Annotated in this window: 50 protein-coding genes, 2 pseudogenes and 1 riboswitch (1 of these 53 cut by a window edge); of the genes and pseudogenes, 26 read left to right on the plus strand and 26 right to left on the minus strand. The window is 64.4% G+C overall.

The genetic code is table 11. The features are described from left to right. Both AB4Y32_RS33025 and AB4Y32_RS33030 read left to right on the plus strand, forming a co-directional pair. Positions 1-223: pseudogene (locus AB4Y32_RS33025) on the plus strand (amino acid:proton symporter); the annotation flags it as partial. A gap of 331 nt (positions 224-554) precedes the next feature. Continuing rightward, complete coding sequence (locus AB4Y32_RS33030; RefSeq protein ID WP_368725337.1) at positions 555-926, plus strand: DUF190 domain-containing protein; 372 nt, start codon at positions 555-557, stop codon at positions 924-926. A gap of 48 nt (positions 927-974) precedes the next feature. Then, a riboswitch (Fluoride riboswitch) is annotated at positions 975-1,044 on the plus strand. Between the two features lie 317 nt (positions 1,045-1,361). Here AB4Y32_RS33030 and AB4Y32_RS33035 read toward each other — a convergent pair. The 3 genes from AB4Y32_RS33035 to AB4Y32_RS33045 all read right to left on the minus strand — a co-directional run bounded on the left by AB4Y32_RS33035 (position 1,362) and on the right by AB4Y32_RS33045 (position 3,118). Next, the gene (locus tag AB4Y32_RS33035) at positions 1,362-1,559 is read right to left on the minus strand and encodes a ribbon-helix-helix protein, CopG family (protein WP_087736466.1); all 198 of its coding nucleotides are present in this window, start codon (positions 1,557-1,559) and stop codon (positions 1,362-1,364) included. A gap of 149 nt (positions 1,560-1,708) precedes the next feature. Then, positions 1,709-2,155: a hypothetical protein gene (locus AB4Y32_RS33040; protein ID WP_368725394.1), complete on the minus strand. Its 447-nt coding sequence runs from the start codon at positions 2,153-2,155 to the stop codon at positions 1,709-1,711. 192 nt (positions 2,156-2,347) lie between these two features. Next, the gene (locus AB4Y32_RS33045; protein WP_368725338.1) at positions 2,348-3,118 is read right to left on the minus strand and encodes a YoaK family protein; all 771 of its coding nucleotides are present in this window, start codon (positions 3,116-3,118) and stop codon (positions 2,348-2,350) included. A gap of 460 nt (positions 3,119-3,578) precedes the next feature. Here AB4Y32_RS33045 and hyfB point away from each other — a divergent pair, with 460 nt between their 5' ends. The 6 genes from hyfB to AB4Y32_RS33075 are packed head-to-tail and all read left to right on the plus strand — an operon-like array spanning position 3,579 to position 10,741. Then, positions 3,579-5,588, plus strand: coding sequence for a hydrogenase 4 subunit B (gene hyfB / locus AB4Y32_RS33050; RefSeq protein ID WP_368725339.1), 2,010 nt, complete (start codon positions 3,579-3,581; stop codon positions 5,586-5,588). Then, positions 5,585-6,535 carry a respiratory chain complex I subunit 1 family protein gene (locus AB4Y32_RS33055; protein WP_368725340.1) on the plus strand — a complete coding sequence of 317 codons (951 nt, stop codon included), beginning with the start codon at positions 5,585-5,587 and terminating at the stop codon, positions 6,533-6,535. The genes hyfB and AB4Y32_RS33055 overlap by 4 nt, the downstream gene beginning before the upstream one ends. After that, positions 6,536-7,195: a formate hydrogenlyase gene (locus AB4Y32_RS33060; RefSeq protein WP_368725341.1), complete on the plus strand. Its 660-nt coding sequence runs from the start codon at positions 6,536-6,538 to the stop codon at positions 7,193-7,195. Beyond that, entirely contained in the window at positions 7,188-8,648 is a 1,461-nt protein-coding gene (locus AB4Y32_RS33065) for a hydrogenase 4 subunit F (RefSeq protein WP_368725342.1), read from the plus strand. Before AB4Y32_RS33060 ends, AB4Y32_RS33065 begins: the two co-directional genes overlap by 8 nt. A 3-nt stretch (positions 8,649-8,651) precedes the next feature. Further along, complete coding sequence (locus AB4Y32_RS33070) at positions 8,652-10,214, plus strand: hydrogenase large subunit (RefSeq protein ID WP_368725343.1); 1,563 nt, start codon at positions 8,652-8,654, stop codon at positions 10,212-10,214. Beyond that, on the plus strand, positions 10,214-10,741 hold the full coding sequence (locus AB4Y32_RS33075; protein ID WP_368725344.1) for an NADH-quinone oxidoreductase subunit B family protein: 528 nt from the start codon (positions 10,214-10,216) through the stop codon (positions 10,739-10,741). Before AB4Y32_RS33070 ends, AB4Y32_RS33075 begins: the two co-directional genes overlap by 1 nt. A gap of 47 nt (positions 10,742-10,788) precedes the next feature. Here AB4Y32_RS33075 and AB4Y32_RS33080 read toward each other — a convergent pair whose 3' ends face one another. Together AB4Y32_RS33080 and AB4Y32_RS33085 are read right to left on the minus strand one after the other, a co-directional pair. Next, positions 10,789-11,775, minus strand: coding sequence for a zinc-dependent alcohol dehydrogenase family protein (locus AB4Y32_RS33080; protein WP_368725345.1), 987 nt, complete (start codon positions 11,773-11,775; stop codon positions 10,789-10,791). 125 nt (positions 11,776-11,900) lie between these two features. Further along, positions 11,901-12,224, minus strand: coding sequence for a hypothetical protein (locus tag AB4Y32_RS33085; RefSeq protein ID WP_368725346.1), 324 nt, complete (start codon positions 12,222-12,224; stop codon positions 11,901-11,903). A gap of 543 nt (positions 12,225-12,767) precedes the next feature. Between AB4Y32_RS33085 and pdhA the strand changes: the two genes are divergently transcribed. The 10 genes from pdhA to AB4Y32_RS33135 all read left to right on the plus strand — a co-directional run bounded on the left by pdhA (position 12,768) and on the right by AB4Y32_RS33135 (position 27,131). Continuing rightward, positions 12,768-13,916: a pyruvate dehydrogenase (acetyl-transferring) E1 component subunit alpha gene (pdhA, locus tag AB4Y32_RS33090; RefSeq protein WP_368725347.1), complete on the plus strand. Its 1,149-nt coding sequence runs from the start codon at positions 12,768-12,770 to the stop codon at positions 13,914-13,916. Then, positions 13,909-14,889: an alpha-ketoacid dehydrogenase subunit beta gene (locus AB4Y32_RS33095; RefSeq protein WP_368725348.1), complete on the plus strand. Its 981-nt coding sequence runs from the start codon at positions 13,909-13,911 to the stop codon at positions 14,887-14,889. The genes pdhA and AB4Y32_RS33095 overlap by 8 nt, the downstream gene beginning before the upstream one ends. A 4-nt stretch (positions 14,890-14,893) precedes the next feature. Beyond that, on the plus strand, positions 14,894-16,009 hold the full coding sequence (locus tag AB4Y32_RS33100) for a dihydrolipoamide acetyltransferase family protein (protein WP_368725349.1): 1,116 nt from the start codon (positions 14,894-14,896) through the stop codon (positions 16,007-16,009). A 79-nt stretch (positions 16,010-16,088) separates the two neighbouring features. After that, complete coding sequence (locus AB4Y32_RS33105) at positions 16,089-16,664, plus strand: class I SAM-dependent methyltransferase (protein ID WP_368725350.1); 576 nt, start codon at positions 16,089-16,091, stop codon at positions 16,662-16,664. A gap of 452 nt (positions 16,665-17,116) precedes the next feature. After that, complete coding sequence (locus AB4Y32_RS33110; protein WP_368725351.1) at positions 17,117-18,646, plus strand: trypsin-like peptidase domain-containing protein; 1,530 nt, start codon at positions 17,117-17,119, stop codon at positions 18,644-18,646. A 230-nt stretch (positions 18,647-18,876) separates the two neighbouring features. Continuing rightward, positions 18,877-20,133, plus strand: a complete 1,257-nt coding sequence (gene chrA / locus AB4Y32_RS33115; protein WP_368725352.1) for a chromate efflux transporter — start codon at positions 18,877-18,879, stop codon at positions 20,131-20,133. A 162-nt stretch (positions 20,134-20,295) separates the two neighbouring features. After that, the gene (locus AB4Y32_RS33120) at positions 20,296-21,330 is read left to right on the plus strand and encodes a LuxR C-terminal-related transcriptional regulator (protein WP_368725353.1); all 1,035 of its coding nucleotides are present in this window, start codon (positions 20,296-20,298) and stop codon (positions 21,328-21,330) included. A gap of 402 nt (positions 21,331-21,732) precedes the next feature. Further along, positions 21,733-23,454, plus strand: coding sequence for a tetratricopeptide repeat protein (locus AB4Y32_RS33125; protein ID WP_368725354.1), 1,722 nt, complete (start codon positions 21,733-21,735; stop codon positions 23,452-23,454). Between the two features lie 47 nt (positions 23,455-23,501). Further along, complete coding sequence (locus tag AB4Y32_RS33130) at positions 23,502-24,782, plus strand: phosphatase PAP2 family protein (RefSeq protein ID WP_368725355.1); 1,281 nt, start codon at positions 23,502-23,504, stop codon at positions 24,780-24,782. Positions 24,783-24,812: 30 nt separating this feature from the next. Beyond that, positions 24,813-27,131 (plus strand): S8 family serine peptidase, encoded by a 2,319-nt coding sequence (locus AB4Y32_RS33135; protein WP_368725356.1) that lies wholly within the window; start codon positions 24,813-24,815, stop codon positions 27,129-27,131. A gap of 92 nt (positions 27,132-27,223) precedes the next feature. Here AB4Y32_RS33135 and AB4Y32_RS33140 read toward each other — a convergent pair whose 3' ends face one another. Both AB4Y32_RS33140 and AB4Y32_RS33145 read right to left on the minus strand, forming a co-directional pair. Next, a complete protein-coding gene (locus AB4Y32_RS33140; protein ID WP_368725357.1) occupies positions 27,224-27,499 on the minus strand; it encodes a hypothetical protein in 276 nt (91 codons plus the stop codon). Positions 27,500-27,793: 294 nt separating this feature from the next. Next, positions 27,794-30,190, minus strand: coding sequence for a TonB-dependent receptor (locus tag AB4Y32_RS33145; RefSeq protein WP_368725358.1), 2,397 nt, complete (start codon positions 30,188-30,190; stop codon positions 27,794-27,796). A gap of 487 nt (positions 30,191-30,677) precedes the next feature. On the opposite strand from AB4Y32_RS33145, the gene AB4Y32_RS33150 reads away from it, so the two are divergent. Further along, the gene (locus tag AB4Y32_RS33150) at positions 30,678-31,625 is read left to right on the plus strand and encodes a sensor histidine kinase (RefSeq protein WP_368725395.1); all 948 of its coding nucleotides are present in this window, start codon (positions 30,678-30,680) and stop codon (positions 31,623-31,625) included. Here the strand turns inward: AB4Y32_RS33150 and AB4Y32_RS33155 are convergent. From AB4Y32_RS33155 to AB4Y32_RS33205, 11 genes are all read right to left on the minus strand, one after another. Beyond that, entirely contained in the window at positions 31,556-32,281 is a 726-nt protein-coding gene (locus AB4Y32_RS33155) for a response regulator (RefSeq protein WP_368725359.1), read from the minus strand. The two genes, AB4Y32_RS33150 and AB4Y32_RS33155, sit on opposite strands and share 70 nt — an antisense overlap. Further along, entirely contained in the window at positions 32,278-33,549 is a 1,272-nt protein-coding gene (gene pqqE / locus AB4Y32_RS33160; protein ID WP_368725360.1) for a pyrroloquinoline quinone biosynthesis protein PqqE, read from the minus strand. Before pqqE ends, AB4Y32_RS33155 begins: the two co-directional genes overlap by 4 nt. A gap of 4 nt (positions 33,550-33,553) precedes the next feature. After that, entirely contained in the window at positions 33,554-33,856 is a 303-nt protein-coding gene (gene pqqD / locus AB4Y32_RS33165; protein WP_368725361.1) for a pyrroloquinoline quinone biosynthesis peptide chaperone PqqD, read from the minus strand. Next, a complete protein-coding gene (gene pqqC / locus AB4Y32_RS33170) occupies positions 33,853-34,560 on the minus strand; it encodes a pyrroloquinoline-quinone synthase PqqC (RefSeq protein WP_368725362.1) in 708 nt (235 codons plus the stop codon). Before pqqC ends, pqqD begins: the two co-directional genes overlap by 4 nt. A gap of 48 nt (positions 34,561-34,608) precedes the next feature. Then, positions 34,609-35,529 carry a pyrroloquinoline quinone biosynthesis protein PqqB gene (gene pqqB, locus AB4Y32_RS33175; RefSeq protein ID WP_368725363.1) on the minus strand — a complete coding sequence of 307 codons (921 nt, stop codon included), beginning with the start codon at positions 35,527-35,529 and terminating at the stop codon, positions 34,609-34,611. A 67-nt stretch (positions 35,530-35,596) separates the two neighbouring features. Then, positions 35,597-36,163, minus strand: coding sequence for a cytochrome b (locus AB4Y32_RS33180; RefSeq protein WP_368725364.1), 567 nt, complete (start codon positions 36,161-36,163; stop codon positions 35,597-35,599). Positions 36,164-36,200: 37 nt separating this feature from the next. Beyond that, positions 36,201-37,064 carry a formylmethanofuran dehydrogenase subunit C gene (locus tag AB4Y32_RS33185; protein ID WP_368725365.1) on the minus strand — a complete coding sequence of 288 codons (864 nt, stop codon included), beginning with the start codon at positions 37,062-37,064 and terminating at the stop codon, positions 36,201-36,203. Then, the gene (fhcD, locus tag AB4Y32_RS33190; RefSeq protein WP_368725366.1) at positions 37,061-38,056 is read right to left on the minus strand and encodes a formylmethanofuran--tetrahydromethanopterin N-formyltransferase; all 996 of its coding nucleotides are present in this window, start codon (positions 38,054-38,056) and stop codon (positions 37,061-37,063) included. The genes AB4Y32_RS33185 and fhcD overlap by 4 nt, the downstream gene beginning before the upstream one ends. A 41-nt stretch (positions 38,057-38,097) precedes the next feature. Next, complete coding sequence (locus tag AB4Y32_RS33195; protein WP_368725367.1) at positions 38,098-39,798, minus strand: formylmethanofuran dehydrogenase subunit A; 1,701 nt, start codon at positions 39,796-39,798, stop codon at positions 38,098-38,100. Further along, complete coding sequence (locus AB4Y32_RS33200) at positions 39,795-41,174, minus strand: formylmethanofuran dehydrogenase (protein WP_368725396.1); 1,380 nt, start codon at positions 41,172-41,174, stop codon at positions 39,795-39,797. The genes AB4Y32_RS33195 and AB4Y32_RS33200 overlap by 4 nt, the downstream gene beginning before the upstream one ends. A gap of 374 nt (positions 41,175-41,548) precedes the next feature. Continuing rightward, entirely contained in the window at positions 41,549-42,340 is a 792-nt protein-coding gene (locus AB4Y32_RS33205; protein WP_368725368.1) for a HisA/HisF-related TIM barrel protein, read from the minus strand. Between the two features lie 13 nt (positions 42,341-42,353). Between AB4Y32_RS33205 and AB4Y32_RS33210 the strand changes: the two genes are divergently transcribed. From AB4Y32_RS33210 to AB4Y32_RS33220, 3 genes are all read left to right on the plus strand, one after another. Further along, on the plus strand, positions 42,354-43,412 hold the full coding sequence (locus AB4Y32_RS33210) for an ATP-grasp domain-containing protein (protein WP_439899875.1): 1,059 nt from the start codon (positions 42,354-42,356) through the stop codon (positions 43,410-43,412). Beyond that, entirely contained in the window at positions 43,409-44,518 is a 1,110-nt protein-coding gene (locus tag AB4Y32_RS33215; RefSeq protein ID WP_368725370.1) for a hydantoinase/oxoprolinase family protein, read from the plus strand. The genes AB4Y32_RS33210 and AB4Y32_RS33215 overlap by 4 nt, the downstream gene beginning before the upstream one ends. Positions 44,519-44,735: 217 nt before the next feature. Continuing rightward, complete coding sequence (locus AB4Y32_RS33220; RefSeq protein WP_368725397.1) at positions 44,736-45,326, plus strand: amino acid kinase family protein; 591 nt, start codon at positions 44,736-44,738, stop codon at positions 45,324-45,326. A 137-nt stretch (positions 45,327-45,463) separates the two neighbouring features. On the opposite strand, the gene AB4Y32_RS33225 is transcribed toward AB4Y32_RS33220, so the two are convergent. The 4 genes from AB4Y32_RS33225 to pqqA all read right to left on the minus strand — a co-directional run bounded on the left by AB4Y32_RS33225 (position 45,464) and on the right by pqqA (position 47,919). Beyond that, entirely contained in the window at positions 45,464-46,162 is a 699-nt protein-coding gene (locus AB4Y32_RS33225; protein ID WP_368725371.1) for a (5-formylfuran-3-yl)methyl phosphate synthase, read from the minus strand. A gap of 58 nt (positions 46,163-46,220) precedes the next feature. Beyond that, positions 46,221-46,838 carry a DUF447 domain-containing protein gene (locus AB4Y32_RS33230; protein ID WP_368725372.1) on the minus strand — a complete coding sequence of 206 codons (618 nt, stop codon included), beginning with the start codon at positions 46,836-46,838 and terminating at the stop codon, positions 46,221-46,223. After that, a complete protein-coding gene (locus tag AB4Y32_RS33235) occupies positions 46,828-47,163 on the minus strand; it encodes a hypothetical protein (RefSeq protein WP_368725373.1) in 336 nt (111 codons plus the stop codon). The genes AB4Y32_RS33230 and AB4Y32_RS33235 overlap by 11 nt, the downstream gene beginning before the upstream one ends. A gap of 681 nt (positions 47,164-47,844) precedes the next feature. Next, positions 47,845-47,919, minus strand: coding sequence for a pyrroloquinoline quinone precursor peptide PqqA (gene pqqA / locus AB4Y32_RS33240; protein ID WP_082426903.1), 75 nt, complete (start codon positions 47,917-47,919; stop codon positions 47,845-47,847). A 761-nt stretch (positions 47,920-48,680) separates the two neighbouring features. Between pqqA and AB4Y32_RS40760 the strand changes: the two are divergent. The 3 genes and pseudogenes from AB4Y32_RS40760 to AB4Y32_RS33255 form a co-directional block, all read left to right on the plus strand. Next, positions 48,681-48,866 (plus strand): annotated as a pseudogene (locus tag AB4Y32_RS40760) (CbbX protein); the annotation flags it as partial. 200 nt (positions 48,867-49,066) lie between these two features. Beyond that, positions 49,067-50,155: a fructose-1,6-bisphosphatase gene (locus AB4Y32_RS33250; RefSeq protein ID WP_368725375.1), complete on the plus strand. Its 1,089-nt coding sequence runs from the start codon at positions 49,067-49,069 to the stop codon at positions 50,153-50,155. Between the two features lie 237 nt (positions 50,156-50,392). Continuing rightward, positions 50,393-51,265, plus strand: coding sequence for a phosphoribulokinase (locus AB4Y32_RS33255; RefSeq protein ID WP_368725376.1), 873 nt, complete (start codon positions 50,393-50,395; stop codon positions 51,263-51,265). Between the two features lie 129 nt (positions 51,266-51,394). On the opposite strand, the gene AB4Y32_RS33260 is transcribed toward AB4Y32_RS33255, so the two are convergent. Genes AB4Y32_RS33260 through AB4Y32_RS33270 form a run of 3 tightly spaced genes read right to left on the minus strand, consistent with a single transcriptional unit; the run spans position 51,395 to position 55,510 of the window. Beyond that, the gene (locus AB4Y32_RS33260) at positions 51,395-52,786 is read right to left on the minus strand and encodes a DUF6513 domain-containing protein (protein ID WP_368725377.1); all 1,392 of its coding nucleotides are present in this window, start codon (positions 52,784-52,786) and stop codon (positions 51,395-51,397) included. Further along, entirely contained in the window at positions 52,765-53,364 is a 600-nt protein-coding gene (locus tag AB4Y32_RS33265; RefSeq protein ID WP_368725378.1) for a flavoprotein, read from the minus strand. Before AB4Y32_RS33265 ends, AB4Y32_RS33260 begins: the two co-directional genes overlap by 22 nt. Positions 53,365-53,395: 31 nt before the next feature. After that, entirely contained in the window at positions 53,396-55,510 is a 2,115-nt protein-coding gene (locus AB4Y32_RS33270; RefSeq protein ID WP_368725379.1) for a sigma-54-dependent Fis family transcriptional regulator, read from the minus strand. Positions 55,511-55,870: 360 nt separating this feature from the next. On the opposite strand from AB4Y32_RS33270, the gene AB4Y32_RS33275 reads away from it, so the two are divergent. Further along, positions 55,871-56,356: a dihydroneopterin aldolase gene (locus AB4Y32_RS33275; RefSeq protein WP_368725380.1), complete on the plus strand. Its 486-nt coding sequence runs from the start codon at positions 55,871-55,873 to the stop codon at positions 56,354-56,356. A 116-nt stretch (positions 56,357-56,472) separates the two neighbouring features. Here AB4Y32_RS33275 and AB4Y32_RS33280 read toward each other — a convergent pair whose 3' ends face one another. Further along, positions 56,473-56,704, minus strand: partial view of a hypothetical protein gene (locus AB4Y32_RS33280; RefSeq protein WP_368725381.1) — the 3' portion only. It continues 182 nt past the right edge of the window; 232 of the gene's 414 nt are visible here — the last part of the coding sequence; its start codon lies off the right edge, out of view — the gene reads right to left on this strand; its stop codon occupies positions 56,473-56,475.

Below are 56,704 nucleotides of genomic sequence, written 5' to 3' on the forward strand. Positions count from 1 at the left end.
GATCCTGTCGCTGATCGGCAGCAGGCAGTTCGGCGGGATGGGGCTGCTGTCGTATGGCTGGGACATGCTGGTCGTGATCGTGTTCTCGCTCGTGTTCTATTACTGGGGCGTGCATACGGGATATCGCTCGGCCTATCTCGACGAGCGCGATACGATTCGCGCAAAAGAGGCTGAGTACGCGACGAGCGGTCTTTCAGGAGAAGAGTGGATGTCGGCGCGCTAATGCATTAGACGCCGCGAGCGGATCACGCATGTCGTGGTCCGCTTTGCGTTTTGCTTGCGCCAAAGTGCGATCGCCCGTCGTCCCGTTGAATTCGAAGTGCTCGGTGACTCTGACGACCCGCAGACGAAGCTCTAAGCGGACGCGACGACGGAATTCAGCAAGACGCTCGCGTGACCTGATGCGAGGCACACCCCGGTCATCGCCTCGCACAATTCGCCTGCGCGCGATGGCCTGCACTAGAATGAAACAGGTCATGGTTCCGCGCGTCTGTTGCCGGAAAGGACCGTGGCTTTGCAACCCGGGCTGGTCCGGTCCGTCCACGGAGATTCGTATGAACGGATATCAACTGACGTTCTACACCGAGCAGAACAAGCGGCACGGTCACAGAACGGTTTGCGAGTGGCTGCTGCACGAGGTGAAGGCGCTGGGCATACACGGCGCAACGGTCATCAGCGGCAGCGAGGGCGTCGGACATGCGGGTGCTCATCATGCCGCGCACATGCTCAAGCTCGCTGACCAGCCGGTGCAGATCATCGTTGCCGTCACCGACGAAGAGGCACAGCGATTGCTCGACGTCGTTCGCGCAGAACGCGTACACGTTTTCTATACGCGTATGCCGATCGAGTTCGGGTTGCTGGGTGAAGAGGACCCGCAGCATCATCCGAAGAAGTTCTCGCTGTTTCACAAGGGCGGCGCACATTAAAGCCAGTGCGATTGCGCAGATGGCGACCTCTCGTCCAGCCACGAAAACGTGTCTGCTGGAGATGGCATTTCTCCCTAACCGCCGCTGATCGTGCGCGGCTGATGATGCCTACTGAGTCCCTGATGTGCCGGGCCGGTAGGCATTTTTATTTGCGGGCTTTCGTCTTGATGTTATCCGGGCGTTCAATCGCCACGAGGAGGCGAAGAAGATGGAATCCGGTGCCTGCCTCGATTGAAACGAGGCCTTGCTGCGCAAGCCTGGCGCGCGGAACCGAAGGTATCGCCGGGTGAACCCCTTGAATCGAGCTATGGCGAAGACCTGTATGCGCAGCTATTCAAGGGAGATAAGACAGTGTCAAAAGACAATGGCTATGCAACTATTGGAAGCGGGGAGTACATCTTCCGTCATTTAGCCTTATAGCGAACAGTACGCGGCCTACTCCGCTTTCTGCCGTGTGCGCGAGCCTATTGCGCTTCGTGTCTTCCAGGTTACGCCGTGCTGCTCGAGGTACTCCCTGATAAGCTGCCGAACCACCTGGGAGGGTGTCAGGTCCTGTGCGGCGCAGAGTTTCTCGAACGCCTCTTTCTTGACAGGGTCGATCAGGACGGTCAATCGGGCACTTTTCGTTTCCATGGCGGGAGCGGAATCAGATATGTTAATCAAATTATAATGGATCGCCCGCCTGCGTAACATCGGGAGAATGCTGTCAGCGGATAATCGTCTGACACGGCGTTCGCTATCGCACACATCGCCGGTCGCTCACGATCACGCGCCGACCCGATTCAATGCAGTCGCCGACCGACGACGTCTGAAAAGAAGCTGCGCAACTGCTCGTCCCAGGTTTCGCTGTCGAGCGTCACGTCTGCCGTTCCCGCCTGCCGCATCTCGGCGTCCAGATAGACGGCACGCAATGCCCGAGGCTGAACCGGCTTGCGAAAGAGTTGGCCATCGCCGTCGAGAAACAGGCATGTCTTTCCCCGATACCGGGAACCGCGCACCGACATCGCATCGAACACATGGCGTGCCGACGCCTTCGGATAAACGAAGATGACGTTGATCCCGTGGGCTTCGAGACGGTCGCAGACCTCTGCGAACCGGTAGAGCATCTGGAACCCACGTTCCCCAGCCGTGCCTACACCGACCACGATCAGGCCGTGATCGCCGGTCACATCCCGTACGAGACGACACGCATGGTCGTATGACAGCAGAGCCGCGCCAGGGTCAATCACATTGAGTTCCTTGCTTTCGCACGGAGTTCGCGAACCTGCGGTGCCGCACTGCTTGATGGCTTGCCGCAACAGGTCCAGTCCGTAGATATCACCCGTTATCGATCAGATTCGTATATGTTAATGACATGATAATAGCATGTGTATCACAAAGACCGCGCAAACGCCTATGCGCTGCGCCGCTCAATGAAGCGCTCACTCCCGTCTGCGGGTGGGCTCCCACGCTCGCTCGCGCAGATCGTCGAGCAGCGGAATGATCGCGAGCATCGTGAGCACGCAGGCCAACGGAATGGTTGCCGCGTAGCCGACATGCTTGAAGCCCAGTGCGCCCGTTACGCCGCCCGCGAAGAAACTCGCGAGCATGCGGGCATGCACCTTCAACCGCTCCCTGTTGGCGAGAACGGGTGCGAGCGCCGGATCGTCGCGAGACGCGTTCCAGTAGCAGAGCTTGCCGAGTTCTATGCCGATATCCGTGACGATGCCTGTCATATGAGTGGTGCGGATTTCCGCGCCCGACAGTTTGGTGATCATCGCGTTCTGCAGGCCCATGATGAAGCACAGCAGCATGACGGTTGCGGGAACGAACAGGGTGTCCCACAGCGCCAGATGGCTGCCGAGCAATCCGAAGCACAGCAGCAGCGAGGCTTCCAGCAGAAGCGGCGAAGCATATTGACTGTGCAGGCGCTGGCGACGTCCCCAGTTGACGAGCACGGCCGAGCACGCGGCGCCCAGCAAAAAGGAAATCAGCGAGCCGACACCCGCGAGCACTAGCGCGAAATCGCCGAGCACGGCGTCGTCGGCGATCGAGGAGACCACGCCGCTCATGTGCGACGTGTACTGCCTGACGGCCAGATATCCGCCTGCGTTCGCCGCGCCCGCGACGAATGCAAGTGAAAACCCGAGGCGCCTGTTTGCCGCGGTACTCCGGTCTCTTCCCGTCAATGTTCGAAAAAACTGTGCTGGCATGTGAGATCGACTGCTGTGTCGCCGCGTGGCGTGAACGCGTGAACGCGTGTACGTATGGGGCGTGATCTCCGTTGCGTCGGATTTCACGCTGGCCTTGGGTCCAAAGCATGGATCGCAGAGAAGCAGCGGCGAAGGCGGAAGGGCCGGCATGAAGCGGCGCACGTCATCGACGTTGTATGGAATCCTGCGGGCAAAGCTGATAGGATGATAACGCCATTATCATACTCTGATAACTGTATGTTCCTGACGCGGGACCGATGTTTCGAGTCCCGACATCGAGCGGAGACATCCCATGCAGTGCGGATTTGCGGCAGACGGACAGCCTGTTCAAACGGAAGGGCGCGAACGAAAGCGCTCGCGCCCACGGCGCACTGAAGGCTGTGCGAGAGTCGTCGATGACCCGGTGTGGACGGGCGTCATCATTGTCCGCTGCCAGGCGCACAAGTAGAGACGGCACGCGATGGCTTCTCCCACCATCCTTCAGGCCGTGCTGCTCGTGATCGCGGGGTGGCTTGCCATCGGGGTTCTGGGGTTCGTCAGCTTGCGCCGCACGCGCGTCGTGGCACACGGGCTGTTTCCGGCCGGTGCAGTGTTCGGGGTTCTGCTGTGCGCGCTGGGACTTGCCGGCGTGTTTTCCGCCCCTCAGGAAACGATTCTGCCGCTTGGGCTGCCGGGCTTGCCGTTTCACGTGCGGCTCGACGGCCTCTCCTCGTATTTTCTTGCCGTGCTCGGCATGGTCGGCGCCGGTGTCAGCGCGTTCTCCGCCGGCTACTTTCGCAAGGGTGAAGGCACGCCGCCCGGGCTGCTCTGCTTCGAATATCACGTGTGCCTCGCGGGCCTCGCGCTCGTGCTCGTGGCCAACGATGCCTACTGCTTCATGGTTGCATGGGAAACGATGACGCTGGCGGCAACGTTTCTCGTGATGAGCAATCATCGCATCGACGAAATCCGCCGCGCCGGCTACCTGTACTTCCTGATCTCGCACGTCGGCGCGCTTGGTCTGCTGTTGTGTTTCGGCTTGCTGCAAGCGAATACGGGGGACTACTCGTTTGCCGGCATGCGGCAGCAGCATCTGGACACGTTCTGGGCGTCCATTGCGTTCATTCTTGCGCTGTTCGGATTCGGCGCAAAGGCGGGCATTTTCCCGCTGCATGTCTGGTTGCCGGAGGCGCACCCGGCGGCGCCATCGCCCGTGTCGGCATTGATGAGCGGCTTTGTCCTGAAGGCAGGGCTCTACGGCGTATTGCGCACGGTGTTCGACCTGCTGCACGTGCAGATCGCGTGGTGGGGCGTGGTGCTGCTCGCACTCGGGCTTTTCACGGCGCTGTTCGGCGTCGTGTTCAGCGCGATCCAGACCGACATGAAGAGGCTGCTCGCGTATTCGTCGATCGACAACATCGGTCTGATGTTCGTCAGCATGGGGCTGGCCATTCTTTTCCGTGCGTTCGATATGCCTGCGCTCTCTGCGTTGTCGCTGACGGCGCTGCTCTATCAGATCGCAAGCCACGCGGCGTTCAAGAGCCTGCTGTTCATCGCGACGGGCTCCGTGCTGCATGCAACGGGCGAGCGCAATCTCGGACGCCTCGGCGGGCTGATCCGCTTCATGCCATGGACCGCCTGGGTCGCGTTGCTGGGCACGCTCGCGAGCGCGGGGTTGCCGCCGTTGAGCGGATTCGTCTCCGAATGGCTGCTGTTGCAGAGCTTCCTGTTTACGCCGGAACTGCCCAACTCTTTCCTGAACATGATCGTTCCGCTCGTCGCGGCACTGATCGCACTCGTTGCCGCGCTTGCCGGCTATACGATGGTCAAGTTCTTCGGGATCATTTTTCTCGGGCAGCCGCGCGAAGCAAAACTGAGTGAGGCACGCGACGCGAGCCCGTGGGAGCGAGCCGGCTTCGTCTGGCTCGCGGCAATGTGCGTGTTGCTCGGGCTGTTGCCGGTGCAGTTCGTGGCCGTGCTCGATCGGGTGACGCACGCGTTGATGGGAGCGGGCCTCGGCCAGACGGTCGCCCGCAACGGCTGGCTGCTGCTCGCGCCCGTCAATATCGAACGCGCGAGCTACATGCCCGTCGCCTTTCTGCTGTTCCTCCTTGCGTTCTGCGCGCTTGTCTGGATTCTCGTGCGCCGCTTCTATCACGGGCGGCTGCGTCGCGCGATTCCGTGGGCATGTGGCCATCCGTTCGTCAACGCACGCATGCAGGACACGGCCGAAGGTTTCGGGCAGCCGATCCGCGAAATCTTTGCGCCGCTTTTCAGGATCGAACGGCAGTTGCCTTCGCCTTTCGATGCACGCCCCGTATATCGCGTGGCCGTGACGGACCGCGCATGGGCACTGATCTACCAGCCGATCGAACGCATCGTCGCGCGTATCGCGGCGCTGGCGGGGTTGCTTCAGACGGGCCGCATCGCTGTGTATCTGATGTTCAGCTTCCTCGTGCTCATTGTCCTGCTGATCCTGGTGCGACGATGATGACGCCCTCCGGACTGCTCTCGCAGATGCTCGAAATCGTGCTGGCGCTGGCGGCTGCTCCGCTGTTGTCCGGCTGGATCAACATGTGCCGCGCGTGGCTGCAAAACCGGCGCGCGCCTTCCATCTGGCAACCGTACCGGATGCTGCACAAGCTGTTCAACAAGGAATCCGTCGTCGCTCAGCATGCGAGTCCCGTGTTTCGCGGCGCGCCGTATGTGATCTGCGCGTGCATGACGCTCGCGTGCGCAATCGTGCCGACGCTGTCGACGGAACTGCCGCTGTCGCCTGCCGCCGATGCAATCGCGCTCGTGGGGCTCTTCGCACTGGCACGCGTCGCGATCTCGCTGGCGGCAATGGATGTCGGCACGGCATTCGGCACGCTCGGCGCGCGCCGCGAAATGCTGGTCGGCTTTCTCGCAGAGCCGGCCTTGCTAATGGTGCTGTTCTCCGCATCGCTGATCACGCACTCGACGTTGCTCACGCACATCGTCGGCACCTTGAGCCATCAGGAACTGGCGATTTACCCGAGCCTCGCCTTCGCGGGCATTGCGTTCACGATGGTGTCGCTCGCAGAGAACGCACGATTGCCCGTCGACAACCCAACGACGCACCTCGAACTGACGATGATCCACGAGGCGTTGATCCTCGAGTATTCGGGCCGGCATCTCGCGCTGATGGAGTTGGCCGCGAGTCTGAAGCTGTTTGCGTATTCGTGCATCGGGCTTGCGCTCTTCGTGCCGTGGGGCATCGCCGAGGCGGGCAATCCCGTTGCGCTGCTGCTTGCTATCCCGGCGCTGTTCGTCAAGCTGCTGGTCGGCGGCGCAGCGCTCGCGGTCGTGGAAACCACGAACGCAAAGATGCGCATCTTCCGCGTGCCGGAGTTTCTCGCCACGGCCTTCCTGCTCGCCGTGATCGGCATGCTTGTGCACTTTCTGCTGGGGGCGTGAATGCACGGTCTCGCGACGCAGATCATCAACCTGCTGGCCGCCGTTCTGCTGATGGTGTCGTTCGCGATGCTCAGCCAGCGGCGAATCCTCTCGCTGATCCACCTGTACACGCTCCAGGGCATCGCGCTCGTTTCGGCGAACCTCGTGCTCGGCTTCGTCACAGACGACATTCACCTCTACATTTCCGGGCTGCTGACGCTCGTGCTGAAGGTAGGCGTGATTCCGTGGATTCTCTACAGGCTGGTGCAGCGCCTCAACGTGAAAACGGATGTCGAGACGTTGCTCAACATTCCGACGACGCTGCTGATCGGCATCGTGCTCGTAATCGTCGCGTTCAACGTCGCGACGCCGATCAGCCAGCTCGCGTCGTCCGTCGCGCGTGGCACGCTCGGCATCGCGCTCGCGTGCGTGCTGCTGTCGTTCATGATGATGATCACGCGCTCGAAGGCGATACCGCAGGTGATCGGCTTTCTTTCGATGGAGAACGGCCTGTTCTTCGCTGCCGCAGCGGCGACCAACGGCATGCCGATGATCGTCGAGCTCGGCATCGGGCTCGACGTGCTGGTGGGCATCCTGATTCTCGGCGTCTTCATGTTCCAGATTCGCGAGCAGTTCGACAGCCTCGACATCCATCACCTGGAAAAGCTCAAAGATGACTGAAGCCTGGGTTCTGCTGCTCGTATTTGCGATTCCATTGTGCGCGGGAGCCTGTCTCGCGCTCGTTGGGCAGCATGCCGTGGCACCGGATCTCAACGTCGGATTCAGCTTTCTGACCTTTATCGCCGCGATGGTGCTCGCTGAGCAAACGGTCGCGCACGGACCTGCTTTTGCGCTCGGCAAGCTTTTCTTCGTCGATCCGCTTAATGTTTTTCTCGTTGCACTGACGGCATTCGTCGGCTGGACGACGTCGATCTTTTCCAGGCCGTACATGCGGATCGAACAGAGCCGTGGCAAGATGACGGGCGCGCGCATGCGTCTTTATCACAGCATGTATCAGCTGTTCGTATTCGCGATGCTGCTCGCGCTGCTGACCAACAACGTCGGCATTCTGTGGGTCGCGATGGAGGCCGCCACGCTCGCCACCGTGCTGCTCGTCAGCGTCTATCGCACGGCCGCGAGTCTCGAAGCGGCGTGGAAGTACTTCATCCTGTGCGGCGTCGGCATTGCGCAGGCGCTGTTCGGCACGATCCTGCTCTATCTCGCCGCGAGCCGGCATCTGAGCGGCGGCGATGCATTGCTGTGGAGCAGCCTGAACGCGGTCAAGGGCCAACTCGACCCGACGATCATGTCGCTGGCGTTCGTGTTCCTGCTGATCGGCTACGGCACGAAAGTCGGCCTCGTGCCGATGCACAACTGGCTGCCCGACGCGCACGCCGAAGGCCCCACGCCGATTTCCGCCGTGCTCTCCGGCCTGCTGCTCAATGTTGCGCTGTATGCGGTGCTCCGCTGCAAGGTGCTCGCCGACGGCGCGCTGCAAAACGGTCTGCCGGGCCGCCTGCTGATCGGATTCGGACTGGTGTCGGTCATGGTCGCGACGTTTTCGCTGCTGCGCCAGAAGGACGTCAAGCGTCTGTTCTCGTATTCGTCGATCGAGCACATGGGCCTGATGACATTCGCGTTCGGGCTCGGCGGGCCTACCGCGACGTTCGCGGGTCTGCTGCACATGACGGTCCATTCGCTCGTCAAGTCGGCGATCTTCTTCGCTGTCGGGCACGCGGCGCAGAAGGCGCGCACGCAGGTGATCGACGACATACGCGGGCTGCTGCGCGTGAGCCCGACTGTCGGATGGGGCATGATGCTCGGGACGCTCGCGATCCTCGGCATGCCGCCGTTCGGTGTGTTCGCGAGCGAGTTCCTGATCCTGACGACGGCAATCAGCGAGCTGCCATGGGCGACGCCGTTTCTGCTGCTCGCGCTTGCGGTGGCGTTCGCGATCATCTTTGCGCGCGTGCAGCACATGGTGTTCGGCAAGACCACGGCGACGGCGCTCGAGCATCCGCCGGCGCTGCTTCCCGTGTTCGTTCATCTGGGCCTGGGTCTGATGCTCGGGCTTTACATTCCGCCTTACCTTGCGACGTGGTATCGGCAGGCGGCGGCGATGCTCGCGGGGTGACGCATGCGAATCGACGCACTCGGGCTTTCTGATGTCGTGCGACTGTCGATGTTCACCGGCAAGGCGTCGGCCTTTCTGGCGCACGTCCATTCCGCGACGTGGGTTCGCATTGCCGGCACGGTCAGAGAGCATGGGGGGCGCCTGATCTCGCTGTGGGGTAAGGAAGCGGCGACGGGCGCGTTCGTCGTTTCTGCCGCTTACGCACTGGAAGATGGACTGCTGTGGTTGCAGTTGCCCGTCGCGCGAGACGATGACCGAGACGCCGGCTATCCAGACCTGTCCAGCATCTTTCCGTGTGCATCGCGGATGCAGCGCGCTGTCTACGATCTGCTCGGCCTGCGCGCGACGGGCGCGGCCGATACGCGGCCCTGGCTGAACCATGGCAACTGGCCCGCCGATTACTTTCCGCTTCAGAAGCTGTCGTCCGGAAACGAGCGCTTCGAGTCGCAAGAAGCGGACTATCCGTTCGTGCCCGTCGCCGGCGACGGCGTTCACGAGATAGCGGTCGGGCCGATTCACGCGGGCACCATCGAGCCGGGGCACTTCCGCTTTTCGGTCGTCGGAGAAAAGGTGCTGCGGCTGGAGGAGCGGCTAGGCTACGCGCATCGGGGTGTCGAGCGGCTATTCGAGCAGGCGCCCGTGCTGCTCGGCCAGCGCCTTGCCGGGCGCATTGCCGGCGACACGACAGTTGCCTTTTCGTGGGCGTATTGCATGGCCGTCGAACGCGCATGGAACGTCTTCGTTCCGCCGCGTGCGCAGTGGTTGAGAGCGCTTATGCTCGAACGCGAGCGCGTTGCCAATCACCTGGGCGATCTGGGAGCGCTCGGCAACGATGCCGGGTTCGCATTCGGCCTCGCGCAGTTTTCCCGAATGAAGGAAGACTGGTTGCGCCTGAACGATCGGGTGTTCGGTCATCGTTATCTGATGGATCAGATAATCCCGGGTGGGGTCGCGCGTGACGTGGCCGCGGATTTCATCGCGGCCCTCGCGGACCAGTGCGAACAGATCGAAGCCGACGTTCGCGTGATGCAGCGCATCTACGACGACCAGTCGGGCTTGCAGGACCGCTTTGCGGGCGCGGGCAAGCTCGCTGCGAAGGTGGCGGCGCATTTCAGCGTGTGCGGTCTTGCGGCGCGGGCGAGCGGGTTGAAAATCGACGTGCGCGCCGATCATCCGTATGCGCCGTATCACGAAGTCGAAGCGCAAATCGTCACCGACAACCGCTGCGACGTGGCCGCGCGCGTCGCTGTGCGGTTCAACGAGGTGTACGAGTCGCTGCGGTTGATTTGCGCGTTTCTCGATGGCTTGCCTGAGGGCGATTTTGCGGAATCAGTGCACGCCAGGCAGCCGCCGTCTTGCGGCGTGGGCTGGGTCGAAGGCTGGCGCGGCGATGTGTTCGTCGCCATCGAGACGGGCGAAAACGGGACGATTTCGCGCTGTCATTGCCATGATCCATCATGGCAAAACTGGCCGGCGCTGGAGCACGCGATCATCGGCAACATCGTTCCGGATTTCCCGTTGATCAACAAGTCGTTCAATCTGAACTACGCGGGACACGATCTCTAATGTGGCAACTTCTCAAGCAGATCGCGCGGACTGACATTCCGTCCCAGCGCATCCCCACCGACAACGATGCGTGGCGAACCGCGCATCAGCAACTCCACGCGGAAATTCTCGACGTGCTCGGCCGCGCGCTGTGCATCCGGCAGATCGACGCGGGCTCCTGCAATGGATGTGAGCTGGAAATCCATGCACTCAACAATCCGTACTACAACATCGAGGGGCTCGGCATCAAATTCGTCGCGAGTCCTCGGCATGCGGACATGCTGCTCGTCACGGGGCCGCTGTCGCTGAACATGAAGGAAGCCGTGCGCCGCGCGTGGGAGGCCACGCCCCATCCGAAACTGGTGGTCGCCGCCGGCGATTGTGCGTGCACGGGCGGCATCTTCGGCGGCAGTTACGCGGTATGCGGGCCGCTGTCGAATCTTCTTCCCGTGGATGTCACTGTACCGGGCTGTCCACCGCCACCCGTCGATCTGCTTCGAGGCATTCTCACCGCGCTTCGTGCGAGAGGGGACAAGTCCGCACCGTAAGCGTCACGTTGTCCGCGTTTCTGGGCCCGGTCGGTTTTCACGTTTCGCTAACGCACGATCAGCACAGCCGCGCCTGACACGCGGCCGCCGCGCAGATCGTCGAGCGCGCGGTTCGCTTCGGCGAGCGGGTAGCGCGTGACTTCGATATCGAGCTGTGTTTCGCCGGCGATTTTCATGAACGCTGCGCCATCGGCTCGCGTCAGATTCGCCACCGACACCACACGTCGCTCGCCCCACAGGAACGCATACGGGAACGCGGGAATGTCGCTCATGTGGATGCCGCCGCACACCACGATGCCGCCTTTGACGACGGCCTTCAGAGCGGCCGGCACGAGTGCGCCGACGGGCGCGAAGATCAACGCAGCATCGAGAGGATCGGGCGCAGTTTCGTTGCTGCCGCCAGCCCAAAAGGCGCCGAGTCTGCGCGCGAGTTGCTGTGCGGAGGTGTCGCCGGAGCGCGTGAACGCGTACACGATGCGGCCCTGATGACGTGCAACCTGCGCGACGATATGCGCTGCCGCGCCGAATCCGTAGATGCCGACGCGCTGCGCGTCGCCCGCCATGCTGAGCGTCCGGTAGCCGATCAGCCCGGCGCAAAGCAGCGGCGCGGCTTGTGCGTCGTCGTAGTTCGCTGGCAGGTGCAGGCAGTAGCGGCTATCGGCGACGACCTGTTCGGCGTAGCCGCCGTCAATCGTATAGCCGGTGAACGCGGGCGCATCGCAGAGGTTTTCGCGGTCGCTCTCGCAGTACGGACAGACGCCGCATGTCTTGCCGAGCCACGGCACGCCGACGCGGTCGCCGATTTCGAACGCGCTCACGTCCGCGCCGCGCGCCGCGACTCTGCCGACGATTTCATGGCCCGGAATCACGGGACGCTTCGGCTCGCTCAACTCGCCATCGACGACATGCAGATCTGTCCTGCACACGCCGCACGCGTGCACGTCGATCAGGAGTTCGCCCGCCGTGGGCGCGCGGTCAGGCAGATCGCGTTCGGCGAGCCGGGGACTCGAACCGTCGAAAACCATGGCGCGCATGATCAATCCTCCTCGCACCAAGCGGCGGTGGCCGCTATCGATTGAATCGCACAGCCGCGTGATGCGGTCCGTCGATGTCCACGTACAAGATGAATGTTAGCGGGCTGCGGCGGTGTCCGTTTGCGTCAATGCGTGCCCGAGGCCGCGTTGTCATCCGGCAGCCGCTTCTCGCGCCCTTGCGTCGAGTGCTCGGGCGCGGCGATGGAGGCGAGCCACGGTTGCCAGGCACGCATCCACATCGCCCACATCGAAATGGGAGACATGAGGGGAGACATGAGAGGCGACATCAGCGAAAAGAGGCTGGGTTGCAAGAACCACTGCGCCGCCGCTTCGACGGTCGGCACGGCCGTGATGTGAATGGCGATGCTTTCTGCGCCAAGATCGGGCAACTTGCGCCGTGTGATTTCCACATCGACGGTCGGCAAGTGGGCAGTCAGTTTCGTTTCCATGCTCAACCTCGCATTGATCGGTGAGGCCGCGAGTGCGGGCGTTTGTCGGCGGATCACTACATTCTCCGATCATCAGTTTATCGAAGGCTTCGCGTGGTGTCCTCGAGTCGTTTCGTTTTCGCTCATATGTAATGGTGCCGCATGAAAATCGGAGCCACGCATCAATACATTTGCAATCCGAAGTAACGATCGTTCTGTTCGTTGTCACCAATGCGCAGCGATGAACACCGCACCACGAAAAATGAAAAAAAGGAGTGCACGGCTCGCACAACCTAAAAGCGTGCGCCGATATCGCGGACTTGTACGAAGTAGTCACGCGTATCAGGTCGGCGTTTATTGCATTGCGGCAACGGTCGCGCACCCAAAGCACGCGTTACGTGTAAATCGATAAAAAGTTCGCACCTTATGCCGGCTTCGACTGTCAAAGCAAAAGGCTGTCCGGACACGCTCCCTCGGCAGCCGGGCACGCCCGTGCCAACCGGCACAGGATGTGCACGTGAGCTCCTGCACGCATTCAGATCTGAACGAACAAGGAGGGCGGTCATGACCACGACTGCCAGTTTTCACATCGGGTATACGCAATACCTCGGTCCCGACGGCGAGCCCGTGCAGCCCTTGCCGGCCTTCGCGCGCGAACCGGCGGCGCTGATCCCGCTCTATCGCGCGATGGTGCTGACGCGCGCATTCGATTCCAAAGCGGTTGCGCTGCAGCGTACCGGCAAGCTCGGGACGTTCGCTTCGTCGGTCGGGCAGGAGGCGATCGGCGTCGGCGTCGCGAGCGCGATGCGGGCCGACGACGTCCTGTTTCCTTCCTACCGCGATCACGCTGCGCAATTGCTGCGCGGCGTCACGATGACGGAAAGCCTGCTTTACTGGGGCGGCGACGAGCGCGGCAGCGACTTCAGCGGGCCCCGTCTCGACTTTCCGAACTGCGTGCCCATCGGCACACAGGTCTGCCATGCGGCGGGCGCGGCCTACGCGTTCAAGCTGCGCGGCGAGCCGCGCGTGGCCGTCGCGATCTTCGGCGACGGCAGCACGTCGAAAGGCGACTTCTACGAAGCGATGAACATGGCGGGCATCTGGCAGGCGCCGCTCGTGCTCGTCATCAACAACAACCAGTGGGCGATCTCGGTGCCGCGCAGCATGCAGAGCGCGTCGCAGACGCTCGCGCAGAAGGCAATCGCGGCGGGCATCGACGGCTTGCAGGTCGACGGCAACGACGTGATCGCGATGCATCAGGTCATGCATGCGGCGCTCGAAAAAGCGCGGCGCGGCGAAGGCCCGACGCTGATCGAAGCGCTCAGCTATCGCCTCGGCGATCACACGACAGCCGACGACGCCACGCGCTATCGCGACTCCGAGGTTATTCGCGAGCAATGGGCGCATGAGCCGCTCTTGCGTCTGCGCACGTATCTGATGCGGATGAACGTGTGGGACAAGGCGCAGGACGAAGCGCTCGGCAAGGCCTGTCATGCGCAAGTCGAAGAGGCCGTCGAAGCCTATCTCGCCGTGCCGCCGCCCGACGTGTCCGCGATGTTCGATCACCTGTACGAGAGCCTGCCTCACGCGATGCGCGAGCAACTCGAAGCCGCACAGCGCTTCGCGCCCGTCGCGGCGAACGGGCAGAAGAACGGTCAGGAGAACGGTCAGAAGAACGGTCAGGAGAACGGTCAGGAGAACGGTCATGGCTGATCTCAACATGATCGACGCGCTCAATCAGGCGCTCGCCTACGAACTCGAACATGATCCCGCCGTCGTGCTGATCGGCGAGGACATCGGCGTGAACGGCGGCGTGTTTCGCGCGACGGCCGGCTTGCAGGCGCGCTTCGGCGCGCAACGCGTGCTCGATACGCCGCTCGCCGAAACGGGGATTGCCGGCACGGCCATCGGCATGGCGGCGATGGGGCTGCGGCCCGTCGCGGAGATCCAGTTCAGCGGCTTCCTCTATCCGACGATCGATCACGTGCTGAATCACGCGTCGCGCCTGAGGCACCGCACGCGCGGACGCCTCGCGTGTCCGCTCGTGATCCGCGCGCCGTGCGGCGCGGGCATTCACGCTCCCGAGCATCACTCCGAAAGCCCCGAGGCGTTCTTCGCGCACATTCCGGGCTTGCGCGTCGTGACGCCGTCGTCGCCCGCGCGCGCGTACGGCCTGTTGCTCGCGGCGATCCGTGATCCCGACCCGGTGATCTTCTTCGAGCCGACGCGCCTCTATCGCCTCTACCGGCAAACGGTCGAAGACAACGGCGAAGCGCTGCCGCTCGACAGCTGCTTCACGCTGCGCGACGGCTCCGATGTCACGCTGGTCAGCTGGGGCGGCGCGGTGCAGGACGCGCAGGCTGCCGCCGATCTGCTCGCGCAGGAAGGCGTGATGGCCGAGGTGATCGACGTCGCGACGCTCAAGCCGATCGACATGAACACGATTCTCACATCGGTCGCGAAGACGGGCCGCTGCGTGATCGTGCACGAGGGCTCGCGCACGGGCGGCATCGGCGCGGAGATCGCCGCGAACATCGCCGAGCGCGGGCTTTACTCGCTGCTCGCGCCCGTGCAGCGCGTGACCGGCTACGACGTGGTCGTGCCGCTGTACCGGCTCGAAAATCAATACATGCCGGGCGTCGCGCGCATCGTCGCGGCCGTCAGGCAGGCTCTGGAGGCGTCGTGAGGCCATGAAGATATTCAAACTGCCCGACCTGGGCGAAGGCTTGCAGGAAGCGGAAATCGTCGAGTGGCACGTGAAGAGCGGCGATGAAGTCCGCGCGGATCAACCGTTGCTGTCGGTCGAAACAGCGAAGGCGATCGTCGATATTCCATCGCCGCAGTCCGGCCGCATCGCGAAGCTGTTCGGACAGACGGGCGACATCGTGCATCTCGGCGCGCCCCTCGTCGCGTTCGAAGGCGAGGCCGATGACGCCGCCGACGCGGGCACCGTGGTCGGCCACATGGAGGTCGGCCAGCATGTCGTGCAGGAGTCGCCCGCGCCGACGACGTCGGGTGTGGGCGCAGGCGGCGTGATCAAGGCGATTCCGGCCGCCCGCGCGCTCGCGCGCAAGCTGGATGTCGATCTGTCGATGGTGACGCCGTCCGGGCCCGAAGGCATCATCACGGCGGCGGACGTGCAGCGCGTCGCGAAGATACTGGGCGAACTCGGGCCGCCCGAAGTGCTGCGCGGCGTGCGTCGCGCGATGGCGCACAACATGGCGCGCGCGCATAGCGAAGTGGCCGCGGCGACCGTGATCGACGACGCCGACATCCACGCATGGCCGCCGCGCACCGACGTGACGATCCGGCTGATCCGCGCGCTGGTCGCGGGCTGCCGCGCGGAGCCGGGGCTGAACGCGTGGTTCGATGGCCATACGGGGCGGCGCCATGTGCTGGAGAAAATCGATCTCGGCATCGCCGTCGATCTGCCCGACGGGCTCTTCGTCCCCGTGCTGCGCAACGTCGCGCATCGCGACGCCGCCGATCTGCGCGGCGGGCTCGACCGGATGCGCGCCGATATCCGCGCGCGCAAGATTCCGCCCGAAGAGATGCGCGGCAACACGATCACGCTGTCGAACTTTGGGATGATCGCGGGCAAGTACGCGGCACCCGTGGTCGTGCCGCCGACCGTCGCGATTCTCGGCGCGGGGCGCATCCACGAGCAGGTCGTCGCCGCGGAGGGCGTGCCCGCCGTGCATCGCATCCTGCCGCTCAGCCTCACGTTCGATCATCGCGTCGTCACGGGCGGCGAGGCGGCGCGCTTTCTCGCGGCGACCATTGCGGACTTGCAGAGCGCACAATAGCGGTTCGCCGCAGATGTCGAAGCACTGGCAGGCGCGTGCTTGCCAGTGCATTTTTTTTTGGCTTCGCCGGGGAGAGGACGTGAGCTTTTTCAGGGGTGTTTTGCTGCGCGCGTTCGGCCGTCCACAAGGCGTGCTGGGACGCATCGGCGGCAAGATCATGGCGAACATGAACGCGCCGTGCGCGGCGTGGGCGATCGGTCTGCTCGACGTCCGCGCAAGCGATCGCGTGATCGAGATCGGCTTCGGACCGGGCGTCGGCATTCAGCTTCTCGCGCAGAAGGCGACGGCGGGCAAGATTGCGGGCGTCGATCCGTCGCCGGAGATGCTCGCACAGGCCGCTGCGCGCAACGCGCAAGCCGTTGCGCGCGGACAGGTCGATCTGCGCCAGGGCTCGGCCGCGCGCCTGCCCTTCGACGACGACACATTCGACAAGGCGCTCGCGGTCAATTCGATGCAGGTCTGGCCCGATCCGGCTGCGGGTCTCGCCGAGCTGCGGCGAGTGATGAAGCCGGGCGCAACGCTCGCACTTGCCTTCACGATCCATTCAGGTCAGCAGCAAAGCGGCCTTCTCGAACGCGTCACTGGCGCCGGTTTCGCTGACGCAAAACTGACACAGAAGGACGGCGATGCTTTCTGTATGACCGCCCGAGTGTGATCGCACGCAAGCCGTGAAGGCTTGGCATTCAACGCACCTGAACTGATCGACGTACCGGCAGCCGTGCATTCGCCGCACGCCAGGATTTGTACTCGCTGCAATTTTCCCGGCGCTTCCCTATAAATCAATCAGGACGAACGCTGCGTTCTTCACAACGGGCGAACGCCACTGGGAACGCGCGTGCGATCAAGTCGTTCGCGTCCCTGATTGTCCATTGCGGGCAAACATGCTGCCGAATCCGACGTCGACTTCGATTCACCGAAAAACGCATAACGGGTCGATCTCATCCATGCGTGCTCGCGCATGGAGCGCGCGGCCCTATCCGTCGCGCCGGCTGACGGGGCTCCTTTTCTTTTCGACTTCATCGGTGTGCTGCGTCACACTCGCTCGCCGCCGCGCGCGAAATAATTTCCTCACAGTGCCAGGCATAACGACCGCCATGGAGGTGCGCTGTGTTTCACTCGACCGTATCCCGCACCGTGCTTTACATCGCCGTGACGACGGCATGTGTTGCCGGTTATCCCTGCGCCGGCGCATTCGCGGTAGCGGCGTCTCCCGCCGCCGCGTCCGCACCGGCGACGCCCGTCACGCCAGTGAAAGAGAAGCGGACAGCGGCGAATGTGCCCATCGACTTCCCCATGATCGTCGAGCGTTATGGGCCGGCTGTCGTGAACATTCGCGCGGTGGTGCAGGACAAGACTTCGGCGGGTACGGCTTCGGCGCCCGTTTCGGCTTCGGGGCCAGGCTCCGAAGCGATCGACGGCGACGATCCTCTCTTCGCGTTCTTCAAGCAGGCGACGCCGCAATCGCAGGACGGCCAGGGCAGTTCGCCGCGCGCGATCTCGGGTGTGGGGTCGGGTTTTATCGTGAGCCCGAATGGGCTGATTCTGACGACGGCGCATGTCGTCGATCAGTCGGATGACGTGACCGTACGCCTGACCGACCGGCGCGAGTTCAAGGCCAAAGTTGTGGCAGTCGATACGCAGAGCGACGTCGCCGTGATCCAGATCGACGCGACGAAGCTGCCGACCGTCAAGCTCGGCGACTCGACGCGCGTGCGAGTCGGCGAGCAGGTGCTGACGATCGGCTCGCCCGACAGCTACCAGAACACGGTGACGGCGGGCATCGTCAGCGCGACCTCGCGCACGCTCGCCGATGGCAGCACGTTTCCGTTCTTCCAGACCGACGTTTCGTTGAACCCCGACAATTCGGGCGGCCCCGTGTTCAACCGCGCGGGAGAAGTGGTCGGCATCGACGTGCAGGTGTACGGCGGCGGAGAGCGCTCCCAGAGCCTCACGTTCGCAATCCCGATCAATATGGCGAACAAGGTGCGCGCGCAGTTGCAAAGTCCGGACAAGAACGCGCGCGGCAGCCTGGGCATCCAGGTGCAGGACGTCGATCCGGGGCTGGCGGGCGCATTCGGCCTGCCGCGCGCGGCGGGCGTGCTCGTCATCTCAGTCGAGCCAGGCAGCCCGGCGGCGGCGAGCAACCTCAAGCCCGGCGACGTGATCGTGAAGCTCGCCGACAAGCACGTCGAGCACGCGGACGATTTCGCCGCGCAGGACGCGGCGCTGCAATCGGGAACGAAAGTCCCGTTGACGCTCATTCGCAATCGCAAGCAGATGACGATGATGGTCGGCGTCGGCGCATCGGCACAACAGGCGAATGCAGCCTCGGGCACGGACGTGAGCGCAAGCATGAGCAGTGCAGGTCCGCTGGATCATCTCGGTCTCACGATGCATCCCCTCACGGATGACGAGCGGCGCACCACGGGGCTCGCCGAAGGCCTGATGGTCGACGACGTGTCGGGGACGGCGGGCAACGCCGGCATCAAGCCCGGCGATGTCGTGCTGTCGCTGAACGGCACGCTGGTCGCATCGCAGGATGAACTCGCATCGCTCGCGGCGAAGGCGGGCAAGAGGGCCGCGTTGCTGATCCAGCGCAATCACGCGCGCAGCTTCGTGACCGTCGATCTCAAGTGAAGCGCGAAACAGGGCGGGCACTCGGCACACGATCGGCACACGATGCCCGCTCTGCACGCCGACTTCAGGCGCAAGGCCCGACGCGCTGTTTCCCGTTCATCTCGCCGCCGACGCATTCACGCAAGCTGGATGACACCTTGCACTTGCGGTTTGCGTTAGAGTGATGCGCGCATCGCCGTGCGCATCAGCGTAATCGATAAATCCGGACTTCGCGCCCGTTGGCGACCTTTATGGAAAGTGAAAGCACGTCGCGTCAGCAGACGCGCGCAGGCAACGCATTCGAAGTGCTATGGGTCTTCCTGCAAATGGGATGCACCTGTTTCGGCGGGCCGATTGCGCACCTCGGATATTTTCGCCGCGAGTTTGTCGAGCGCCGCCGTTGGCTCGACGACACGACATACACCGATCTCATTGCGCTGTGCCAGTTCCTGCCTGGACCGGCCAGCAGCCAGGTCGGCTTTTCGATTGGCTTGCTGCGCGCGGGATGGTGGGGCGGGCTCGCGGCCTGGCTGGGCTTCACGCTGCCGTCGGCGGTATTGCTGACTGGTTACGCGAGCCTTGCGCGACTGCTCGACAACACGCTCGGCAAGGGACTCGTTCACGGGCTGAAGCTCGTCGCCGTGGCCGTCGTCGCGCAGGCGATCTGGGACATGGCCCGCCGCCTGTGCCCCGACCGTGCGCGCGCCGCCATCGCGCTTGCCGCGCTCGCGCTGCTGAGCGTGCTCGATACCACGTACGCGCAGCTCATCGTGATCGGCGGCGGCGCGTTGCTCGGCATCGTCGTGTGGCGAATATCGTCGGCATCGTCGGCCTTTGCTGCACGCGTTGCAAGCAGTGCGTCCGCAGAAGCGCACGCATTCGCATTGCCGCGCGCCGCAAGCGGCATTGCGCTCGTGCTGTTCTGCGTGTTGCTCGCCGGTTTGCCTGCACTGGAAGCGCTTCTGCCCGCCACGTGGACGATCAGGATCTTCGATGTCTTCTATCGGTCCGGCGCGCTCGTGTTCGGCGGCGGTCATGTCGTGCTGCCGCTTCTGCAACAGGCGACGGTCGCAAGCGGATGGATTTCTGCGAATGATTTTCTCGCGGGCTACGGCGCGGCGCAGGCCGTTCCGGGACCGCTCTTCACATTCGCGTCGTACCTCGGCTGGATGATGAGTCCTTCATCCGCTCACTGGCTCGGCGCGCTCTGCTCAACCGTCGGCATCTTTCTGCCGGGGCTGCTGCTCGTCATCGCCGTGCTGCCGCACTGGCAGGCGCTGAGAATGCGTCCGTCCGTTGCGGCGTTGCTTGCGGGCGCGAATGCCGCTGTCGTCGGTCTGCTTGCGAGCGCGTTTTATGCGCCCGTGTGGACGAGCGCCGTATTGTCCGCAACCGATTTCGCCGTCGCTGTCGTCTCGCTGTTCTTGCTCACGCGTTGGAACGTGCGGCCTTTGCTTGTCGTGCTGTTGTGCGCAGGTGCTGGAATCGTCGAGACATTCGTGCGTTGAAGCGCTGAAACCCGATCGGTAGCGAGACGCATCGGCTTGCGTGGCCTATAACGGTTAGCGATGCGCCCGCTTGCATCGCGCCGCGACACTATATTCATACGATAAAGACGGCCGCAAGCAGCGCGTACGGACTCTGGACCATCCGGAAAGCACTTCACGCGCATGCTGATTCTTTTCATCGCTCCCGCAGGTCTGTTTCGCGATGGCGTCGCGCGTCTGCTCGGCGACCTGGCCGAGTGCGTCGAAGTGAAATGCGCGGACTTCGCCTCGAACATACTCGATGACGAGCGACTCGCGGATCTCGTCGTGCTCGACGGCGACAGCGTGCCCGACGCGCTCAGCGCAGCCCACGCGTCGCAGCGGCTGCAGACGGGACTGCCCGTGCTCGTGCTGCTGACGGCCGTCGATCCGCAGACCGTCGAGGAATTCGTCACGGCGGGCGTCGCGGGCCATCTCGACAAATCGGAATCGGGCGAGGCGCTGCTCGACGCGCTGCGTCTTCTGCTCGCGGGCAGCCGTTATCCCGCTTCGACGCCGCTCGTGCCGGGCGAAGCAGCGCTGCCCACGTCTGCAAACGATGTGCGCGCATCCGAAGCGCTCGCTGACGAAATGAAAGAGCACGTGCTGACGCCGCGCCAGATCCAGGTGCTCGCGCTGGCGGCGCGAGGCGAAACGAACAAGTCGATCGCGAAGCAGTTGAACATCACGGAGGGCACCGTCAAGGTGCATCTGTACACCGTGTACAAGGCGCTAAAGGTCGGCAGCCGCGGGCAGGCGAGCGTGGCGGCCGCGCGGCTGCGGCAGATCGGCGATGCGCAGTTGCATCGCGCGCTCGACGGCCAGTTGTCGGTCGGCAGGCTGCTCGCGTTCACGACGCCTACGCGCTACAAGTCCGGCGAAGTGCTCTTTCACAAGAACGATCCCAGCGATGCGCTGTACTACGTCGTGCGCGGCACCGTGAGTCTCGCGGAGATCAATACCGAAGTGGGACGCGGCGCGATACTCGGCGAGATCGGTCTCTTTTCGCCGGACCATCGGCGCACCTGCACCGCGCGCTGCATCAGCGATTGCGAACTGTTGATGGTGTCGGCCACCGACGCGATGCGTCTCTACTACCAGGACCCCGAGTTCGCGACGTATCTGATCCACCTGATCACGCGGCGACTCGAAGCGGACAAGCTGCGCTCGAAAAACTAGTTTCGTTTGCAGCGGTTTATTTACATACGCGGCACCAATCGCTTTTGGCCCGTTTCCTGCCATTGAATGACGCACGTATGTCGCGAGAAAAAAAGGCCGTTTTAAACGGTGTTTTTTTGATCTATAACACATAGCAATCGCACGTCGATCCGAGGTGCCGGGCGCGCCTTCCACTGCGTCCGGCAAGACAGGCGAACCATCCGTTTGTTCGATCAACTCTGCGCAGCGCCGCGTGGCGCGTGTGCCGCAATTGCATTGCGAGACATTCGCAGAGACGCCTCATCGCAATGAAACGGATCGTGAGCCGGTAGCAAGTGCTCTTTAAAAGGCTTGAAGAAAGTGATCACAGATTCTTCCTGCCCATCCGACGGATTGGCGCGCGTCGTCCGCACGGTTCTGTTCATGGACCTCGTGGAATCGTGCAGGCTGATCCAGGACGACGAAGTGGAAGCAGCGGGACGGTGGCGCAAGTTCAAGGCGCACATCGAGAACGACATCGTACCCGCGCATCGCGGACGTCTGATCAGAACAGAAGGCGACGGACTGATGGTGACGTTCGTCGAACTGCGCGATGGACTCGCGGCGACGTTCGCGATCCAGCGCGCGTCGGGCGAAGCCAACACGGTGCTGCCGCCGCAGCAGCACATGTTGTTGCGCATGTGCCTGCACGTCACCGAGCTCTACGAAGACGAGCGCGACGTCTACGGCCGCGGCGTCAATCTGGCCGCGCGGCTCTATACGCTCGCGGGGCCAGGAGAGATCGTCGTATCGGCGCAGGTGCGGGACCAGCTGACACCCGATCTCGATGCCGACATCGAAGACCTGGGCGAATGCCACGTCAAGCATTTCGAACAGCCCGTGCGCGCGTACCGGATCGGCCCGCCTGGTCCGCGTCCCGTGATCGAACGGGGGACCGCGTTCCTCCCCGAGCTGCGGCCCACGATCGCCGTGATTCCTTTCGTGTCGCGCGGCGGCGAGGCCGGGCAACAGGTGCTCGGCGAAGTGATGGCGGACGAGATCATCTCGTCGCTGTCGCGCACGGCGGAGCTGCAAGTGATCTCGCGTCTGTCGACGACGGCGTTTCGCGAGCGCCACGCGACGCTCGACGAAATCAGCGCGTTTCTCGGCGCGCGTTACGTGCTGTCGGGCGCATATCGGACGTCGGGCGATCAGGTCGTGCTGGTCGCCGAACTCGCGGAAGCGAAGTCGCGCCACATTCTTTGGACGGCGAGCATCAAAGGCCGCGCAACGCACGTCATGCTCGGCGAAGATGAAATGATCGATCGCGTCGTCGCTGAAACGAGCGGCGCGATCATCGACCGCGAGTTGCAGCGCGCGCGCTCGCAAGCGCTGCCGACGCTAGAAAGCTCGACGCTGCTGATGAGCGCGATCGTGCTGATGCATCGCGGCGTCTCGCATGATTTCAACCGCGCGCGCGACATGCTCGAAGCGCTGATCGAGCGCGCGCGCAGACAGGCCTTGCCGCATGCGTGGCTCGGAAAATGGCACGTACTGCGTTTCAATCGCGGCTGGACCAACGATCGCGCCGCCGAGGCGCAGGCAGCGCTTGGCTGCACGCGGCGCGCGCTCGACGCCGATCCCGAATGCTCGCTCGCGATGACGATCGACGGCTTCGTGCACACGAACCTCCTCAAGCAGCTCGACGTCGGACAGCGGCGCTACGAAAGCGCGCTCGCGGTCAACCCAAACGATTCGCTTGCGTGGCTGCTCAAAGGCACGCTGCTCGCATTCGAAGGCGAAGGCGATGAAGCCGTCGACGCGACGGAGCGCGCGCTGTGCCTGTCACCGCTCGATCCGTTGCGCTACTTCTACGAATCGCTGGGCGCGACGGCAGCACTGTCGGCCGGGCGTTACGAGCGCGCCGTCGAACTCGCGCAGCGCTCGTTGCGCGTGAATCGCACCCATACATCGACGTTGCGTGCACTGGCGATTGCGCAATCGCTGCTCGGCGATCTTGATGCCGCAAGGCTGACGCTCAACGAAGTGCTCGCCATCGAGCCGACGCTGACGGTCACGAGCTATCTCGAACGCTCGCCGAGCGGCGCGTACAAGACCGGGAAGATATGGTCGCAAGCATTGCGTCAGGCAGGCCTGCCTGCGTAGAAGAAGGTTTGAATGCGGTGCAGGATTCCTGACAGAGGAGGCCTATCGTGAGCGGACTTGGCGGTGCAGGAGGCGCAGGAGGAGCGGGCGGTGCAGGTGGGGCAGGTGGGGCGGGCGGTGCGGGCGTGCCTTCGGGCGGCGGCGGTGCGGGCGGTGTATACGATGTGGGCGGTGGGTCGTCGGATGGGCCGCTTCTCGCCGGGGCGCTGATCGGGCATCGCGATGGCATTGTCGGCAGCTGGCATCCGCCGGAGCGGGTCACGGTCGATTTCGACAAGCAGAACTTCTGTGCAATCGACGACTACCGTCAGCTATGGCGATGGGAACCATGGGTGCGCGCGACGGTGTTCGATTTCGAGCTGCTGTCGAACCTGCACTTCTGGATACAGAACGAAGGGAGCAAGACGCTCGCGTATCCGCAGCTCTCGCACCGGCCGGCGAAGGGCGGCGCCGAAGTCGATATCGTGAGCCTGCATCGTCCGGACAAGGACGTGTTCGCGAAGCAAGCCGAATGGCTCGACTTCTATTCGGACCTTCGCGACGATCGCTCAGCGGAAATACTTTGCCAGATGGGGCCGCAGGTGGCCTTCTGGAGCATGCTGATCTATCTGCATCCGAGCCGCACGCCGAAGACAATCGAACTGCTCGACACGGCGGTGCGTCTCGCGATTTACGTCGAGATCCGCTTCAAGCACGCAATCGCGGCGGCAAGAGCGCTCGAATACTCGCAGCAGGTGCAGCCGATGATCCAGACGCCGGGGCATGGCTCGCTGCCGAGCGGCCACTCGACCCAGGCGTTCATCATCGCCGTCGTGCTGTGCGCGCTGTTCAAGCAGGGCCGCCATACCGTCTACTACCAGCAGGCGATGCGCCAGGCGTATCGCGTCGCCGTCAATCGAACGGTGGCGGGCGTTCATTTCCCCATCGACAGCATTGCGGGCCATGTGCTCGGCACCGCGCTCGGCGAGTACTTCGTCGCGCGCTGCACGCGCAACCTGAGGAAGCCGAAAGGGGCTCAGAACGCAAAGCGAGATCCTCTCGCAGACGGCAAGATCACGTCGCGCGAATTCAAGGGGCACGTGCTCTCGGCGAAGAACCCGAACGGCAATCCCGATTTCGATTATCACGAGCCGTTGAGCGACGACGATGTCGATGCGTATGCAAAGGCGCACAAGATGTCGAAGGCCGCCGTGCTGGCGAAGTTTCCGTTTCTCGGCTGGAAGAAGCCGGGCGCGCAATCCGTCGATGGTTCGGACATTCTGTCGTGGCTGTGGAATCAGGCCGAGAGCGAGTGGAACGGCAACGGCCTCGCGAACACCGCGTTCTAGCGTCTTCATCCTGTTCAAGCGAGGTGGGCGATGACCTGGCGATCGTTGACGGGCAAGGCGGGCGCGTGGAGCGGTCTGGACTGGACGGGGCGCGCGAACGGCACGGCGCGAGCCGACCCGTATCTGGCATGGGCCGATGCGACGCTGTTCGCCGACCTGGGCGGACCGCCTGCGGGCTGGGTGCGCGTCATCATCGAGCTCCAGGAGTTCGGACCGGATGGCTCGCCGTTGACGGCACAGTCGTTCGCGGAGAGTCTCGAAAGCACGCACGCGGCGTGGAAAGCGTGGATACGTGTTTCGTCGCTTTATCGCTATCCGCCGCATGATCTCGAACACACGCGCTTCCTGACGGCCGCCGTGACGAAGGTGTTCTTTGCGAAACTCGACACGTCGCCGCTAAAGCGCTTCGTGAAGCGCTTCGAACTCGGCATGCCGATCGTGCCCGACGATCGGCCTGTTGGCGCATCGCCGGCGACGACGGTGCTCGCAACGGGTACGGGCCCGCAGTTCGCTGCCGCTTCTCAGGCAAAGGCGAGGGCAGCGGGCGCGAAGCGCGAGCGCATCGTGTTCCTCGGCGTGATGGACGATGGCCTCGCATTTGCGCACGAACGCTTTCGTTCTTCCGGCGCTCCGTCGGCCACGCGGATCGAATGCTTCTGGAATCAGGATGACGCGCCCGGCACGCCGCCGGGCCTGCACTACGGGCGCGAACTTTCGAAGGCCGGGATCGACGATATGCTCGCGCGTTACACGCATGGCGGATTGATCGATGAAGACGCCGTGTATGCGGAGGCGGGCTACATCGGCGTGCGCAAGCGCTGGGCGCACGGCACGGAAGCGATGGACCTCGCAGGCGGCGTGCGGTCCGGCGATCTGCATGCGGCTTTTCTTCAGCGGCTCGGCGACGAAAAGAAGGCGCTCGAGAAAGTGCGGCTGATCGGCGTACAGTTCAGGACGCCTGGGCGGACCGTGCGCGATACATCGGGACTCTGGTTCGCCACTCACGCGCTCGATGCGATGCGCTACATCCTGCGCCGCGCCGACGATCTCGCTGTCGCGCAGGGCCAAGACTACTGCGTGGTGCTCAACCTGAGCTACGGCTATATGGCGGGACCGCACGACGGCAGCTCGATCATCGAGCGAGCCATCGACGAGCTGATCGATCAGCATCGCGATCTGTGCGTCGTCGTGCCCGCGGGCAACAGCAACTTGCTGCGTTGTCATGCGAACGTCGAGCTTGCGCATGGCGAATCGAAGAGCATCACATGGCGTGTGTTGCCCGATTGCGCGACGCCCAGTTTTCTTGAGCTGTGGTTGCCGGAGCATGCCGATCCGTCGAAGGTCAAGGTCCAGGTGTGTCCGCCGACGGGCGATAAAAGCCCCGCTATGTCGGTGAAAAATTTCTATGCGTGGCAACGGGGCAGCAATGTGCTGTGCGCATCCGTGTATCTGGACCGCGTCGCGACGGGCGACAACAGGATGATCCTGATCGCGCTCGCGCCCACCCTCACGCGCGATCCTTCGCGCGATGCGACGCCGGCAGGCAACTGGAGCGTGACCGTGTCGAACACGGCGCGCCGGGGCGAAGTGCTGAACATACACGCATGGGTACAGCGCAATGAAACGGCGTTCGGCTACCCGATACGCGGACGCCAGTCGCGCTTCGACGATCCGCTCTACAAGCGCTTCATTTCGGGTTTGCATGTGAGGGACTTCGACGAAGGCAACACGGACTCGTGGATAAGGCGCAGCAGCACATTGAGTTCGGTCGCGACGGGTGACTATACCGTCGTCGTTGGCGCATATCGGCGCACGGACGGCAAGGCAGCGCTCTATTCATCGACGGGACCTTCGCTTCGCACGTTGCAAAGAAACGGACCCGATGCGACTGCCGTCAGTGAGGACTCGCCCGCCTGTGCCGGCGTGCTGGGCGCGAGCACGCGCAGCGGGAGTCTCGCTGCCATCACGGGAACGAGCGCGGCCGCGCCGCAGGTGTCGCGCTTATTCGCGCAAGCGAAGGTGACAGGGGAGGCCGCGGTCCTCACGCCGATGACGGCAGCGAAGAAGGCGTCGAAGAACGTGTCGAAGCAAACAGCGAAGATCGCGCCGACGACGATGAATCCGCTTGCGAGCCGCAGGTGGATCGAGCAGAAGGCGGCCGATGAAGACCCTTCCCTCGACAAGCCGGGCGCATCGCCGCATGAGCTTGTCGACACCTGTCCTGCCACGGCGCGCCCGCCTACCGTGCCCGTCGGAGAGCATGCGTGGCTGCCGAGATTGCTACCAGAGCGCGGCGGTGCGGGCCGCTTTCTGTCACGCAGATGGAAGAAACGTGGCATCGATCCGTAAGGTGAACATGCAACGGGGCCTGTTATCGCTGACAGGCCCCGCTTTGTGCCCGGCTTCGAGCCAGGCTTTCGAACGGCATGCAAACGTATCGCTCAGTTGCCGCCCTTGAAGAGTTCGTTCAGGCGCGCGGCTTCGCCATTCTTTTGCGAGCGTACGAGATCCTGATAGACCTCGCTGCGCGTCTTTCCATGCGAGATGGCCGCGCCGCCCGACATCGACGTCGCCGCCATGGCGGGGCCTTCCGAGTTGACGACGGTGTCCGGCGTCGTGGGTGCCGAGGTCGCCGTGTTGGTGGCGCTTTCCTGCGCGTACGCTTGCAAGGCTGACAGGCAGAGCACGCCGCCGCAGAGGATGAGCATCGTCTTCATTTGAGTCTCCTTCGAACAATTGCAGCGCATTACGCGGTTGCGCCGGACCGAGACGAAAGCGTGGATCGCATTCGAAGAAAGCGAACAGCCACGCCGACTTTTAGACGTGCACAACCATCAGAATCTGTGGCAAGACAGGATTGAATTCGTTGACACGTAGTCAGCCTCGCGAAAGCTCGGCCATGCGAAAGATGACTGTGCGGCCACGCGGCTTGAACCCAGTATGGTTTTCGCACGCGTCCAGGCCTATATGACTTTGGTGGTAAGCGGGAATATAAAGCCGACTCGCTTCAACTACTTCCACGCGTAGCGCAAGCCGACCCACACGCCGCGCGGCGCGCCGATTCCGAGGAACTGCTCGTTGGTGACATTGTTCGGATCAAACGTATGGTTCGGCCCGTTGAAGAAGTTCTCGCCGAGAATCGCAAAGTTCGCATAGTGCTTGTTCAGCAGATTCTTGACGGTCGCGAATACCTGTAGCTGCTTCGTCACGTTGTACGTCGTATCGAGATCGATGAGGAAGTAGCCGGCCACCGTGCCGTTCAGATCCTGATTGTTCTCGTCGCCGCGCGCGAAGATACTGCCCCGGTACGTGAGGTTCGTGCCGATGTTCCACTGCACGATCGGCGTGTAGTCGACCCGTACCTTCACGGTGTTGGCCGGAATGCCCGGAATGCGGTCGCCCGGCTTCACCGTGACATTGCCGTTCGCGTCGGCGCTCGAATTGCTCGCGCTGCTTTCCGTCCACGTCGATTGATACGTCGCGTCCGCATAGCTATAGCTCGCGCTCACGCCGACGGGGCCGTACTTCGTGCGCGCCGCGAGTTCGATGCCTTGACGGCGCGTCTTGCCGACGTTCTGAAAGAAGCCGAGCGTGCTCGACGCGCCATTGCTGCTGACGAACTGAATGTCGTCGTCGAGCGTCGTGCGATAGAGCGCCACGCTCCATGCCGTATTGCTGCCGAGCCTTCCGCGCGCGCCGATTTCGAACGTCTTCGAGATCACGGGTTTCAGAGCCGGGTCCGCGATGAAATCGTTCGGCAGCGAGCATGGCGCGTTCGGGTCTGCGCACGCGAGTTCGATCGACGTCGGCGAGCGCATGCCTTCGTTGTAGGTCGCGTAGGCGGTGAAGTTGTCGGTTGGATTCCAGTTGACGCCGACAGCGGGATTGAAGCGCGAGAACTCATGGCGGCCATCGAGCAGCGGTTGCTGGCCGCTCTCGTCGCCGATCGTCATGCGCGACCAGTTGTAGCGGCCCGCGAGTGTCATCGACCATTGCTCGTTGAACGACAATGTGTCGTTGAAGTAGATGCCATAGGTTTCGTTGCGCGTCTTCGCATCCGTGGTCGGCACGAATGGACCCGTGCCGATCGTCGCGCGCGTGTCGGTAAAGACCGCGTCTTGCGACGACTGCGTGAAATGCGAGTTCGCCAGATCGGCGGCCACGCCGAGCACCAGTTCGTTGCGCTTGCCGAAAAGCTGTTGCAGCAGCGACAGTTGCAGGCTGCCGCCGTAGCTTTCGGTGAAGATCGTCGATTGCAGGTTGATCGCGGGCGGCACATCGTCGGGATCGTTGGGATCGAAGCCGTCGTTGACGTTGCTGCTCACGTTCTCGTTGCGATAATGGCGATAGTAGAGATTGCCGTTCAACTGAATATTAGGCGTGAAGTAATGCTCGCCCGCGATCGTCAGATAGCCGACCTCGTTCCTGTTCTGATCCGGAAACGTGTAAGCCTGCGAACGGTTGTCGAGGAACGAGCGCGGGATCGTCTGCGAGCCGTCGAGTGTGTTGTCCGCGCCGCCCGCCGAGATCGACAGCGTATTGTCGGCATCGTGATAGCGCAGCTTGCCGAATGCCTGGCGCAGACGGCTGCCGTTGTGATCGGCCCAGCCGTCGTCGTTGTTCGCATTCGCCGTGAAGTAGTAGTCGAGGTTGCTGCCGATCATTCCGACTTGCTGGACCTGCGCGCTCTTGCGTCCCCACGAGCCGCCGCTGATCTCGGCCTCGCCGCCCGGCGACGTGTTGCCGTTCTTCGTCGTGATCGCAATTGCGCCGCCGAGTGTGTTGAGGCCGAAGGTCGGATTCGAGCCGGGAATCAGCTGGATCGTTTCGATCGCGGCTTGCGGTATCAGGTCCCAGTTGACGACGTCGCCAAACGGCTCGTTGACGCGCACGCCGTCGAGAAAGACGGACAGCCCCTGCGGCGTGCCGACGAGAGGCGAAGCCGTGAAGCCGCGATAGTTGATGTCGACTTGCGACGGATTGCCTTGCGCATCGTTGATATCGACGCTCTGCAGGTTGCTCGCGAAGTAGTCGGTGAGCGTGTTCGGACGCTGGCCGTCGATCTCGCGGCCGCGTATGGTCTGCACGTTCGCGGGCACGAGCTCGATGGCCGTGCCGATGCCGACGAGCGGCGTCGTGCCGATCACGAGTATCGGCGGCTGTTCGGTGTCCTGCGGAGGGTTCTGGTTTTGCGCCACCTGTTGCGACTCGTCTTGCGACTCGTCTTGCGCCGTGTTCTGCGGTGCTTCCTGCGTTGTCGCTTGCTGCACGCTCATTGGCGTGGTCGCGGCTTCCTGCGACCATGCGTGCGCGCAGAGACTCGCCAGCGCGCTGCCGACTACGAACTGAAAGGCGCCCTTGCGCGCATGCAGCCGCGCGCGCCGCGATGTGCGCCGCGTTTGTTTCATGGTGGTCGTCTCCAGCGGGTTGTTCTGGCCTCGTCGGCCGTGGAAGGTCGTTCGGGCTGCGCATGAATGCCTGGTCTGCTGCTTTGTGCTGCTTTGTGCTGCTTGTTGCCTGCTTTCTGCCCTGATTGCCGTTCCATGCAGCGTCGCATAGGCAGGACGTCTGCCGCCCGGGAAGCCTTCCCGATTCTTTCGGGAAGCCTTCCTTACCGCATCGCCAACACGAAAAGCGCTCGCTGGATGAGTAGAATGAGTCACTGCTTCCATCAATACGCTCATGCCCGAAGCTCTCTCTTCAGTGAATCCGGCCAACCCGGCGCCGGACCCGCGGCAAGCAGCAGGCAGCCGGGCCGATGCGGCGAGCGCGACGCAAGCGCCCGCCGCGCGACAGCGCGTGACGTCTTCGCGCGCGGCGGCAGGTCACGCGAAAGGCCGCGTCCGCGCAAAAGGATCGCGGCCGGCCGCATGGATCGAGTTCGTGTGCGTCGTGATGCTGACGGCGATCGTCTGGGCGTTGTCCGCGACATTCGACGTGAGCGAACTCGCCTATCGCTGGACGCGCAATAGCGAGCGATATCAGCTCGACGAACTGCCCGTCACGATGTTCGTGCTCGCGGCGGGGTGTGCGTGGTTCGCGTGGCGGCGCTATCGGGAGTCGCAAAGGGAATTGCTGCGCAGGCGCGCAGCGGAGGAAGAAGCCGAGCGGCTGCTCGCCGACAACCGGCGTCTCGCGAGCGAGCGCATCGAAGCGCAGGAAGCGGAGCGCCGTCATCTCGCGCGCGAGCTTCACGACGAGCTGGGCCAGTACCTGAACGCAATCGCGCTCGATGCCGGGCGGATTCGAGATCTGTCGGCGGATCGCGAGCCCGAGATTCATCGCACGTCGCTTGCCGTGATGCAAAGCGCGAGCTTCGTCTATCGGCAGATCGGCGGCATGATCCGCAAGCTGCGGCCCATCGGCCTCGATGAACTCGGCTTGCCGAGCGCTATGGAGCATTGCGTCGAAGGCTGGCGCGAGCGCCTGCCCGATGCGTCGTTCAAGCTCACCGTCGACGGCGACTTCGACGGCTTCACCGATGCGCTCAACATCACGCTCTATCGCTTCGTGCAGGAAGCGCTGACGAACGTGTCGAAGTTCGCGCGCGAGTCGAGCGTCGAAATCTATCTGGTGAGAGCGCCGCTCGATGGCGAGCGCGGCGGCGAGATCGTCGTGACGGTCGCCGACGACGGCCCCGGCGCCGATCTGTCGAAGCCTCGCGCGGGGCTAGGTCTCGTCGGCATGCGCGAGCGCGTCGAGGCGCTCGGCGGCGAGTTCCATGTCGCGAGCGAGCCGGGACGAGGCTTTCTGCTATGCGCCCGCGTGCCGCCTCACGTCGGGCTGCCAGAGCACAGCGTACCGAGCGTTCCCATCGAACCCGACGAGCCGAAAAGCTCGTGAGGCGTGGCTAGCTCAGAGAACTGAAGCCCTAGGCGCTGCGCGATCTGCACGAGCTGCACGCCGTTGTTCGCGCCGAACTTCTGCCGGATCGCCGACTGATGATTCGCAATCGTCTTCTGGCTCAGGCCGAGCCGCTCGGCGATCACGGGCAGCGTATAGCCCTGCACGAGCAGACGCAGCACTTCGAACTCGCGCGCGGATAACTGGCGTCCCGGCGGCCCTTCGTTGAACATCGTCCGCAACGCGAGCGCATGCGAGACGTCCGCGCTCAGATAGCGCACGCGCCGCGCGACGGCGCGCACCGCTTCGACGAGCACATCGGGGGCGCTCGCCTTCGTCACATAGCCGCTCGCGCCCGCATCGAACGCGCGGCGCACGAAAAGCGCCTCTTCGTGCACGCTGAAGATCAGCACGCGCGCATCGGGCTCGCGCGCGAGCATCCGGCGCATCGCTTCGATGCCGCTTGCGCCCGGCATCGCAAGATCCATCACGACGACATCCGGCTGCAATGCGCAAAAGCGCTGGTAAGCCTGCATCGCGTCGGCCGCTTCACCTGCCACGCGCACGTCGGGGCTCAGTTCGAGCAGACGTCGATAGCCTTCGCGCACGACGGCGTGATCGTCGACGAGAAGCACGGCGATGGCGGGCGTCGTCATGATCGCGTTGTCTCTTTTGGGGGCGTCGTTGTCGTTGTGGTCGTTCCCGTTGCCGCGCGCGTACCGCCATGTGCACCGCTTTCCGCGCCGCTATGTGCGTCAGCAGCGAACCGCCGCGAATTCGCGTCGTTGCGGAACATGACAGGCTGTTCGTCGGGTGCGAGCGTCGCGCCACGTCTGGCCGCGTCGCGTACGACTTGCACGACCCGCTCGTGATGCTCCGACTTGTCGCAGACGGGATCGGCATTGGTGGCGTCGTGTGTCAGCAGATACGCCTGGCAGCGGCAGCCGCCGAGATCTTTTTCTTTTTCGTCGCAACTGCGGCACGGCTCCTTCATCCATTCGAAGCCGCGAAAGCGGTTGAACGCGTCGCTCGCGTACCAGATGTCGGCCAGCGGCATGTCCTTCACGTTCGGAAACGTGAGGCCGGGGAGCGAGCGCGCCGAATGGCAGGGCAACGCGGCGCCATCGGGCGCGACGCCGAGGAACACTGAGCCCCAGCCGTTCATGCAGCGCTTGGGCCGCGTTTCGAAGTAGTCGGGCACGACGAAGAAGATCTTGCAGCGGTTGCCGATCTCCCGACGATACCGTTCGACCACGGCTTCCGCTTCGCGCAGCTGCTCGGCCGTCGGCATCAGTTGCGCGCGGTTCGCATGCGCCCAGCCGTAGTACTGCGTGTTCGCAAGCTCCAGATATTCGGCGCCCATCGCGAGCGCCATCTCGATGATCTTGTCGACGTGCGGCAGGTTGTAGCGATGCAGCACGCAGTTGAGCACCATCGGAAAGCCGTGTGCCTTGATCGAACGCGCGACGCGGTTCTTCAGATCGAACGTGCGCGTGCTGCTCAGAAAGTCGTTCAGCTCCTGGGTCGAATCCTGAAACGACAGCTGGATATGATCGAGCCCGTTCGCCTTGAGCACGTCGAGCCGCGCATCCGTCAGCCCGACGCCCGATGTGATCAGGTTCGTGTAGAAGCCGAGCTTGTGCGCTTCGGCGACGAGTTCTTCGAGATCGTCGCGCATCAGCGGCTCGCCGCCTGAAAAGCCGAGTTGCGCGGCGCCGAGCTTGCGCGCCTCGCGCAATACGCCGATCCATTGCGCGGTGCTCAACTCGTCGCGTTGGTGGGTGTAGTCGACCGGGTTGTAGCAGAACGCGCAATGCAGCGGACAGCGGTACGTCAGTTCCGCCAGCAGCCACAACGGCGGGCCGACGTCGCTTCGCGCCGCCTGCTGCCCGTGCTGCCGTTCTGCAATCGCGAGATCGCTCATGCTGTTACTCCAGCCAGCCACGCGAGCGCGCGTGGTCGACGAATGCCTGAACTTCGGGCGCGAGGCCCGTCGCGTTGAAGGCCTGTTCGAGTTCCGCGACGAGCGTCGGCATGTCGCGCGTGCCGTCACAACGCAACAGGATTTGCGCGGCGCTCTGATTCAGTTTCACCATGCCTTCGGGATACAGCAGCACATGCGCATCCTGGGCCGGTTCCCATTGCAGACGGAACAGGCTGCTGAGCTTCGGGCCGCGCTTTTCACCGCCTTGCGCGGCGCTGTCATGTGGGGTGTTCGTCGGCGTATTCATGCGGGAAAAGCCTTTTCGATCGCGTCGAGCATGGTCCACAGAATGTCGAGCTTGAACTGCAGGATGTCGAGCGCGCGTTCCTGTTGCTCGCGCGTGCGGAAGTGATCGAGCGTGACGGCGAGACCGTGTTCGACATCGCGCTGCGCAAGCGAGATGCGCGAGCGGAAATACGCGAGTCCTTCGGGCTTGATCCACGGATAGTGCTCGGGCCACGTGGAGAGCCTGTCCTTATGAATCTGCGGCGCGAAGATTTCCGTCAGAGACGAGCAGACGGCTTCCTGCCACGGCGCGCGCCGCGCGAAATTCACGTACGCGTCGACGGCGAAGCGCACGCCGGGCACCACGTGTTCGAGCGACCACAATTCGTCGCGTGATAACCCGACGGCATCGCCCAGGCGCGCCCATGTTTCGATGCCGCCTTCGTCGTCGCCGTAGCCGTCGTGATCGAGAATGCGCAGCACCCAGCGACGGCGCGTCGCGCGATCAGGGCAATTGGAGAGAATCGCGGCATCCTTCAGCGGAATATTGATCTGATAATAGAAGCGGTTCGCGACCCAGCCGCGAATCTGCTCGCGCGAGCATCCGCCGCTATTCATCTTCACGTTGAACGGGTGATGAATGTGATACGCCTGACCCTTCGCGCGCAATTGCGCTTCGAATTCTTCGCGGGTCCATGCGGGGCCGGTGTCGCTCTTGAGCCTCATCGATCGCTTCTCCGTTGCTCTGTCTGTGCTGGCAGCGCGCGCTGCCGCCTACAGTTCGAACAGCATCCCGTCGTGCGCGACTTCGATGCCGTGCTGCGCGAGGATGCGCCGCTCGGGACCGTCGTCGATCAGAATCGGGTTCGTGTTGTTGATATGTATTAGCACCTTTCGCGCGTTCGGCCTATCGAGCGAATCCAGCACGTCGATCATGCCGCCCGCGCCCGTTTGCGCGAGATGGCCCATGTCGGCGGCCGTTTTCTTCGACAGGCCCAGTTCGATCATTTCGTCGTTCGTCCACGTCGTGCCGTCGACGAGCAGCAGATCGGCGCTGCGCATCGCCTCGCGGATGTGCGGTTCGAGCACGCCGAGACCGGGCGCATAGAACACGCGCTTGCCCGAATCGGGCGCGGTGAGCAGCAAGCCGATGTTGTCGCCGCGCTCGGGCGCCGCGCGATGCGGCGAGTAGGGCGGCGCCTTGCTCGACAGCGGCAGCGCTTCGATGCGCACGCCAGGCAGCGCGCCGATTTCGAACGGGCCGGCATCGAGTGCGATCATGTGGCGCTCGGTGCCGCAGTAGTGCGACAGGATCGAGACGATGGGAAAGCCCGTCGACAGGTCTTGCCACACGGCCTCGGTCGCGTGCAGCGCAAGCGGCGCGCTGTTCTCGCGCAGCATCAGCAGACCCGTCACGTGATCGATCTGCGCATCCATCAGCAGCACGGCGGCGATGCCCGTGTCGCGGGCGCGGCGCGCGGGCTGCATCTCCGGATTCGCGGCGATCTGCGCGAGGATATCGGGCGACGCGTTCACGAGCAGCCACGCAATGCCATCGACGCTCACCGCAATCGACGACTGCGTGCGCCGCCGCGCATTGAGCGTGCCCTTGCGCACGCCGTCGCAGTTGTGGCAGTTGCAGTTCCATTGCGGAAAGCCCCCGCCCGCCGATGAACCGAGCACCTTGATCTTCATTGTCCGCGCACTCCTGAACAGGCCTTGAAAAAGCGCTTCGATCGATGAGCGTCGAGTGTCATCGCAGTCATGGCAGCATCCTGCGCAACAGTCCGTCGCGGTCGATCAGCTGATGCTTGATCGCGCCCGCGACGTGCAGCGCGATCATGACGATGAAGATCCATGCGACGATCTCATGAATGCCAAACCACAGCTCGCGCATCGGCTTGTCGTCCCAGCCCCATTTCGGCAGCAGGAGTCCCCAGAAGCGCGTGCCGTACGTGTTGAATGACGAGCCCAGATAGCCCGTCACCGGCATCGCGATCATCGAAACGTATAAAAGAACCTGCGTGGCGCTCGCGGCGGCGCGTTGCCACGCTCGCATCGGCGGCAACGGCGGCCTGCCGGATACCATGAGAACTCCGATGCGGATCAGCACCAGCAGGAAAATCGTCAAGCCCAGCGACTTGTGAAAGTTGATCAGCGTGGCCTTGAAGGGCAGGCCGCGCGGCAAGCCAACCATGTACAGGCCGATCGCAAGCATCGCGATGATGCCGAACGCGATCAACCAGTGCAGCACGATCAGCGGCATCGGGTAGCGCGCTGGCGCTTCCCTTTCCGTGCGCGCGACGTCGGTCGAGCGTGTGGCGTTCATGATGTCGGTTCCCTCGATCATTTGGGCGGCGTCCGCATTATTCGACGATCAGCAGTTCGCCGCGTCCATCGACGGCAAGATCGCCCGCGTAGCGCCGTGGCGGCCTGTGCGCATCGAGCGCCGCAAAGGGCGTAAGCCGTCGTTTCATTAACGCAGATGCAGAAGCCATCTCGCTGCATTGCGCGGCAAGCGCACGCGCGAACAGCGACCAGAACACGTCGAAGCCGCGCCCGCCTGCCGTAAAAGTCGGCGGCACGCGTTCTGGCCGTTGCAGTAGCAACAGTGTGCCGCGCCGCATCCCATAGCCATAGTGTGCACCCAGACGGCCCGCGATGCCGATCGTGCCCGCGACGAGCCGCGAAGCCGCGTAATCGCCCGTATCGCCGCCGATCAGCACGGTGCCGCGCCGCATCCGGTCGGCAAGGCGCGCGCCCGCGTTGCCCGCGACGATCAGCGTGCCGCCCGTCATGCCTTCCATTCCGCCTGGCCGCGCGCCCGCGACGAAATCGCCGCTGTGGCCCTCGACCGTCAAACGCCCGCCGCGCATCTCGCAGCCGGTGAAATGCCCCGCGTCGCCTTCGATGTCGAGCGTGCCGCCCGTCATTCGCAAACCGGCGTAATCGCCGACGGGACCCGTCACGCGCACGCTGCCCGCATCGAGTCGCGCGCCGATGCAATCCAGCCAGCGGGCATCGCCTTCGATCACGACGCGCGCTGGCGCATCGTTCGTCGCGAGCGAGACGTCGAACAGATCGCCGATCGCAAACACTTCGTTGCCGGCGGACAGCAGGAGCCGCCCGATCGCGTCGCCCGACAGCGCCGACAACGCCGACGGCAGCAGCGGCGAGCCGTCGACGCGAAAGCCCGGCGCGTGCTTCACGCGCAACGTGATGGCGGTCATGGCGCGCCGTCCTTCCCGGCATTCGTCGCGCCGCCCGAGGTGTTGCCCGAGGTGTCGCCTGTCTCGCGCTGCACAATGCCCGCGGCCAGTTCGCGCAGCCTGAAATGATAGGGCCCGAGCTTGCCGCCATAGTTCCCGGCGGAAATGCGCACGACATCACTGCCCGCTGCCGATGCCGCGTCGATGCCCGCCGTCATGGCCGCACCGACGTCGGCATCCGTCAATCCGTCGATCACGATTTCGAGCACGCAGCCGGTCTGCGCATCGAGTTCGCTGCGATGCGACAAGCCGACCAACGTCGGACAAAACGCATCGTTCGTCGACGCGACCGCGCTTTTGTATTTCGACCCGATCTTCGACCCCGAACGCACGACGCCGCCAGGAAAGGGCGTGATCACGTTCGAAAGGCGATGCATCGCGGCGACGGCGGCTTCCGCTGCCGCCAGCGCGCTGTCGAGATCGCGCGCGAGCAGCAGCAGGTTGCCGCCGCCGACGGACTTCACTGTCTGCACCGTTTCTTCGCAGACGAACTCGCCGTCCATCACGGGCACGCGCCAGTAGCGCACGCCGTTCAGCACCTTCGAAATCTGCCAGCCGTCGCCGAAAAAGCGCAGCGAGCCGCCGAGCGGCGCGGCGTCCGACAGCGGCGCGCGCGTGGTCGCCGGATCGATGCCGTTGTAGACGGCCGTCGTCGGGCACGTCAGCACGCATTGGCCGACGCGCCGCACGATCTGCTTCGCCAGCTCCTTCGACGACACCGCGAAGATCAGCACCGAGATGCCGGGCCGGCCGTCGGGTGTCGCGTCGGCGGGGATTTCGTGCTCGATGCCCGCCTCGCAGCCGCAGTCGATCACCGACGTCGCGAAGCCCGTCAGCGAATCGGCCGCCGCGCGCGCCCAGCGCGGCGTGTGCGCGGTGATGACGAGCCGCGTCGCCTTCATCGGGAAGGCTTCAGCAAACGTGTCGTCGATCAGGGTGTCGTTGATCTGCATCGCGCGTTTTGCCCGGTCTGTCCTTGTCTTTGTCGTGCGAATCACGCCCGCGCGAAGCACGCGACGGGCAACAGCCGTCCGCCGCGGCAGCACGCGCAGATTTCGTCGTCGCTGATCGCGGCATGGGCGAAATTGGTGGCCAGATTCGCTTCGCTGTACTGGCGCAGCGTCGTTTCGATGCTCCTGTCGAAATCGGGGGAGACGAAGTGGATGCCGCCCGTCGGCGTCGACACGAGATTGCCGTCGCGCGCGACCAACTGGCCGTCCTTGAACACATACGCGGGCGACGTGAACATCCGCTCGCGGTCGGCGTCGTCGCGATAGACGGCGATATCGGCGGCGGCGCCCGGTCCGAGATGGCCGCGGTCTTTCAGGCCGAGCAGTCGCGCAGGGCCCGCGCGCGTGACGATCGCGATCTCGTACAGCGAGTACTCGCGTTTCAATTCCTGTAGCGCAGTCGCGATTTTCGCTTCGGGATGCAGCCGATCGAGTTGCGCGTCGCGGAACGGCTTGTCCATCAGCAGGCGAATCAGATGCGGATAGCTCATGAACGGGCCGCCGTTCGGATGATCGGTCGTCATCGACACGCGCCACGGGTCGTTCATCAGCAGGAAAATTTCCAGCCCGATGATCCATTGCAGCGCGTTCACATAGCTTTGCTCGCGATAGCGGAACGGCACCACGCCACAACCGGCATCGCATTCGATGTCGCCGACAATCCACTTGTGCGGCCGCGCGAGCGGCGCGTTCTTGAACTGCATCATCGTGTCGCCGGATGCCGTGACCGTCTGCCCGAAGATGATCTGGCCGACGTCGATCGACACGTTGGGCCGCGCGTTCGCGGCCTCCGCGATCGCGCGCGCGCCCGACGAAAACTTGCGCGGCCCTTCCGTGCCGTAGCTGTGGAACTGGATGTGCGTCAGATGGATGGGCAGGCCGTCGGCGGCATCCATCGTCGCGATCGTCGAATCGATATTGCCCGGCACGCCGAGATTGCTCGCATGCACGTGCAACGGATGCGGCACGCGCAGTTCCGTCAGCGCGCGGGTCAGCGTGCGCAACACGTCGCGCGGCGTGATGCCGTAGTGCGCGTGCGCCTCGTCGACATCGAGCGAGCGCTGGTTGAACTTGAACGCCGAAATGCCGCCGGGATTGACCACCTTCACGCCGAGCGCGCGGCTCGCGTGCATCGTCCAGCCGACGTAATCGCGCAAGCGCTCGAAGTCGTCCTTTGCGGCGAGCATCTGCAAGAACAACTCGTCGTTGCCGAGCATCACATAAGCGCCGTGGTCGATGATCGGCGTGTCGCCCATTTCCAGATGCGCATGTCGCGCATTCGACGCGATCATCGCGGGCTCGAACGCGGCCGTGTAGCCCATCTCCGCATAGCGATAGCCCGTGGCGAGCGTGCCCGGCGTGCAGATCCCGCACGACGGCATGCGCAGATAGCGGCCCCGTTCGTCCTGCACCGCTTCATACGCGGCGTCGCGCGGCGCGTCGTCGCGATGGTCTTCGGGCAACAGCAGCCGGGACAGGTTCGTCTTGCCGCCGCCAATGTGCGAATGCAGATCGATGCCGCCCGCCATCACGATCATGCCTTGCGCGTCGTAGTCCACGTCGACGGCGCCATCGGCGGGCGGCGCGACGATGCGGCCTTCGCGGATATAGAGGTCGCGCACCTCGCCGTCGATGCCGTTCGCGGGATCGTAGAGGCGGCCGCCTCGCAGTCGCGCGATGCTCATGACGGCCTCCGCGTCAACGCGGCGCGCGCGGCGAGGTCGTCGGCAAGACGCGCCGCGATCGTCGCGACGCTCGGCAGCGCAATGTTCCGCGCGGGATGCAGCGGCACGACGACGGATGCATCGACGCGAAACAGATGTCCGTCGCTGTCGATGCCCGGCGTAGCGACGGGAATGAACACGGTCTTCGCGCCGCGCGGCGCGATCGACGATGCGAGCGTGGGTGCGCCGAGCACGACGACGGGCACGTCGTCGCGCAGTTCGGCGGGCAGCGCGTGCGGCTCGAAGCTCGCGATCCACAACAGCGCGTCGACTTCGCCTGCCGCGAGCAGGCGCGCCATCCGATAGCGATACGGATCATGATCGAGCGGCGGCGTGCCCGGCAGCCGGTCGGGCTTCGACAAGCGCGTGCGCAACGGAAAGCCCGACAGCCACGTGACGGCCTGATTGACGCTCAAAGCGCCGTCCGCGCCGCCGAGCGTCAGCACGCCCGCGCGGCTCCTTCCGTTGATCGCCTTGACGATGCGATGCAACGCTTCGATCAGCAGCGCCGCATGCGGTTGCGGCAAAGCGGCGGGCTCGATCACGAATGCCGTGTAGCGTGCCTCGTGTATGCGCGCCATCAGCGACGCAAGCTCGATCGCGATGCCTGTGCCGTCTTCGAGCGCTTCGGGCTTGCGGCCTTCGGCAATCGCCGACCACAGCGCGAGCACATCGTGCAGCGATGCAGCGGAAAGAGTCGAACCGGCGCGCGCGTCGTCGAGGCGGCTCGCGACGGGATCGATCTCGCAGCCGACGAAGCGTATTTCGCGCTGCATCGCCGTGCCGCTCGCGATGCGTTCATAAAAGCGCGGATGCTGCGCGGACGGCTCGCAGCCGAACACGACGAGCAGGTCCGCGCGCGAGCGCACTTCCGACAGCGTCGTGAAGAACGCGCCGCGATCCTGCATTGCGAGCGTCGCGGCCGTCATCGCGTCGCCCTGCAACGAATCGACGATGGCGCCGCAGCCGGCTGCGAGCGCATAGAGCGCGCGCGTTCCCGCAATGTCCGTCGCGCAGCCGAACAGCGGGCGGCGCGATCGGGCGAGCACCGTGACGGCTTCGTCGAGCGCGGCATCGAGCGATGCGGGCGTGCCGTCGATCGATGGCGAGCACACGTTGTCGCTTGCGTCGTAGCGCGTCAGCGCGTGCGCGAGGCGCGGGCAGTCGGTGAAGGGCGCCGTGAGCGTCCCGTCGTTGCCGGGATGGACCACGATGTCGTCGCACAGCAGCGGGCAGAACGGGCAGGTCCAGTCGGTCGTCGCCGCGGGGAACGGCAATGCCCCTTCAGCGGGCGACGCCGCATTGGCATTCGTGACGGGGGAGTTGGACTCGTGCATGAGAACCCGTTCAGCAAGGTCCGTGCCGATTTCGCGCATGCTCGCGTCGTACGCCAATGAGGGGCGGCTCGCGTGACGCAACGCGTGCGTGCGCGCCATTGTGCGTCATTGCGGTGCTCGCCGATGGACTACGCGTTTCACGCTTTTGGGCGCAACGCATCGAACCATCGAACGCCAGCGCACGTGTTCGGCGAATGAAGCGGTTCCGCGTATCGCGCGGCCTGCGGCGCGCAGCACAGTATGTGCTCCGCGCTGCAACAGTGTGTCACTTCGGGACACCACGGCGCGCAATGCGCAGGCGACACGCGCCGTTGCTGCAACGCGGTCCGCGTGGCATGGATATTGTTTCGCGGTTCACGCCGAAGCGTCGGCGTTCACCGTGCGCGAGTTGCAAGCATATCGATGAGCCTGCCGTCATGAAGCGCCGACGCGACCAGCCACGCATCGGCGCCGCTGCGTGCCGCTGCATCGAGATCGTCGCGATGACGGATGCCGCCCGCGCCGATCAGCGTGCGCTGGCCCCGCTTGGCCGCTTGCGCGCGGATCGCGTCGAACGTATCGAGGTCGGGGCCTGCATCGGCGCCGACCTGATCGAGCGTCATCACGATCACGCGCGCGGGCCATGTCGACGGCGAACGAAGCGCATCGGCGATGCCGGGTGCCGAGATCAGATGGCCGCCGCGATGATCGAGCGACAGGATGGGCGCATAGCCGGCCGCTTCGGCTTCGCTCAATGCATCGGGCGAGCGCAGCGATTCGGAGCCGAACACGGGCACGATGCGCGCAATCGCCTCGCGCTCGAATGTGGAGCCGACAGCGGAAGCGATGCGCGCGAAGTGGTCGAGCATCGACGGGAAGTCGGCATAGCCGGCGTCGAGCCAGATTTCGAGCGGCGCGCTTTGCGGGTCACGCTGGCCGTGAGGATCGGCGAGGCGCGTGGCAAGTGTGGCGAGCGTCGATGGGTCGGCGTCGCTTGACATGATCGCGCCCAGGTCGGCGACGTACAGTACACGCGTGCCGCTCGCGGCGAGCAGCGCGCGGGCGACGGCGAGCGGTTCGCTCGACGCGCAGAGGGAAGACTGGATGGGCCGATAGCTCGCGCGGTCGCCGCGTATCGCGCGCACCGCGTGAGCATCGAGCAGATCGAGTACCGGGATCACCTGCATGCGGAGACGTTCCTTGATGAAGATCTGGGTTTATGAGTATCTCACCGGCGGAGGCATCGACCGGCAGTTCGCGGACAACAGCAGTCTCGCGGACCTGAGCGCGCTCGTCGTCGAAGGACGCATGATGCGCGATGCGATTGTCGGCGACCTGCGGCAGCTCGAAGGCGTGCAGGTGAGCTTCGCCAGTTCGCGCTTCGAGACCGTCGACGAAGGCATCGCGCATTGCCGCGCGAAACCCGGCGAAACGATGCTCGAATTCGTCGGGCGTGCCGCGCGCGAGCACGACTATGCGTGGATCGTCGCGCCCGAGTGCGACGGCCTGATGCTCGATCTCGCCGATGCCGTCGGTCCCCAGCGCTGGATCGGCTGCACGAAAGAAGCGATCGCGCTCGCGTCGAGCAAGCGCGCAACGGCGCAGCGCCTCGCGTCGCGCGGCATCGCCGTGACGCCCGCGCTCGAAGCCGCGCAGATCGACGCGCGCACGCAACGGCGCTGGGTCGTCAAGCCCGACGACGGCGCGGGCGGTCTCGATACGCATGTGTTCGATGATGCGGACGGTGCGCGCGCCGAATATGCGGCGCGCCGCGCGGCGGAGCGCGACACGGTGCTTCAGGAATGGGTGGACGGCGATCCGCTGAGCGTGTCGCTGATCTGCGATGGTTGCAACGATTCCGATGGATCGCGCACGATGCTCGTCAGCATCAACCGTCAGCGCATCGGCGTGGCGGCGGCCGTGGCGGGGCATCCTGGGCGGGTCGTCGGCTTCGAGGGCGTGGAGATCGGCTGCATCGAGCGCAACGGCGCGCAAGGCCGCGCGCTCGATGCGCTCGCGCAGCAGGTCGCGGCCGCGTTGCCGGGGCTGCGCGGGTTCGTCGGAATCGATGTCGTGTGGCACCCGAGCCGGGGCCCCGTCGTCATCGAAGTGAATCCGCGCGCAACCGTCGCGTATGCGGGTCAGTCCGCGCGGCTGGGCCGCAATCTCGCCGCCGATGTGCTCGCGGCGCACGGCCTGTATGTTCGCGCGCGTCCCGCTGCCGACAAGGCGCTCTCCACTTGCGGAACGGGAACATGAGCGCGTCTTCTGCCTTGAGCGAATCCGCTATCTTCGGCTGGGATGTCGGCGGCGCGCACGTGAAGGTGTCGCGCGTCGACGCGAAGGGTGCCGTCGCCGATATCGCGCAATGGGCCTGTCCGCTGTGGCAGGGGCTGGAACATCTGGGTCGCGCGATCGACGATGTGGCGGCGCGCTGGCCCGATGCGCTTCATGCGCGCTCGCGCCATGCGGTGACGATGACGGGCGAGATGGTCGACCTGTTCGCGGACCGCGAGCACGGCGTGCGCGCAATCGTCGATACGCTCGCCGCGCGCATCGGCAACGCAACGCTCTTCTTCGCGGGCGCTTCTGGCTGGCTCGACGCCGCGTACAGCGTCACGCAATGGCGAGCGGTGGCATCGGCGAACTGGCTCGCGACGGCGCAATACATCGCGACGCGCATGCGCGACTGCGTGCTGATCGACATCGGCAGCACGACGACGGATATCGTGCCCGTCGTCGCAGGGCGCGTCGCGGCGCGCGGCTCCAACGATGCGGCGCGGCTCGCGACGGGCGAGCTCGCATATCACGGCGTCGTGCGCACGCCGCTGTGCGGCGTCACGCATCGGATCGCGTTTCGCGGCGAGACGACGGGCGTGATGAACGAATGGTTCGCGACGAGCGCCGACGTCTACCGTCTGACGGGCGAGCTATGGCCGCTGCACGACCAGCACGCGAGCGCGGACAACGGTCCGAAGACGATGGCCGCGAGTTGCGCGCGGCTCGCGCGGATGATCGGCCGCGATGCCGCCGATGCGCCCGAGCACGAATGGCGCGAGTTCGCGTTGGCGTGGCGCGACGCCCAGTTGCAGGCGATCGGCGCGAGCTTCGCGCAGGTGCGTGAAGCGCATCCGTCGTTGCAAGGGGCGCCCATCGTCGGCGCGGGATGCGGGAGATTTCTGGCGGCGTCGCTGGCGCTTGCGAATGCGCGTGCATACGTGGACTTCGGCACGCTCGCGCGTCCGGCGGCGAGCGCGCCCGAGCACGCCGCCGAATGGATCGCGACGTGCGCGCCGAGCGTGGCCGTCGCATTGCTGATGGCGAACGGACTCGCGCAGCGGCGAGCGTCGGCGCGCGCCGCGTGAATGTTTCCGCGAGCGTGCGCGGCTGTGTGGCATGCGGCGCGCTTCGATGTGTTTCGACGCGTTTCAATGCGCGACACGCGTGGCCGCATGCGGACTTCGCGGTATCGGGCGCGTGATGCGTAGTGGGGCGCGGATGGGCATCAGCGGGGCCATCAGCGGGGGGCCATTAGCGCGGCACAACGCCGCCGTGGAGTCGAACGAGAGCGAGGTAACGGACATGTGGGTGGTGAAGATCGGGGGAAGCCTGAGTCACGACCCGTCGCTGCGGGACTGGCTCACGCAGCTTTGGGAAGTCGGCGGCGGGCGCGTCGTGATCGTGCCCGGTGGCGGGGACTTTGCGGACAGCGTGCGTGCGTATCAGCAGGAATGGCAATTCGACGATCTCGCCGCGCACAACATGTGTCTGCTCGCGATGACGCAATACGCGCTTCTCATGCAGGCCGTCCTGCCCGATCTCGTGCTCGCGACGAACGAGGAGCTGATCCGGCGCGCGTTGCGCAAGGGCAAGGTCGCCGTGTGGATGCCCGTGTGCCTGATGCGCGTCACGCCCGATTCGATGACCAACTGGGACACGACGTCCGACAGCCTCGCCGCATGGCTGTCGACGACGCTGAACGCCGAGCGCCTGATGGTCGTGAAGTCATGCCCCGTCGGCGAGGGCGTGCCGCTCGTCACGCTCGCGTCGAAGGGCGTGGTCGATCCGAGCTTCGTCCACTATGTGAAGGAGGCGAACTACGAGGTCGAACTGTTCAGCAAGACGGATATCGCGCTGGTGCGCGAGCGGTTGCTGAATGCGTCGGCGGTTTGAGCGGTTTTGAGCGTGTGTGTCGGCGCTGCGGCGGTACGGTGCACGTGCGCACGCATCACATTGCGTCGGCGGTTTGAGTGGTTTTGAGTGTGTGTGTCGGCGCCGCGCGGGTACGGCGCGCGTGCGCACGCATCACATCACGCGGCGGCGCTCGGCGCGGCGTGATGAAGCGCGTCCGCCCATTGCGCGACGCGGCGCGGATCGAGCCGCGACGTGCGGCCGTTTTCGCAAAGCGCCGTGCGAAATCCGGCGACGTCGGGCGCGAGCGCTCGGATCTGATCGAGTTGCGGCCAGCCGAGCGAGCCCGCGATGCACGCCATCGCACCCGACGCGCGTATCGTCGCGATGTAGCGCGCGAGCGTCGCGCCATCGATGCAGTCGAAGAGCGTGCGCCCCATTTTGCCCGCCGTATCGAAGACGATGCCTTCGAAGCCGAGCGTCGCCGCGTGGTCGACGAGCGACGCATCGATGCCGTCGTCGGACAGCAGCACGGGAAGCACGGTCGCGTCCAGGCCGGCGAGGTGCGTCAGACACGCGCGCGCATGCGGCCCCGGCATCACGCCGACTTTCACGAAGTCCACGCCTGCGTCCCCGACTTCGGCGACGCGCGCCGCGATCGTGTCGAGCGCATCGGGCGGCAGGTCGCCGATCGTCGCGCTGATCGGCTTGACCGGGTAGCGCGCGCGCAGCGCATGCGCGATGCGCCAGAGATCGTCGATGCGCACGCCGCCGAGCGCGCCGTCGAGCGGTTCCTTCAGGTCGATCAGGTCGGCGCCGGCAGCGGCGGCGTCGAGCGCTTCTTCCGTCGAGCGAACGCTGGTGAGCAATGCGGTCATCGGAGTCTCCGAAAGGGCGCTGCGGGGGCAATGCGTGGACGATGCGCGGATGGCGGCATCACGTCGTGCCGGCGTGCGACGGCGCGGGCGCGCTGCTTTTGCCCGACTCCGACGCCGTGCCTGTTGCGCGAAAGCGTTCGACAGCGGCCGTGATCCATTGCCACGCGGTGAGTTCATCGGGGCCGGCCGTTTTGTCGATGGCGATCTGCAGATAGGCCATTTCGCGGTCGACCTTGTCGGCGGGCAGCATGAAGAGGCGGCTCACCAGAATCGCGCCTTCGACGACGGCCGCCTGCGCGCGGTTGAAGCCGCCGAACGGCGCGTGCGTTTCGCTGTGTACGCAGCGCATGTGGAGCACGGGGCGTTGCGGGTCGTCGGTCACGTGGTCGAGCAGCAGTTCGGTGTGCGCGAGCGATTGCCGCAGCCGCACACTGCTGACGCGGCTCGCGGCGCGAATCGGCCAGTCGCGCTGCGCGCCCGTCACGCAGCCTGCGAAGATGCGCACGTCGGTCGTGAAATTGATGACGGCGGCGTGGGTTTCGAGGATGTTGTCGAGCGTTTTCGACGGTCTGAAAGGGGCCAGGATCGCGAGTCCATGCTCGAAGCGCACACCCATCGGCGCCACGTGGGGGTGGCCGTCGCCTGCCGCTGTCGTAATCACTGTTTCATGGATCATGGATGTGGTCTTCTCTTCTTCTCTGTCTGCGACGCTGTTTGCTTTTGCCCTTGTCGCGGGCATCCGCGATTTGGTTTTTTGGCTTGCTGCCGGCATCCGCGGTGCGGCTCTGGTTTTTTGGCTTGCCGCGGGCATCCGCGATGCGGTTTTGGTTTTTTGGTTTGCCGCCGGCATCCGCGATGCGCCTCGCGGCGCAGGCGTTGCCCCTGTGCGGGGCGGCACCTACTTTTCTTTGCAGCGGCAAAGAAAAGTAGGCAAAAGAAAGCCGCTCACACCGCCAATGCTTGACCTTTACCCACGGGCTCTCAACGTCCCCATCCTTCATGCGGCAGTGTGCTGTCTCATGCGCGTTGCCAGTGCGTCGATCAAATGCCTCACCCGCCTCAAGCGCCTACGCTGCGGCCCGCGACATCGAATATCCCCGGCCCCTTTGCGGCAAACTGTGTGCAGGCATTCGCGCCGCACAGGACACCCCCGCTACACGATGCGGCTGCGGTGCGGGCGGCGTCCTGTACGACACAGCAACCTGCATTCACTACCGGCATGCGGCCTTGGAACATTCGATATCCTTGGCCGTGCCACATGTGCATGAAGCGGGTGAGGCGTTTAGCCGGAGCGTTGGCAGCCCCACATAGGCCAGCACATTGCCGCAAGAAACACGGGTACGTTGAGAGCCCGTGGGTAAAGGTCAAGCATTGGCGGTGTGAGCCCGCTTTCTTTGCTTACTTTCTTTGCGGCGGCAAAGAAAGTGAGTGCCGCCCCGCACCGGGGCAACGCCCGCGCCGCGAGGCGCATCGCGGATGCCGGCGGCAAGCCAGGAAAACCAAAGCCGCATCGCGGATGCCGGCGGCAAGCCAGGAAAACCAAAGCCGCATCGCGGATGCCGGCGGCGAGCCAAAAAAAACCAGAACCGCATCGCGGATGCCGGCGACAAGGGCAAACAAAACCGCGTCGCGGACATAAAAAACAAAAGGGCCAGCCCGAAAACCGAGCCGGCCCCGTCCGGCTATCTAGTAGCGATATACATCGTGACTTCAAAGCCGAAACGCATATCGGTGTAGCCAGGGGTAGTCCATTGCATAGTCGTCCTCCTTTACGAGTGAAAACGGCGGTCCCATTGCGACCGACGCCCTCTGTGACGTACGGGACACCCGATCGCGTCGGCCCATGTTGCTGATGCAACTGTCGTACCAGACACCCAACCTGCCGGAAATGGTACTCTGCGGCGCGCCCCGAACCAGCTTACGCGCCTTACTGTAGCGGAACCGCAGCAAAGTGTTCCACGAGCCGATCGCCCATTGTGGACGCATTTTCCGTGATGTGCACGCGTGTTAACGGATCGCTTAAGCCTGCTGAAAAAAATCGTGAATTCACTTCATTCCGCGCGCCGCCTACATTGACCTGCAAGGCTCGCGGACGTTGATGCCCGCGAGCACTTCCCATAAGGCGCGCGCGTAGCGCTATTCGCTGACGACGGCGCGCGCCGCGCATCGCTAGCGTCCGATTGCCTCCATGACGCGCCAACAAAACACGCCGTACGGCAACCATCTTGCATGGGACCCGAGTAAGGCATGGGACGGGAGTAAGGCATGGGACGGGAGTAAGTGCTGAAGCACTAACTCCGGCCGACAGCTAAAGCACTAACTCCCGTCGACAGCTCTGCATGGGACGGGAGTAAGTGCTCTGCATGGGACGGGAGTAAGTGCTGAAGCACTAACTCCAGCCGACAGCTAAAGCACTAACTCCCGTCGACACGCCCGCAGTGGTCGACAGGGAGACATCGTCATGAACGCCGTCGTTAAAGACGCCAAAGCGACACCCAAAGCGGAGCCCGAAGCCGGGCTGGAAGCGCGGACGAAAGCGCAAGCGCCTGGCGCGCAGCCGCAAGTCGATCTGCTCGCGCTCTTTCGCGAGTCGGGTATCGCTGGTGTGCCGGAACAACTCGACCGCGTTCTGGCCGGTCTCGCGCCCGTCATGACGCGCATCCGCGAAATCGCCGCACGGCGGCTCGTCGGACGCGCGGCCGACCACCGCGCGCGCTTGCGTCAGGCGAATCGCCTGTTCGCGGATGCGCTGAGCGGCGGCGCGCGCGCCGAACCCGCCGGTCCCGCCGCGCTGACGCTGCTGACGCCGCCGATACCCGCGCGAGCAGCGTCTTCTCCGAATCTGTCGGTGACGAGGCAAGCCGCGCCACCGAACCCGAGCTACCCACTTAGCAGGAGAGCATCATGCGTCACGCAAACATTACGCTGACGGGATTCCTGGGCGGCGACGCCGGGCATCTGATGTCGACGCGGCCGCCCACCGCGCTGCAGGCGGTGCTGCATGAAGTCGCCGCATCGGTGAAGACGATCGCGGCTGCGCTCGCGCGCGGCACGCTCGGCGACAGCGCGCACGCCGATTCCGTCGCGGGCGGCGCGGTGCTCGCGTATTCCACGCGTCGGCGCAAGCTGGCCGGAACGGCTTCGCGCAACGGTGCCGCGAACGACGCGAGCAGGCCCGAATACCAGCTCGCGTTCGACACGCTCAACTGCCCGTGGAACGCGGACATCAACGGCACCGCGGGCTCGATCTTTTCGGTGACACGTGGGCAATCGCAAGGCAACGATGCGCCGAACGGGGAGCTTCGTGGCGGCGCGTATGCCGAATCCGACGGCGAACCCTACGGCGCGCCGTTCCTTCAACCCGGCCGCGAGCAGGCGGCAGCCGGCTACACGATCTACGGCCCGGCGACGATGCTCATCTTCACTCTCGGCGAGGGCACGCACGGCTTCACGCTCGACGGCGAGACAAACGAGTTCGTGCTCACGCATGCGTCGATCCGCATTCCCGAGAACACGGCCGAGATTGCCGTCGACGCGTCCAACGAGCGCTTCTGGGAGCCGCCCGTGCGCCGCTATGTGCACGAGTGCCGGGAAGGCCGCGCGGGCTGCCGCGAGCGCGATTTCAGCTTGCGCTGGAGCGATGCCGTGGTGCCCGAAGTGCATCGCATCCTGATGCGCGGCGGCCTCTTCCTGATGCCGCGCGATTACCGGGCGCGCTCAGCGATGCGCGGGCGGCTCTCCGCCGTCTACGACGCGAGCCCGCTCGGGTTTCTCGTCGAGCAGGCGGGCGGCATGGCGACGACGGGACGCGAGCGCGTGCTCAATGCCGCGCCGCGCGCGTTCCACGAGCGCATGCCGCTGATACTCGGCTCGGCGAACGAAGTGGCGCGTATCGGCCGCTATCACCGCGAGCACGACCTGGGCATCGACGCGCCTTTTACGTCGCCGCTTTTTCGTGAGCGCTCGTTGTTCCTTCCGGAGGCGTCGGTCTGACGCGTTGCACATACGGGAAGGCAGCAAGCGTTGAAGCGCTTGGTGCCTTCGACAGCTCTGCATGGGGCTGGAGTAAGCGCTCTGCGTGGGGCTGGAGTAAGCGCTCTGCGTGGGGCTGGAGTAAGTGCTGAAGCACCAACTCCAGCCGACAGCTGAAGCACTAACTCCAGCCGACAGCTGAAGCACCAACTCCAGCCGACAGCTGAAGCACCAACTCCAGCCGACAGGAGACAACGTATGTCAGTCAGACATCCGATCGTCGCGGTGACGGGATCGAGCGGCGCGGGCACGACCACCGTCATGAAAAGCTTCGCGCACATTTTTCGCAGGGAGAAGATCAATGCGCAAATCATCGAAGGGGATGCGTTCCACCGGTATGACCGTCTCGGCATGCACGAAGCGTTGCGGCGGAGCGAGCAGGACGGCGTCCGAAACTTCAGTCATTTCGGCCCCGATGCGAATCTGCTCGAAGAGCTGGAGCAGCTGTTCTCGAACTATGGCGCGTCGGGCACCGGCCAGTTCCGCCGGTACGTGCACGACGACGCGGACGCCATCGTCTACAAGCAGGACCCGGGAACGTTCACGCCGTGGCAGGACATTCCGCCGGACACGGACATGATGTTCTACGAAGGGCTTCATGGTGCGGCCGTGACCAGCAAGGTCGACATCGCACAGCATGCGGATCTGCTCGTCGGCGTCGTGCCGATCATCAACCTGGAGTGGATCCAGAAGCTGCATCGTGACCAGACGCTGCGCGGTTATTCGCATGAGGCCGTCGTCGATACGATCCTGCGGCGCATGCCGGATTACGTGAACTACATCTGTCCGCAGTTCTCGCGCACGCATGTCAATTTCCAGCGTGTGCCGACCGTCGACACGTCGAATCCATTCACCGCGCGGGAGATTCCACAGCCCGACGAGAGCTTTGTCGTGATCCGGTTTTCGAAGCCGAAGGGCATCGATTTTCCGTATCTGCTGATGATGCTGCACGACTCCTTCATGTCGCGGCCGAATGTGATCGTCGTACCTGGCGGCAAGATGGGGCTGGCGATGCAGCTTATCTTCACGCCGATGATCCTGCAGTTGCGCGACCGGCAGGCGAGGGCGTGAGTTTATGACGCTGGCGGGGGCGTGTTGTCGTGCGTCTCGGTGTGTGGTTGGCTGACGGCCTGTAGACCGTACCCCGCGCGGGGCCGTCAGCTTTTTATCCTGCACATTCAGGCACAAGGAGGCACGAAGCTACGAAGAAGCACCCCTTTTCCTCGTAGTCCCCGGCCCGCACCACACCTCGAGATTCTCCTCCGGCCGGTCGACCTGGCATCCCCAATCCAGCGGCTGATCCTGATCGAACCGCTTGCCCAACTCCCACGCGATTTCAGCGCGCGCCGTCTGCACGCCCATATAAAACGCGTGGCCGCCGTCGTGTTCGAGCTTCAGATGCGGATACAGCGCGAACGGATCGCCATCGACAAGATGCATCTCGCGGTTGTAGACATGAACGCCGTCCGTCGTCACCTGCACGCGGAAATTCGGATCGCGCACCTGCGCGGCAAACGCCGCAATTTCATTGGCATCGTACGGGAAAGGCCGCTTCGCATGCAGCGCGGAGAGAGAAGGGTCGATGCCTTTGGGCAGCACCTGCGCATCGTGCGCGGCGTGCATCACGCGCCGCGCGACATCGGCTTCGCGCACCGCGCGCCGCGCATGCAGGCTCACGGAAGTCGTCAGCACGGCGGACACGTTCAACTCGGCCGCGATGCCCAGCAGCACCGCATTGATCCCGCTCGTGTCGGCCTCGATCAGTTCGGTGAGATTGCCGACGCCGAGCATGATCGCGATGTCGGGATAGCGCTCGCGCAGCGCGACGTATCGCGCAATCGACGCGGCAAAACCAAACGGAATCGGATCGAGGATGGGATCGGCGAGAAACGGCCGTCCGCGTTTGAGCATCGTATCGATGGCCTGATGCAGCGACGCCGTATCGCGCGGCTCGCGTCCGACGACAATCGGCGTCGCGCTCACTCCGTCGGCGATCCATAGCGTGTCGACGTTCAGGCTCATCAGGTAGTCGGCGCCCGCGCGGCCGCCGCGCAGCAGTTCGTCGGCGACCATCGAATCGACGCTCACGCGATAGCCGCCCGCCTTCAGCATGCGCACTGCGTCTTCGAGATGCGGAAACGGCGTGTCGGGCAGACAGCCCACGTCGATCACGTCCGCGCCTTGCTCCGCATACAGCTTCGCGCGCGCCGCGATGCCGTCGAGATCGAGCCGCGGCGCATCCACGATCTCCGCGAAGATTTCCGTCGAGTAGCGCGACAGGTCGAACTTGCGCGCGGCTTGACCGAAGTGCTGCGGCAAGTCCTTCGCTTCTTCCGGTCCGCGTTCGACGGGCACGCCGAAGTGCTCGCTCAACGCGTTGAGATCGCCCCGGCAACGGCCCGGCACGATCATGCGATCGGCGCGCAGCGGCAGCGCGACGCGCCGCCGGATCATGTCGGCCGTCATCAGCGCGGCGACCTGCAAGCCGATTTCGCGCACCTCCCACGTGAACGGCGCGTTCGCCATGCCTTCCAGCACCTGCACGACGCTCTTTTCGGCGAGCCTGCCTGTCAGGAAGACGATGTGTTCCATGCGAGCCCGAGATTCGATAACCGTTCGTTCAATGCCGCGCGCAATTCATCGAGCGAGCGCGCGACGGTCGTGTGCTCGATGCGCGCAAGCCGTTCGACGTTTTCCAGTTCGAGCGCGCGCGGGCGCACTTCGACCCACTCGTGCGGGCTTTGCGTGATCACGCTCGGCTCGGTGTCGCATGCGAAAACGATGCCGGGCACGCACTGCTTGCCCGCTTGCGCGTAGAGATTGGTCGGCAGCGTATCGGAGATGCCGAGCGCGCACTTGGCGACCGTATTGCTGGTCGCCGGTGCGATCACGACGGTGTGATAAAAGCCCTCGTACAGCATGCCGACGGGCACGCTGCTCGCGCTGTTGTCGCGCATCACGCGAAAGTGCTCGCGCAGTTTCGGCACGGGCCAGCCGTAGAGCGGCAGCACCTCTTCTCCGGCCGCCGACAGAAACAGATCGACGCCCGGCAGCGCGAGCGCCACGTCGATCGACTCTTCGAGCATATGGCCCGAGCCCGTGATGCACCACGCAAAGCGCGCGTCGGGGCGGAATTCGCCGGGGCGGCGGGCGGGCGACGGTGCATTCATGCGTGATTTACATGCCACTCATACATGCCACTCATGCGCCGGGCGCAACATCCGTCGGAGCGGGCGAGCCGTCGTGCGAAAGCCGGATGTGCAGTCTGTGCATCTTCCGGTACAACGTGTTGCGGCTGATGCCGAGCGTCTTCGCGACGTTGCTCACGTTCCAGCGATGTTCGTCGAGCATCGCGAGCACCGTTTCGCGCTCCCTGATCTGAATCGCGTTGAGCGCCGACAGATCGGTGTCGTCGTCGAACGGCAGCGCTGGTGCACGCGCCGGTCCAGCGAGCGCGGGAGCCGTTGCGCGTGGATGCGCGGCGTTGTTGCCGTTGCCATCGCCGACGATTTCCGCCGGCAGATGCGCGCAGCGGATTTCGGGTCCGTCGCACAGCGCGATGGCCATTTGCAGCACGTGCCGCAACTGCCGGATGTTGCCCGGCCACGCGTAATTGAGCAGCACGTGGCGCGCTTCGGCGCTGAGTTCGGGCGGATCGTCGGCTTCGCTTTCCAGCAGATGGTGAATCAGCGGCAGCAGGTCGGCGCGCTCGCACAGCGGCGGCAGATTGATTTCGATGCCGTTCAGACGGTAGTACAGGTCTTCGCGGAAAAGCCCGCGCTGCACCAGATCGAGCAGATTGCGGTGGCTCGCGCTGATCAGCTGGAAGTCGACCTTGATCGTCGTTTCCGCGCCGAGCGGCGTCACCTCGTGCTCTTCCAGCACGCGCAGCAGCCGAGCCTGCAAGGCCATCGGCATGTCGCCGATCTCGTCGAGGAACAGCGTGCCGTTGTTCGCCTGCACGATCTTGCCACGCCGTCCTTCGCGCTGCGCACCCGTGAACGCGCCCGCGCGATAGCCGAACAGCTCGCTCTCGATCAGCGTTTCCGGCAGCGACGCGCAGTTCACCGCGACGAAGCTGCCCGCCGCATTCGGGCTGATGCTGTGCAGCGCATTCGCGAACACTTCCTTGCCCGTGCCCGTCTGCCCTCTGAGGATGATGGGAATCTTCCGCTGGATCACGCGCGCCGCCAGCTGGCTCTGCGCGGCCATGCGCGGATCGCCGAATTCCAGATGCGACAGCTTGTCGAGTCCCGCTGCGGCGGGCTTCGCCTCGCGTGCGTCGCGCGTGCTCTTCGCGCGCGGACTGCGATTGATCGACACGTCACTCCATGGCCCGCGCGCGATGCTCGTCGTTGCGTGATTCGCGCCGCCCGCAAGCGTGGTTGCGTCACGCGGCGTCTGCGCGATCAGGAAGAAGCGGTTGTTTGCGTGCGCGCTATACACGGTGATCGGATGGAACGAGCCGCGAATGCTGCGCGCGATCATGTCTTCGAGCGTCGCGCTGAACGCTTCTTCGATGCGCTTGCCGCACAACTGATCGGGCGAGCGAAGATCGAGCTGGAACAGCGCGCTGCGATTGGCCGCGAGCACGACGCCTTCGTCGTCGACGGCGAGCTTGCCTGCGTGCAGCGTGCCGACGAACTCGGGACGGCTATGGAAGTGGACCGTGTTCGCTCGCCGGTAGCGCGAATCGATCAGCCGGTTCTCGATCATCTGCCGCGACATGCCGACGAGCACCAGCGAATGCTGTTGCAGCATCTTCGAGCGGCTCGTCACGTCGAGCACGCCGACTATCGAGCCGCGTTCGTCGAAGATGGGCGCAGCCGAGCAGGTGAGCGACGTATAGCGCGGATAGAAATGCTCGTGCTGGTAGACGGCAAGACATTCGCGTTCCGTGAGGCACGTGCCCATGCCGTTCGTGCCCGCCTCGCGCTCGCTCCAGACGGCGCCCGCGCGCAGTCCGTCGGCGGCGACCGTCTCGCCAAACGGCACCGACGAAACCTGATGGACGATCACGCCGTTCGCATCGACGAGGATCACGGCCAGCTCCGGGTCGGCGAGCTGCTGATAGAGCGTCGTCATTTCCAGCTTCGAGCAGGCGATCAGATCGCCTGCTGCTTCGCGGGCCATGGTCAGTTCGTGCTGCGTGAGCACGGGCGGCATCACGAAACGTCCGGGATCGAGGCCGAACTCGACGAGGCAGCGCGTCCACGACTGCGCCACCGACGGGCTCATCGAACACGTGGCGGGCTTGTTGTTGACGATGTTCAGTACATCCCGGACGTGCGAATTTATGTCAACGAGCGATGACATCAGGGGCGTCTCCGATGCGTCTGGCTCGATGCACGCTTCGACATGTCGAGGCGCGACGGCCGGCGCAGTATGTAAGTGTTTTCCCCGCTTACTTCCGATGTGCCGCGCGTCTGTCGCGCGCGTAGATGAACCGTCTGATATGTCGTTTGAATGCGTTCAACAGCACTCAGCAACCACTGTACAACCCGTGTCGCGATACATCAATAAATAGTCGTACCAGTATGTGTCACTGCGCGTGCTTTTTGCTTCGCCTTACCAGTCGGGTTTTCCTGCATCAGAGGCCGATCCGACCCGGCGACGCGCCGCGGCGCTGCGCGCGGATTCATCAACGACGATGCGCCCACGGTGGAGCACATACACATGGACCGTTTCAATCCAGCCAGCAATCCCCTCCATTTCACTGTCGTGCTGCCGTCGAGCGCGCGTCCAATGCCTGCGCCCGCCGAGCGGACCGAGCCGGCCACCGCGCCGCGCGCCGCGCTCGACATCGTGTATATCGAGGGATTCGTCGCGCAGACAGTGATCGGCATCGACAGGGACGAACTGCACGAGCCACAGCCCGTACAACTGGATCTGTCGATCGGCGTGCCGTCGCTGCGCGCGTGCGAGACGGATCAGATCGGCGATACGATCAATTACGCCGCCGTGCGCGCGGAACTTCACACGCTTCTTGCAACGCACAAAGTGCAGTTGCTGGAGGCGCTGGCCGAGCGGATCGCGCAATTGCTGATCGAGAGATTCGGCGCGCACTGGGTGCGTGTGAAGTTGTGCAAGCCCGCGAAGTTCGACGACGTCGCCGCCGTTGGCGTGATCATCGAACGGCGGCGCGGCGACGGCCACGCGTAGCATGCATGCACGCGCTATGCCCGCCGTTGTCGGCGGCGGGTGTCGTCTGCACGACTGCACTTCGCCCGTCTCGATGCGCCGATGTGCGCCACTGCGCGGGTTTCACCGCGCAGGCATCACTTCGACGCGGAAGGCGAGGGTTTCGAGAGCCCGCATGCCTGATAGGCCTCTTCCTGCAACGCGCGATACTTCTTCGTCTGCGCGCGCGCACGGTCGACGCGAAACTCGTTGCCGCCTTCGCCGCCGAGCGACGCGTACTTCGAGAACGTCATCTGCTCGACGTATTCGTCATAGGGCAGCGCGGCCGCGATCTTGTCGACCACGCACGAGCACTTGTAGACGTTGGCA

The sequence above is a fragment of the Paraburkholderia phymatum genome, from assembly GCF_040965635.1.
In the GTDB taxonomy this organism is placed as follows: domain Bacteria; phylum Pseudomonadota; class Gammaproteobacteria; order Burkholderiales; family Burkholderiaceae; genus Paraburkholderia; species Paraburkholderia phymatum_B.

Coding starts and splice junctions, on each gene's coding strand:
- AB4Y32_RS33150 (WP_368725395.1), top strand. CDS start 30,678: ATGCTGACGGCGATCGTCTGGGCGTTGTCCGCGACATTCGACGTGAGC.
- AB4Y32_RS33075 (WP_368725344.1), top strand. CDS start 10,214: ATGTGGCAACTTCTCAAGCAGATCGCGCGGACTGACATTCCGTCCCAG.
- pqqB (WP_368725363.1), bottom strand. CDS start 35,529: ATGAAGATCAAGGTGCTCGGTTCATCGGCGGGCGGGGGCTTTCCGCAA.
- AB4Y32_RS33205 (WP_368725368.1), bottom strand. CDS start 42,340: ATGCAGGTGATCCCGGTACTCGATCTGCTCGATGCTCACGCGGTGCGC.
- AB4Y32_RS33035 (WP_087736466.1), bottom strand. CDS start 1,559: ATGGAAACGAAAAGTGCCCGATTGACCGTCCTGATCGACCCTGTCAAG.
- AB4Y32_RS33270 (WP_368725379.1), bottom strand. CDS start 55,510: ATGTCATCGCTCGTTGACATAAATTCGCACGTCCGGGATGTACTGAAC.
- AB4Y32_RS33060 (WP_368725341.1), top strand. CDS start 6,536: ATGCACGGTCTCGCGACGCAGATCATCAACCTGCTGGCCGCCGTTCTG.
- hyfB (WP_368725339.1), top strand. CDS start 3,579: ATGGCTTCTCCCACCATCCTTCAGGCCGTGCTGCTCGTGATCGCGGGG.
- AB4Y32_RS33220 (WP_368725397.1), top strand. CDS start 44,736: ATGTGGGTGGTGAAGATCGGGGGAAGCCTGAGTCACGACCCGTCGCTG.
- AB4Y32_RS33140 (WP_368725357.1), bottom strand. CDS start 27,499: ATGAAGACGATGCTCATCCTCTGCGGCGGCGTGCTCTGCCTGTCAGCC.
- AB4Y32_RS33095 (WP_368725348.1), top strand. CDS start 13,909: ATGGCTGATCTCAACATGATCGACGCGCTCAATCAGGCGCTCGCCTAC.
- AB4Y32_RS33215 (WP_368725370.1), top strand. CDS start 43,409: ATGAGCGCGTCTTCTGCCTTGAGCGAATCCGCTATCTTCGGCTGGGAT.
- AB4Y32_RS33055 (WP_368725340.1), top strand. CDS start 5,585: ATGATGACGCCCTCCGGACTGCTCTCGCAGATGCTCGAAATCGTGCTG.
- AB4Y32_RS33200 (WP_368725396.1), bottom strand. CDS start 41,174: ATGCACGAGTCCAACTCCCCCGTCACGAATGCCAATGCGGCGTCGCCC.
- AB4Y32_RS33030 (WP_368725337.1), top strand. CDS start 555: ATGAACGGATATCAACTGACGTTCTACACCGAGCAGAACAAGCGGCAC.
- AB4Y32_RS33100 (WP_368725349.1), top strand. CDS start 14,894: ATGAAGATATTCAAACTGCCCGACCTGGGCGAAGGCTTGCAGGAAGCG.
- AB4Y32_RS33065 (WP_368725342.1), top strand. CDS start 7,188: ATGACTGAAGCCTGGGTTCTGCTGCTCGTATTTGCGATTCCATTGTGC.
- fhcD (WP_368725366.1), bottom strand. CDS start 38,056: ATGCAGATCAACGACACCCTGATCGACGACACGTTTGCTGAAGCCTTC.
- AB4Y32_RS33135 (WP_368725356.1), top strand. CDS start 24,813: ATGACCTGGCGATCGTTGACGGGCAAGGCGGGCGCGTGGAGCGGTCTG.
- AB4Y32_RS33185 (WP_368725365.1), bottom strand. CDS start 37,064: ATGACCGCCATCACGTTGCGCGTGAAGCACGCGCCGGGCTTTCGCGTC.
- AB4Y32_RS33195 (WP_368725367.1), bottom strand. CDS start 39,798: ATGAGCATCGCGCGACTGCGAGGCGGCCGCCTCTACGATCCCGCGAAC.
- AB4Y32_RS33225 (WP_368725371.1), bottom strand. CDS start 46,162: ATGACCGCATTGCTCACCAGCGTTCGCTCGACGGAAGAAGCGCTCGAC.
- AB4Y32_RS33120 (WP_368725353.1), top strand. CDS start 20,296: ATGCTGATTCTTTTCATCGCTCCCGCAGGTCTGTTTCGCGATGGCGTC.
- AB4Y32_RS33235 (WP_368725373.1), bottom strand. CDS start 47,163: ATGAAGGATGGGGACGTTGAGAGCCCGTGGGTAAAGGTCAAGCATTGG.
- AB4Y32_RS33230 (WP_368725372.1), bottom strand. CDS start 46,838: ATGATCCATGAAACAGTGATTACGACAGCGGCAGGCGACGGCCACCCC.
- pdhA (WP_368725347.1), top strand. CDS start 12,768: ATGACCACGACTGCCAGTTTTCACATCGGGTATACGCAATACCTCGGT.
- chrA (WP_368725352.1), top strand. CDS start 18,877: ATGGAAAGTGAAAGCACGTCGCGTCAGCAGACGCGCGCAGGCAACGCA.
- AB4Y32_RS33255 (WP_368725376.1), top strand. CDS start 50,393: ATGTCAGTCAGACATCCGATCGTCGCGGTGACGGGATCGAGCGGCGCG.
- AB4Y32_RS33250 (WP_368725375.1), top strand. CDS start 49,067: ATGCGTCACGCAAACATTACGCTGACGGGATTCCTGGGCGGCGACGCC.
- pqqE (WP_368725360.1), bottom strand. CDS start 33,549: ATGAGCGATCTCGCGATTGCAGAACGGCAGCACGGGCAGCAGGCGGCG.
- AB4Y32_RS33260 (WP_368725377.1), bottom strand. CDS start 52,786: ATGGAACACATCGTCTTCCTGACAGGCAGGCTCGCCGAAAAGAGCGTC.
- AB4Y32_RS33070 (WP_368725343.1), top strand. CDS start 8,652: ATGCGAATCGACGCACTCGGGCTTTCTGATGTCGTGCGACTGTCGATG.
- AB4Y32_RS33045 (WP_368725338.1), bottom strand. CDS start 3,118: ATGCCAGCACAGTTTTTTCGAACATTGACGGGAAGAGACCGGAGTACC.
- AB4Y32_RS33145 (WP_368725358.1), bottom strand. CDS start 30,190: ATGAAACAAACGCGGCGCACATCGCGGCGCGCGCGGCTGCATGCGCGC.
- AB4Y32_RS33125 (WP_368725354.1), top strand. CDS start 21,733: ATGGACCTCGTGGAATCGTGCAGGCTGATCCAGGACGACGAAGTGGAA.
- AB4Y32_RS33275 (WP_368725380.1), top strand. CDS start 55,871: ATGGACCGTTTCAATCCAGCCAGCAATCCCCTCCATTTCACTGTCGTG.
- AB4Y32_RS33155 (WP_368725359.1), bottom strand. CDS start 32,281: ATGACGACGCCCGCCATCGCCGTGCTTCTCGTCGACGATCACGCCGTC.
- pqqD (WP_368725361.1), bottom strand. CDS start 33,856: ATGAATACGCCGACGAACACCCCACATGACAGCGCCGCGCAAGGCGGT.
- pqqC (WP_368725362.1), bottom strand. CDS start 34,560: ATGAGGCTCAAGAGCGACACCGGCCCCGCATGGACCCGCGAAGAATTC.
- AB4Y32_RS33085 (WP_368725346.1), bottom strand. CDS start 12,224: ATGGAAACGAAACTGACTGCCCACTTGCCGACCGTCGATGTGGAAATC.
- AB4Y32_RS33080 (WP_368725345.1), bottom strand. CDS start 11,775: ATGCGCGCCATGGTTTTCGACGGTTCGAGTCCCCGGCTCGCCGAACGC.
- AB4Y32_RS33265 (WP_368725378.1), bottom strand. CDS start 53,364: ATGAATGCACCGTCGCCCGCCCGCCGCCCCGGCGAATTCCGCCCCGAC.
- AB4Y32_RS33180 (WP_368725364.1), bottom strand. CDS start 36,163: ATGAACGCCACACGCTCGACCGACGTCGCGCGCACGGAAAGGGAAGCG.